The organism is Leptospira limi, from assembly GCF_026151395.1.
Taxonomy (GTDB): Bacteria; Spirochaetota; Leptospiria; order Leptospirales; family Leptospiraceae; genus Leptospira_A; species Leptospira_A limi.
On the sequence record NZ_JAMQPV010000002.1, the window covers coordinates 173,014 to 230,684 of the forward strand.

The window sequence follows — 57,671 nt, forward strand, 5'->3', positions numbered from 1 at the left end:
GTAAGAGGGAATACAAGAGAAGATGATCAAAAGAATTTTTTGCACCTCCAAACTTCTGAAAAGGAAAGAGCCGAGAATGTAATGATCACAGATTTGTATCGGAATGATCTAGGAAGAATTGCCAAACAAGGGACTGTCGAAGTGGAAGAACTTTTTTCGATCCGAGGGCTCAGTACTGTTTGGCAAATGGTTTCCAAAGTTACGGCAAAATTAGACAAACCATTTTCTTGGAATACAGTCCTCTCTTCCTTGTTCCCATCAGGTTCCGTGATTGGTGCTCCCAAACGGAATTCCTATGAACTTTTACGTTCTTTAGAGGTTGGGAACAGAGGAGTTTATACAGGTGTTTTTTTTACATCAGAGGAAACAAACCATGTTCCTTGGATCCGTGCTAGTGTTACAATTCGTACGCTAGAAACAGATTCAATTGGCGAAACTCATAATGCAGTATATGGAATTGGAAGTGGAGTTACAGTATTATCCACACCCAAAGAAGAATATGAAGAATGCCTCTCTAAACTAAAAGTACTGACAAGTCCCATCCCACCTAATTTTCAAATCTTGGAAACTTTGAAACTGTCGAATGGAAAAATATTCTTAAAAGAACATCATGGGAATCGAATTGAAAGTACAGCAAAACGGTTTGGATTTTCATTTTCCAAAACAAAGTTAGAAGATACTTTCCATAAGATCGAAACAGAAGTAACAGGAAAGGTGAGGATTCGTCTCTTACTCGATGAAGAAGGTAACTTCCATTGGGAATCAACTTCTCTTCCAAAACGATCGATCCGAGCTTCCATCTCTTTGGGTTTTGCAAAAGAACCCATCAATTCAGATGATGTATTTTTATATCACAAAACAACAAACCGCAGTGTTTACAACCAACTAACAGAAGATTGTAAAGGATTAGGGATCGATGATTGTATCCTTTTTGACAAGGATGGTAGAGTGCTGGAAACAACAATCCGTAACCTATTTTACAAAGAAAAGGGAAAGTGGTACACACCATCCTTAGACACAGGTGGCCTTCCTGGGGTCTTTCGAGAAAGGCTTCTCCAAAAAAATTGGGTGAAGGTTAAACCCACATCCAAAGATGACTTACTGAATGCAGAGGCCATCCTAGTAGGGAATTCTGTACGAGGATTCGAACGGGTAACTCTTATTATAAGATAAATCGACTGAGGTCTTTGTCCTCGATGATTCCTTTGAGTTTGTTCGACACATATTCTTCATTGATCACCACATGTTTTTTGTCCTCTGGTAAATCGGGGGCTTCAAAACTTGTGTCTTCCAATAATTTTTCCATGATGGTATTAAGCCTTCTTGCACCAATGTTTTCATTTTTTTCATTCATTTGGAAGGCAAGTTTCGCAATTTCAGCAATTCCATCTTGCGTGTATTCAATCTTCACACCTTCAGTGGCAAGAAGTGCTTCGTATTGTTTGGTGAGAGAAGACTTAGGAGTTGTGAGTATTTTGATAAAATCTCCCTCCGTGAGTGTTTCCAATTCCACACGGATTGGAAACCTTCCTTGTAACTCAGGGATTAGGTCAGATGGTTTTGTCATGTGGAAGGCACCAGCGGCAATAAACAAAATATGATCCGTTTTGATTGGACCAAGTTTTGTATTCACAGTTGATCCTTCAACAATTGGTAACAGGTCACGTTGAACACCTTCCCTCGAAACGTCGGCACCTTGGCGCCCTTCTCGTCCTGCAATTTTATCAATTTCATCCAGAAAGATAATCCCCATCTCTTCTACTCGGCGCACTGCTTCGGATTGGATTTTATCTGAATCAATGAGTTTTTCTGCTTCTGATTCTAACAAAATTTTCTGTGCATCCGAAACTTTCACTTTTCGTTTGCCTGATTTTTTTGGCATCAAATCCCCAAGTAGGTTTTGGATTTGGTTGTCCATCTCTTCCATATTCCCAGCACCAAACACTTGCAACATGGGCATACCTGTTTGAGAGGATTGTTTCGGAATATCGATTTCGATTTCTTGTTCGTTTAAAACACCTTTTCGTAACTTGTCGCGGAACTTTTCTCTGGATTCCTTGTAACTCTCAAAACGTTCTTTTTCTTCAGGGTTTAGTTCGGATTCCTTTTTATGAAAGATAGGAGGAAGGATGACATCTAAAATGATTTCTTCTGCTTTTTCTGCGGCTTTGTCTTTCACGCGGTCTCGAAATTCTGCTTTCACAAGGTTTAAGGCGCCCATGGCCAAATCTCGCACCATGGATTCGACATCCCTACCCACATACCCAACTTCCGTATATTTTGTGGCTTCCACTTTTAAAAAGGGAGCACCACATAACTTTGACAGACGACGAGCAATTTCTGTTTTCCCAACTCCTGTAGGCCCAATCATAATGATGTTTTTGGGGTAAATTTCTTCTCGTAATGATTCTTCTAATTTACGCCTTCTGGAACGATTGCGAAGGGCAACTGCGACTGCTCGTTTTGCTTTTGTTTGGCCAATGATGTGTTCATCCAAACGCTCTACAATTTGGCGCGGTGTGAGATCCTCTGTTTTGTTTGGATCGTTTGCCACTTCTGCTAAAATGGTTTTGAGTGTCATATTATAATTCCTCGATCACTAAATTGTGGTTTGTATAAATACAGATGTCAGCGGTGATCTTCATGGCTCTTGTGATGATTTCTTTTGGATCTAAGTCTGTGTTCTCCACAAGGGCTCTTGCTGCACTGAGGGCAAAATTACCACCAGATCCAATCGCAAGTACACCATCATCTGGTGAGATCACATCCCCTGTTCCTGAAATGAGAAAGGATTCATTGGCATCACAAACAATGAGGAGTGCCTCAAGTCTACGTAACATGCGGTCCATCCTCCATTCACGTGCAAGTTCTACCGCAGCACGAGAAACTGATCCACCATGTTCAATTAATTTTTTTTCAAAGAGTTCAAAGAGAGTGAAGGCATCGGCAGCACTTCCAGCAAATCCAGCGATCACCTTACCATTGTAAAGGCGACGTACTTTTTTTGCTGTATGTTTCATGACGGTATTTCCCATCGAAACTTGGCCATCTCCCCCTACTGCAATTTTTCCATTTTTACGAACAGAGAGGATGGTGGTTGCGTGAATTGTTTCCATACGGATAAAATTCCAAATGGGAAACCGTTGTCGAGAAAAATGGAGGTTACTTTCTTTTGATGAGGACCATCTGGTTTCCAATCTCAAAGGATTGGTCTAAAAAATAATAATCGGTAAGTTCGCGGATCATAAATAACCCAATGCCATGTTCTCTGTAATCACTCACGTCGAAACTGCGTAAATCTTTGGGTTCTACTTTTTTTCCATAATCGCGGAGTTTGATTTCCACTCTGTCTTTATCAAATTGGATTTCGATAAAGATGGGTTTGTCTGTGCGACTGGAATAGGCGTGACGAATGATATTGGTGATGGCTTCCCCAATGACCAATTTTAAGTCCATGGAATCAAATAGCGAGAATCCATGTTCTAAACATAAATTGAAAAAATAATTACGAGTATGGGAAACAAAACGGGGATTGGAGGGAATTTGGATACGGACTACTTTTCCGTAGTCCGCATGTTTCGTGGGGTTCGACATTATCCTCTCGGATGGAATTTCTTATGAACTTCCTTCAGAGTTTTATTTGCCATATGTGTATAGATCTGTGTGGTAGAAATATCGATATGACCAAGTAACTCTTGTACGGATTTAAGGTCTGCGTGATTTTCAAGTAGATGAGTTGCAAACGAGTGACGTAGAGTGTGAGGAGTGACTTTTTTCTTAATTTTTGTTCTTTTGATGTAGTGGTTGAGAAGTCTCCAAACCGACTTACGATTGATATACGATCCTTTTTTGGATACAAACACAAAGTCACAGGTTCTTTTTTTCAAAATTTCAGTACGACTTTCTGTGAGGTAACGTTTCAGGATTTCCAAAGACTTTTCACCAAAAGGAACGAGGCGTTGTCTTCCCCCTTTTCCTTCGACAGTAATAGTCATATTTTCCATATCAATATCAGACATTTTTAAATTACATGCTTCTGAAATCCGAAGGCCAGAAGAGTAAAGTAATTCAAAGATACATTTGTCACGAAGTTCGTACAAATTGTCCTCTTTGATATTCTTAAACAGTTCCTCAATTTCCGCTTGTGTGAGGTAATCGGGGATGGTTCTTGCAACTTCAGGAGTTTCAATTTTTTCTGTTGGATTGGAATCGAGACGTTTTTCATCTCGTAAGTATTTATAAAACTGACGGATTGCGACAACTTCTCTTGCAAGAGTTTTTGCAGAGATTTTACGTTCTCTTTCTTCTTCTAGAAAACGCATGATGTCGTTTGCTTTTACTTCTAAAAAGTTGATATGTTCTTTTTCCAAAAAGATGGCGAACTTGTTGAGGTCGTATCCGTAGGAATAAATCGAATTATCGCTCAGTCCTTTTTCTACGGACAAGTACTCTTGGAATGTTTGTAAAAGCTGATTTTGAGAAACTGGCAATTTGGAACCCATCTTTACTCTCTTATGTTACTTAAAGAGTCGGACAAAAAGCTTAAAGAGACTTATTATTTTTTTTGCCACAAATGGCTATGTCAGGAAAAAAGGAGATGTGTCTTATCGAATCACTCCCTTTTTTTTACTCATCCTTTCTTTCCTGTTAGTCGTTAATTGCGGCCGAAAAGAACGAACTCTTTTTGAAGAAGGGAAAAAATGGGAATTGGTAGGAGAAAAAACAAAAGCTCTATATTATTACGAACTTTCGCTCCGTGAAAATCCTGAGTATGACCCTGTCCTCAAACGGATGGGACTTCTCCTTGCTGACAGTGTGGAATCCATTGCCACCGCCATCTTTTATTTGGAAAAATACCACAAACAAAAAAAAGACGACACAGAAGTACAAAGAGAACTCTTCCGCCTCTATCTTACCACAGGGTATGAAAAAGAAGCACTGGAAATTTTAGAGGAAATTCGGTTCCAAGGAAAAAAAGAAACCTTGGAATTTTTTGAAGCTACCTATCTCTGTCTTACGAGAGGGGTCAAACAAAAGGACTACCTCCAGAGTTTAGAAAATAGCCCACTTTCGGGTGACCCGTACTATGCACCTTGGGTGCGGGCGTGTGAAACAAAATAGGCACAAATCGTTTAGACCGAGTCTAAAGAATAACGAACTAGATACAGATTAGGAGAGAATATGAACCACAAAGTTGTCATCATTGGATCAGGACCTGCAGGACACACAGCAGCCATTTACGCGGCGAGAGCCAATTTAAACCCAGTGATGTATGAAGGATTTATGGCAGGTGGTGTTGCCGCAGGTGGACAACTCACAACCACAACAGAAGTGGAAAATTTCCCTGGTTTTCCAGAAGGGATCGATGGAACCAAACTCACCCAACTTTTCCGCGAACAATCGGCAAAATATGGAACCACCATCCACACCCAAACCATCACCAAAGTCGATTTTTCCAAACGCCCTTTTACCATTTGGTCTGATGACGAAGAAATCAAAGCAGAATCCATTATCATTGCGACAGGTGCAACCGCCAAACGTATGTTTGTAAAAGGGGAAGATGTTTTTTGGCAACGTGGGATTTCCGCTTGTGCCGTTTGTGACGGTGCCCTTCCGATTTACCGAAACAAAGCTCTTGCAGTTGTTGGTGGCGGGGACTCCGCAGTGGAAGAAGCAAATCACCTAACCAAATTTGCCTCCAAAGTGTATCTTGTGGTAAGACGTGACCAACTCCGTGCATCCCAAATCATGCAAAAACGTGCCATGGAACACCCAAAAATTGAAATCCTCTGGAACCAAACAGTTGTGGAAGCAAAAGGTGGTGCTGGTGGTCTTACTTCTATCGTACTCGAAAGTACAAAAGATAAATCCCAAAAAGACTTAGAAGTGGGTGGACTCTTTTATGCCATTGGACACGTTCCCAATACTGAAATTTTCAAAGGCCAATTGAATTTAGATGAAACAGGTTATATCATCACAAAACCAGGAACCACACAAACCAATGTGGAAGGTGTATTTGCTGCAGGAGATGTTCAGGACAAAGTGTACAGGCAAGCAATCACGGCTGCTGGTAGTGGTTGTATGGCCGCACTTGAAGCAGAACGCTGGTTAGAAGGTCATTAGAATTTAATCGTTTAGTCCCTTTGGAAGAGAAACCGATTTGGGAATCAAACGCCAAATCGGTTTTTTTATATCAGTCTGGATACAACACCGTTTCTCGATTTGGGAACACCACCGAATCTCCGCTTGGCGCCACATATTGTTTTTTTCCATTTTCCCATTCCACAATCGTGTAATTGGATCCACGGAATACAATTTGGTTTCCAGGAAATACATTCGCTTCCCATCCATCTCCAAACCAACGGTAATTCCCTTTTTTCCATAAGAAAAAATAAGTTCCCTTGGGTCCTAAAAAATCCCCTTCCCGTTTCCCAGTATAATCTTCCACATTTGCAGTGAAGATTTTGTATAGGTGAGGAAGTTCATCATATGATTTGATCTCTTTTGCGGATTCTTTGAGAGTAAAACCTTTCTCTAAAAAGGATAAATATTCATTGGGAAATTGTGGGTTCATGACTGTATACCCAGAAAGTGAAAGTGATTTTGTATCTTTTAAAATCTGAAGTTTGTCTGATTCAAATCGTTTTGTACTCTCTTTCAAAATAGAATCTGCACTTACACCAGTTATCTTTTGTAAGGCGAGAGTGGACTCAAGCCCCAAACAAGTTTCTTTTTGGTAAGAAGTGATCGCTTCTTTTCCATACACATCATGGATGTGTTTCACTAAAATGGCGCCAAAAAGATAAGGAATGTTGTCTTTGTATTTGGCATCTAACAAAGATTTAAAAGATTTGGGAGCCTTATTTTCTCGGATTAATTTTTCTGTTTCCGCATAAACCCAAACACGTTTACGGTCACTCATTCGAGATTCAGTATAAGATGCCAATCCTTCTTCAAACCAAGGGTCAAGGATTTCTTGGGATGGTTGGGTTCCAGTTTCCGCTATGGTTTTTAAACAAGATACTTGTTCAATGTTTCTTGTCAGTTTTTGGAGAACCATACTAAAATTAACCCGACGCAGTGAGTCGGCATCAAAATTTGCATTGCTCGATCGTTCAGGCATTTGTTCGCCACAACATAAAACAATGGCATCCCTACCCCCAAGTCCCATTTCTGTTTGGTTGGCACCAGGGAGATCAAATCCTACATACTCTTTTGCAGTTGGGTAGTCATCGAATAGTAGGACAGGTATTTTCCCACGATTTTCAAATCCAAATTCATTTTTTAAAAAAGTAAATAGAGCTTTGGTTTTGACTTCTTCACCAAACACACGTAAATACTCGTTCCACTTATCAGAACCATAAAAAACAAGATTTCCTATTTCTAACTTTGGTTTTCCAAACTGGGATTCATTCACGAGTAGATAATTTTGGAACTCGAGTGGTTTTTGGTAGATGGTATCGTATTCTTTTCGGTGGGAAATCCAATACTTTGTGATTTTGGTATTGTCTGGATAATTCCATACCAATGTCGGCGAACATCCATTACACGAACTGGGCGCAGGAGCAAAAACAAATCCAGTCCCAGTTGGAAAATCTAATTTAAAAATCCCTGTAGGCCATTCTGTAAACACACTGCCATCAGCACGTTTCCATTGGTAATGGTTTTTGGCCCATTGGTAGACTTCTCCCCCATCAGGTCCCGAATAATACCCAGGGGCTGCGTCCAAAAATCCTAACTTCAAATCTTCCAGTTTTGGTTCTTGGAGCTTTTCAGATTGGAAAAAACTCGTTGGTGCGGTTTCTCCAAAATCAAAATACAATACATCTGCCCCACTCCCACGTTTTAAAGGAACAGGTTTTCTCTCAGCATCAGAATAAAGGAAAGAACCTAAGAGGAAAGAAATTAGGAAAACAAGAGTACGTTTCATAGGGACAAATCTCAATTGCCCCAATTTTGGTCTAAAATGAGACCACTGTCAAGAGCATTCTAAACAGCGTTTTGGTTTCGATAGGCGATGGCGATTTGGCCTGTTCTTGAAATTTCTCGGATCCCAAATGGTTTTAAAACGGCGATGATATTACTCACCTGACGTGAATTTCCTGAAAACTCAATGAGAAGGGAATCTTCTGTCATTTCTAAAATTTTCACATCAAATCCATTACAAATTGTAAGAGCTTCACTTCGATTACTTTCTGTTATCGAAAAAGAAACAAGAACCAATTCTCTTTGTACAGAACTCGCATACGCCATATCTTGTACTCTTAAAACATCAGGGAGTTTTAATAATTGGTTTTTCACCTGACCAACTACAAAATCATCCCCATTCAGAACAATTGTCATAGAAGAAACTTCGGGGTTATCGGTAACACCTACGGCAATTGAATCAATGTTATACCCACGTCTTGTGAATAAACCTGAGACATGGCTCATGACACCTGGATGGTTATTGACTAATATACTGAGTGTATGTTTCATTTTTTCAATTTCCCCAAGTCTTTGAATTCGATAAGATCTTGTTGTGATTTACCAGCAGGGATCATAGGGAAAACTTTTTCTTCTGCAGGGATCATCACTTCAATGAGTGCTGAACCACTGTCTTTCAAAAAGAACTCTACCCCTTTATCGATCTCTGATTTTTTTTCAATCCTCATTGCTGGGATATCATAAGCTTCGGCAAGTTTCACAAAGTTAGGATTATAAGACCATTGTGATTCACTAAAACGTTCTTCATAAAAAAGTTCCTGCCATTGGCGAACCATACCAAGAAAGTTATTATTAAAAAGTAAAATCTTAACGCCTAACTTGGATTGCGCGATAGTTGCAAGTTCTTGGATACACATTTGGAAGGATCCGTCCCCTGTCACACAAATCACAGTTTTATCTGGGTTACCAAATTTGGCACCGATCGCAGCAGGTAATCCAAATCCCATTGTACCGAGTCCACCAGAAGTTAGCCAAGTATTCGGTTTATCAAAGAGATAATACTGTGCGGCCCACATTTGGTGTTGGCCAACATCTGTAGAAACAATGGCCTCACCCTTTGTTTTTGTGTATACCCTGTTCAAAAAATCTTGGGGTTTGATACTCTCACCACTGTTGTCAAAATCGAGTGGGTGATTTTGTTTGAGAGTTTGGATTCTGGAAATCCATTCCGCGCGGTCTCCACCTTTCACAAAAGGAAGGATCTCACGAATGGAATCTTTCAGATCACCATGTAAAATATGATCCACATTAATACGTTTATTAAACTCAGCAGCATCAATGTCCACATGGGCTCTCACTGCAGTAGGTGCAAAGTCTTGGTATTTTGCAACACGGTCATCAAACCGAGCCCCCAAATTGAGGATATAATCACATTCTAACACGGCTTTGTTGGCATAGGCAGTTCCATGCATACCTAACATCCCAACCGAGAGAGGATGGGTTCCAGGAAAGGCGCCCAGTCCCATGAGTGTTGTTGTCACAGGCGCATTTGCTTTTTCTGCAAGAGCTTTGATTTCCGCAGAAGCAAAAGAGTTGATTGCACCGCCACCTACATAGAGTAACGGGCGTTTGGCTTGGTTCAAAGCATCCGCAAATTCTTGTGGATCCCCTTTTACCTTTGGTCTTTCATAATGGTGAGGAGCAATTTTTAAAGCAGAAGCTTTTCGTACGGAAGTTTTTTCCAATTGTACATCTTTTGGAAAATCAAGTAATACTGGGCCTGGTCGACCACCCATTGCGATTTTAATGGCTTCTTCAAAATGACGAGCCAGGTCATCGGCCTTTTTGATCAGTGCATTGTATTTTGTGATGGGGATTGTGATTCCAAAAATATCTGCTTCTTGGAAAGCATCGGTTCCAATGGCATCTGTGGATACCTGGCCTGTGATGGCAAGAATGGGGATGGAGTCCATTTTGGCATCAGTCAGACCAGTGATCAAGTTGGTTGCTCCAGGTCCAGAAGTTGCAATACAAACACCTAACTTTCCTGTGGACCGAGCATACCCTTCTGCCATGTGGATGGCACCTTGTTCATGGCGTACAAGGATGTGTTTGATTTTTTTACTATGATAAAGTTCGTCGTAGAAAGGGAGAATGGCACCACCAGGGTAACCAAAGACAATTTCAACACCCGCTTCTTCCAATAATTCGACCATGAGCCGGCCGCCAGTAATTGCTTCGGTTGTAGATGTCATACGTATCCCCCCTCATTGTCATTTCTGCAAAAAAGAGCCTGGTGTCAATGTTCTCACGTTTTTGAGTCGATTTTTACTGTCTAAAAAGGAATGCTGAAAATTGGACAGAGAAAATGGAAAACGCCGAGATTGAAAAAACACAAGAAGATGAAAAATTCACAAAAATAAAAGCTCTTGCAAAAGAAGCTTATCGTTTTCTCGACCAAGGTCGCTTCAAAGAAGCAAAAGAACGATTAGACATATTAATAGATGAAGATCCTTCCAATACCTATGGGCTTGTTGGACTTGGCGATTATTATGCCAAAACAAAACAACCAGAACAAGCCATCCAATATTATCGAAAATGTTTGAGTGGTGATACCACAAATAAGTTTTCCCTTATGGGACTTATGAATGCCTACCGAGATCTCAATAGTTTAAAACGAATCATCGAAGTTGCGGAAGAATTTCACCACATAACAATCACAGATGCAAGTATTTTATCTAGAGTTGCTGATGCCCACAGGAAGTTAAAAAACTTCAAAGAATCTGAAGTGTATTATATGGAAGCTCTGCAAATTAATCCAAACGACCAATATGTGATTGTGGGACTTGGGCATTTGTATTTTGCCTGCCAAAGGTATGCGGATGCAATTTTGTGGTGGGAAAAACTTCTGAGTAGCCAACCAAATAATATTAAAATCCTAACTGAAATTGGAAATAGTTACCGTAAGATCAAGGATTTTGATAAAGCTATTCTTTATTACGAACGTGCCAAAAATCTAGATCCAAAAAACTTCTTTGCACTCTATGGTCTCGCCGAGTCTTACCGCGGGAAAAAAGATTTTAAAACCGCAATCACTCATTGGGAAAAAATCCTTGAGTCTGACCCTGAAAACAAACTCATTATCAACCGTTATGCGGACTCTCTCAGAGGACTTGGCAACTATGACAAAGCTCTCGAATGTTTTAATAAAATTCTCGCGAGTGGCGACGATTATTTTGCACTTCTCGGAAAAGCTGCCGCATTACGACTCATTGGTGACCTCGAAAAAGCAGAAGAAATTTATTTAGGACTGCTAACCAAATCTCCTAATGATCCAAGACCAGCACTAGAACTTTCAGACCTTTGGGACATCATGGGGAAAAAAGCACAGGCCATCAAACTTCTAGAAGATTTAGCAAAGAAAAATCCATCTAACGAAGCGATTCGCGAACGGATTGAGTATTTAAAGGATTAGGAATACTATCTTTCACTTATTGGTATGAATTTGAGATACATCCATACCAATAGTGCAAATGTACTTGTTACAAAAAAAGTAACTCCTGCTCCAAACATAAACCAAATCCAACCAGCAATCAAACTTGCAAAAAAAGTAGCAAAACTCTGTAACCCAGTGAACATTCCAATGGCAGTCCCTACTTCCTCGGAAGGCACAAGGTTACTAATCCAAGCTTTTCCAATTCCTTCTGTTGCACTTGCAAAAAGACCATATAAAAAAAAGGCAAATACAATCCATGCAAGAGTTTGAAAGCTACCCATGATCCAATACACAAGGATAAACATAAAAATTCCGAATAAAAACATTCGTTTGAGTCCGAAAAGATCTGCCAATATACCAAATGGATAAGCAAAAATAGCATACACTAAATTATAAAAAATATAAATCCCAATGACTGCTGTGTCACTGAGCCCCACTTCTTTAGCTTTCAGGATCAAAAAAACATCGGAACTATTCCACAAAGCAAATACAAGTAATCCAAAAACTAACTTTCGATAATTGGGATTTGTCTGTTTCCAATACGAAAGATAGGAAAACAAACTAATTGTTTTTCCCGTTTGTTTTGTTTGGTTTTCCTTCTCTTTTAATAAAAAAGTAAGTCCTATCGAAATGAAACCCGGCACAACCGCCAAATAAAACAAATATACATATTGATTGGGGTAGATTGCCAAAAAGATTAAAGCGATGCATGGGCCAATCACAGCACCAAGTGTATCAAAGGATCGGTGGAATCCAAAAATCTGTGCTTTTGAGGAAGATGTGGTTTCTTCTGATAATAAAGCGTCCCGAGCTCCAGTGCGAACACCCTTTCCAATCCGATCCATTGTTCGTGAAAAAAAGACAAGGTATGGCAATCGACTAATGGCTAACAAGGGTTTGGAGATGGCACTCAGTGCATAACCAAAACGCACAAAAGGAACTCGTTTTCCTTGGATATCCGAGAGATTGCCAAAGTACCCTTTACTATAACCAGCGACAAACTCAGCAACCCCTTCCAAAAATCCAATGAAGAGGATCGAATACCCAATGGACTTTAGGTAAATGGGTAAAATTGGGTATAACATTTCGCTTGCGATATCTGTAAAAAGACTCACAAGCGAGAGTATCCAAACTGTTTTGGAAATTGTTTTCAAATTTATAGAGACCTGCCAGCCCGTAAGAATGTTTCCATTTAGGAATCACTCTTATGAAACTGGATGGATAAGAATTGACCACTCTCCTTACGGAGCAATGGTTTTGAGTAAACTTAAGTCCTCTTTTTTGAAGACTTTAATCGTTGTTTTTTCTCCTTCTTTTGGTTTTCCTGTTACGTAAATTTTATCGCCAAAAAATGTGAGTTCCGAATTTTCTTCGACTGGTTCTTCTGTCCGTTTTTCAAACGTTAAATCTGATTTAAAACGTGATACATGGTATTTGTCTTTTACCTTTTCAATCACATAAATTTTGTCTTCACGATTGATCATAGGTGTTCGCCAGAAAATATCTGCTGATTCACTAGTCTTTTTTACACCTAATTTATCTGGATCAAGTAATACGAGTTTGTGTTTACGAGTTTCTACTTTTTCTCCATCATAACCAAGCACAAGTACCCCTTGGTTTGCAATTTCTTTAAACTCCTTAGAACAAATATTATTGTAAGGACTTTTGAATAGAGCATCATCTTTTGCAGGATCAATGGCCCAAAGTTCATTGGAATAGTGACCATCTGTATCATATTTGATAAACTTCATAAAAAGGATTTTGTTGTTCACAACATTATCACTTTGTTCTTCTTTTTTCTTCAGTTCTTCTTTGGTTTGTGCGAGTTCTGTTTTTAATTCTTCAACTTTCGCTTCTACCTTTTGAACCGTGTCATCTTTTTTTGCACCATCACTAGAAGTAGTGGTTCCTGTTCTTGCTTCTTCTTTTTTAGCAAGTTGTTCTTCTTTTTTGCTTAACTCCTCTTTTTTTGCCTCAACTGCTTGGGATTTCTCGTCAGTTTGTTTTTTCTCTTGTTCGATCTTTTTGACTTCTTCCGTTTTTTTATCAATCTCAGCTTTATTTTTTACAGGATCTTTTTTGAGTTCATTCAGACTTGCAACTGCTTCTGCTTCTTGTTTTTTAAGAGCTTCTTTTTTGTCTTGGAGTTCTTTGCCTTCTTTGGAAACTTCATCTTTTTTATCTTGCAAAACCTTTTTTTCATCTTTGATTTTATCGGTTTGCAACTTGTCCATTTTTTTGGCTTCGTCTTCCATCTTTTGTTTGGTGGCAGGATCTTTTTCTTTGTCCTTCACCGTACGATTTACATCTTTTTCCAATTCATCAGTGGTAAGATCTTTTCCACTGTCTTTTAAGATATTGCCTTCAATAGGAATGATGATTTGTGTTTTCCCTGGCCAATTTTTATAAACGGTATCAATCCCCAATTTATCAGGGGATGTAACTTCCATGACACCAGAAGTGTATTTTTTTCCAAAAAATTTGGAATCCTTTCTATGAGTTGCATTGTAGTACAGAATGTACTGCGCTAAGGTCTCAGCATTCCCTACTTTGTATTGGAATGACTTTTCAATGTAAGAAGCAAGGATCCTTGCAATGGAGTTGATATGATCAAAACTTTGAGATTCAGAGATAATGAGGATATCGGCTCCGAGTTTTCCATCAGCACCAGGCAAAATCCTTTGGATTTTCACCCCATCTACACTTGCCGAATTTTCTTTGGCCAAGGTTTCTGCGAGTTTTTTACCCGTTTCCGTATTTTCTTGGATGATGTCATCCGAAGCCTTACGTAGGGAACGGTTGATGAATTCAATTTTTTTGGAACCCTTGATTTCGGATTCACCGAGAGGGGCTTTGGATTGGGCTGTCAGTGAAAAACCGACAACAATTAGACAGATGATGATGGAACGAGAGATTCTCATTGTTTCCTCACGAAATTAGGTTTCAGATGCCCACAAGATTAACAACCTTTCCGATTCTGCAAAGCAAGTTTTCGAATAAAAATCTATTTACCAGGGGGTGGACATTCAAAATTCTGTGGGAGAATGCCTACGTTTACACACAGAATCTACAATTTTAATGCAGGTCCCGCCATGCTCCCTACCGAGGTCATGGAGGAGGCTCAGTCTGAATTCCTCAATTTTAGAGGAACTGGTATGTCTGTTATGGAAATGAGCCATAGAGAAAAACATTTCCAGAACATTTTAGATGAATCCATTGCTGATTTACGAGAACTCTTAAACCTACCGTCTCGTTATGCGGTCGTTTATTTTCCCGGCGGAGCGACATTACAATTTTCAGCGATTCCTTTTAATTATTTAGAATCAGGTGATTCCGCTGATTTTGCAGTAACTGGCGTTTGGGCAAAAAAAGCCTTCGAAGAAGCCAAAAAATTCTACCCAAATGTAAAATCCATCTTCAATGGCGCAGATTCCAAATACATGGAACTTCCAACCATCACGGATGCTTCTATCAACGATGGTGCAAAGTATGTTTATATCACATCCAATAATACAATTTATGGAACAAGATACAAATCTTTCCCCAAATTGAAAAAAGCTCCCCTCATTGCTGACATGACAAGTGAGTTACTCAGTCGGAAACTTCCTATCGATGATTTTTCTGTCATCTTTGCAGGTGCTCAAAAAAACATAGGCCCTTCTGGACTCACTGTTGTGATTTATGATAAGGAAAAACTGGGAAAAGTTTCTCATGCAATTCCAAACCTTATGAATTTTGAATTGATGGAAAAAAATGGCTCTCTTTATAACACACCTCCTACCTATTCCATTTACATAGCAGGACTTGTTTACAAATACCTAAAACGGAAAGGTGGACTTTCAGTAATGGAAGAAGTCAATGAAAGAAAAGCAAAAAAATTGTACGATGCCCTTGATGCCTCTTCATTATTTTATGCTCCCGTACCAGAGGCTTTCCGTTCTGCGATGAATGTTGTATTTCGTAGCCATAATGACAGTTTAGATTCCAAATTTTTATCGCTTGCCGAAGAACAAGGATTTGCTGGCCTCAAAGGATACCGTGAAGTAGGTGGATTTAGAGCAAGTATCTACAATGCAATGCCTGAAGAAGGTGTGGATGCACTTGTATCCTTTATCAAAGAGTTTGAAAGGACAAATGGTTAAATTTGCATTAGGGGTATTTTTTTGCCTCACAACAGGTGTTCTCTATGCACATTCTGTTTGGATCCCTGAAGGAAATTTTGCTTGGGAAGAAGCGAAACAATGTTATGTGACTTTGCAAAAAGAAATTCCACCAAAAGCAATTAGCCCTGACATCCAAAATTTGGATCGAACCAAAATGGCTTTATTTGCAAGAGAATCTGCGGAACTAAGAGTCAATTCTTTGGATTGTATCAAAGCTTCGATTACACTTCCCGAAAAAGATTCCAATTTGGGTGAATTATTAACACCATCACTTCTTTCTGGACTCAAGTGGGAAGAGTCCTATTTCCAATTGGAATGGAGGATCCTTCTTTCTGACAACAGGACCTACCCTCTTACACCAAGTGAGATTCAGGTCGCCAAACAATGGCTAGAGTCACATAACGAAATCAAACAAGAAATTTTCACACTGACAATTGAATATTTATCAGAAAAAAATCCAAGTTCCAAACGTGAAAGGTATTTAGACCTATTCACTGGTTATTATGGAAGTTTACTCCGAGAGAGAGATAAGTTTCTACTCTCACTTTCGATCGAAAGTTATACGTCTTACACCGATGCCCTAAAACAAAGAAAGGAAAAATCCGAATGAAAGAAAAAATTGGAATCGCCTCTGATCATGGAGGATTTGCTCTCAAAGAATTCCTCAGGAAAAGTCTCGAGGAATCGTATGAAATGGTCGATTACGGTACTAAGAGCGAAGAGTCCGTCGACTACCCAACCATCATTGGAGATGCCTGCCGAAAGGTTCTTTCCAACGAAGTCCCAAGGCTCATCGCTCTTTGTGGTACTGGCATTGGAGCATCCATTGCAGCAAACCGCTTCAAAGGCATTCGAGCGGCCCTATGCCATGATGAGTTTACGGCGGAAATGTCCAAACGCCATAACAATGCCAATGTACTCGTTTTAGGGGGAAGAGTTCTCGGAACAGACTTAGCTCTGAGAATTGTGAAAAAATGGATCGAAACAGATTTCGAAGGTGGCAGGCACCAAAAACGATTGGGTCTTATCGAAGAACAGTCCTAATTTCCCTTTGTTTCCTTTTTGTAGGGACCTCTCTCTTTTCATGGGAAGTCCCCAAAAAGGAGACCGTCAACCTGAGCCTTTGGAAAAAAATTGGTGTTGTCGAACACAAAGAACCCGGCAAAAAAAACACACTCAAACCAAAAGAAAACACTCCCAAATATGGTGAGTTGTTTTTTGATTTTGAAGGGGAACCAAACGAACCAAACCTTTCAGAATCGGGAACCTCTTTCCCTTCCAAGTCAATTTCTGTTGTTTCCTCTTCATACTTAGAAGATACCAAAACACAATTTTTTGGTAAAAAATCTGCATACTTTTCTGGTAGAAGGAACCAAATCCATCTTTCCGTTTCAGGGAACTCAGTGTTTGGAACCCACCCAGATCCATTTAGCATTTCCATTCCACTCCGTATGGGAGAACAAGGTGCAGGTTCTGTGATCTTGGACCGAACTGTTTATGTGAAAGGGAAAAAATACGGCATCTCACTTGAATTAAACGAAGGTAAACCAACTCTCTTTGTGAACAATCTTTTGCAAAAAACGGAAGGAAGGACAAGTAGTTTTGTTTTAGAATCTTCTGTGAAAATCAAACGTCAAACATGGGAAGTCATTTCTATTTACTTTGATACGCTGAACCATCGTTATGTTTTATACCAAAATGGAATTGAAACTGCGGAATATGAAAACAATTCACCAGATACCATTGGATTTGGTTTTCCTGAAAATGATTCAACACCATTAGTATTAGGAAAATCTTACTATGGAAATTTAGATGGATTTCATATCCACAAAGGGGAACCAGAAACTCGTTATACAAAATTTGAATCTGTAAAGTATGATGATGATACAAAAATTGGTTCAATGGAAGGAAACTTTACAATTTCTCCTATCCTAGAAACCAAGTATAGTAATTCTATCTTACAACAAATCCAATGGAAAATTGATAAACCACAAGACACGATGATTGAATTGTACTTTCGAGGATCGAATCAAAAATTCAATGAATCGAGTTCCCTTTCTTGGACAAGGATTCGTTCCCTTACTTCGGATTTACCAAAACTTCGTTTTAAATTCTACCAATGGAAAATCTGGTTTCGGCCAGATCCCATGGGAAAAACGGTTCCGAACGTTCAATCACTTAGTTTCGATTATACCGAACAATCTCCTCCAGACATTCCGACTCTGTTTCGATTGGACCCAAACAATACAAAAGAAGACCAAGTATGTTTTTTGTGGAACTCCAATCATGAGAAGGAAGTGCAAAATGGTGGTGGTTACATCATCCATTATGGCCTTTTACCGAATCGAATGGTAGGATCCATTTTTGTAAAAAAGAACCAGGGGAATGAACTTCGTAAAATTGATGGGAACGATGAAAATAGTAGTTTTCGCAACAAACGATTTTGCGCAGATGAAGATACACTCATCACGAATATTTACATCCCAGAAGGGCAATTGGAATCACCGGAAGACCGAAATTTGGCAGACCAAGTTGATTTTTCAAAAAAAGAGAAACGAGGGCATTTGTTCCAATCGGGTTTGACTTATTATTTCAGAATTTCAGCTTACAATCGTTATCTGAATGAATGGGATTCCAAAGACCAAAGAAGTGCTCTTTCCCCTCCTATTTCAATTAGTTTCCCGAAGGAAGTTACGAATCTTAAGTAAGGGATGAGTTATCATTTCATCCTTTCCATAATGATAAAAGACATCCATTCCTTCATTTAAGGCAGACACTTGTTCCAAACCAAGTCCTTCGGAAAGAAGTAACTCCGATCGAATTTCATCCATAGAAATAGGGAAAATTTGATCGGTTAGGTCCTCTAAGTTCCGTAAGATCATCTTCTTTTTTTCAGGACTCACAACACCTAAAGTAGTAAATACTAAATGAATGGAATATGTCGAAGTAAAAAATCGTGTATTGGAATCGATTGATGCAAGTAGTAAGTTTTTTAAAGTTTCCTTTTTATCGGATTGGATCAATGGAACTAAAAAACTAGCAGATAAATATACTTTCAAGGAAAGATCTCCGTGAGATTTTGCACAGCCTTTCGCCTAAGTATTTCCGATTTTTGGATGATTTCATTTTTTAAAGCCAAACGAATGAGTTCTCCTTGCGAAATCCCCCTTCGAGTTGCTTCATTTTTAAGTAATATTTGTTCTTCTTCTGAAAGTAAAATCTGAAAACGTTTATCAATTTTTGCCATTAATCTTCTTCTTCCAATTCCTTTTCGGCTTTTTCAAATTTTCGCCAATACAAACTTGCGTCCTTCCATTGACCAAGTGACTCATAAAGTGATGCAATATTATAATAAGATTCTGTTAATCGATAATCAAGTTTTACGGCTTTTAAAAAAAGTTTGATCGACTTTTCTTTGTTATCCGAAAACCACTCACTAAAAGCCCATAAATAATACCATCTTCCCAAGTTTGGATCTCTTGGTCTTACTTTTTCCAAATGTAATACATTTTCTTGGAAAAGTTTTGAGGCTAAATTATAGTTTTTTTGAATGATTTTTGCCTTATTGATTCTATCCTCGGCTGGTTCATCTGGTTTTGGTACTGACAAATCATTCCGATACAATAAGGCCTTTGCATATAATAATTTGAAGTATAATTCGTTTTGGCTTAGTTCGAGGTAACGTTCCAAATAAGGAATGGAACTGGTTTCTTCATCAACTTTATGCAAACCATAGATTTGTTTTTTTAAGGCAATGGTTTCTTCTTTTTTTTTACTTCCGCCTGCGGAGATAGAAGTAACGATTAATAAACAAACCGATACTAGTTTAAAAATATAAATAGTAGTTTTGCCCATCTTCTGGAAATTTCATTGATTTGAGTTCGTGAGAAAACGGTAATTCTTGTAATTTTTGAACAACAGTTAAATATAAATCTTTTGCGGAAACAATCAACATCATATTAGGTGAGGTTTCAATCAATCGATCTTTACTTTCCAAATAAGTTTGGATCACTTCAACAAAATGTTTTTTGCTACGTTCCCATTCAGGAGATGGATGGTATTCAGGCCAATGGATTCGAAGAACATTTGCTGCTCTTTTTCCACCAAAGGTTGCTTGCATAAAGGATCGAATCATCCATGACAAACTATCTTTTAAAAATTCAGGTTTTCGTTCTTCTTTATCAACAAGTACATGCAAAGCGGGAATTACCTGTTTTAATTTTTCTTGGATCATCCGTTTATGTGAATCCAAAAACTTTCCTCGTTCTTCTTTATTCAATAGTACGAGGAATATTCCAGGAAATCCAAGTGTTTCCATATGAAAGGCTATGATGGTCTCTGTTTGTAATAAAATTTCCCAAGAAAACTTTTTTGAAACAAAACGATCAAGTCTTACATTTTCATCAATCTCCAAAGAAGCAAAACCAGATTCATCAAATGGTAAGTAAGGGTCATGGTGTAAAAATATCAAATTGGATCGTGTATTATAATCAAGACCGGATGAAATTTGATTATGAAATGAACCGAGTGAATCATTCAAAAACAAATAAGAAAAACGAGGAGAACCCAAACGGGATATAAAGTTTTTTGTATAACCTACTATACCATCATAAGAAATTTCATTTTCACGGTAGATTTTATCAAGAAGGCTATACTCAAATCGTTTTTCTTCAGGGATGGAGGTAAAAATGTTTTCAGGAATGGAACTTTGTTTTGGAGGAAGTGTATCCTCACGTTTTGTCACATTGGAAACCAATCGTTCTAATTCTGGATTAAAAATTGTTTCTCTTTTTCGTTGGACCGCATCTAATATAGCAACGCGTTTCCAAGCAGCAGGAGGTAAAATTTTAAAACTCGTTTTTTTCACAGGAATTTGATTCTTTATAATAGGTTCTGTTTTTGTTTCAATTCCTTCTTGATTCAATTCAGTTTTTTTTATCAATTCATGTTCTTCGTGAATCTCCGCAGGATGAGGGAGGGATTCCCCTAACATCGGTGTAGTTGACCATCTTCGTTTTAGATTTGCCCAAAACACAAACAAAACCCAAGGACCAATAAAAACAAATCCAAAACTAAGCATGTACGCTGGATAGGAAGCATATCGATACACAGTCAATCCAGAAACAATGCCAGGTTTTCCTTTTTCTTTATCTAGAAAATATGTCTGGAATTTATGGTGTAAAAAACCTACCGATTCCTTTTTGGAATCTATATGCCTTAGTTTTGAAAGCTGAGTTCCATTCCATAACCTAGGATTAAATATTACCTGTTCTTTACTTTTGTTATCAGACAATTTTATATCAACAATCGGAAAATAAAATTCATCTGTATCTTTTTCTTTTTTAGCATATAATAAATTAGGTTTGAGAACAGTAACGAGTACTGTTTTCAAACTATCTTCCTTGTTTTGAATGGGAATCATGTAAACTAAATCCATTTCAGATTCAATCAAAATGGATTTTGGATTTTCTTTCATTGTTTGTAATAACAGAAAAATTTCAGATCCAAATCGATTTTGAAGAGTTACATCCACCTGCTCCATTTTCCATTCATAAATTTCCGAGACTACTGACTCACTGATCCCGAATCCATTTGTATGATTTAGGTAATTTGACCTAATATTTTTTTCAAGACCAATCAAAGTATCTTCTAGTTGATTGAACCTGTGTTTGGTCCATGGTCTGTAATAACGATAGTCAGGAAATAATTCCCAACTTTTTTGGTAAAAAACAAGGAGTACTAAATAAACAAGTATAGGTATCACAATTCGTTTTTTGAAATGGAAATGTTCGAAATGAACTACCATCCAAACAAAACGTATATAAAATAAACCAGTAAACGTTATGAGAAAGAGGATAAAACAACCATAACGAATTTCTTCCACTTCCGTATCTGTTTGCCTTAATAAATAAATGGAAAACCGATCTTTTGTTTCTAAATATAAATTAGAGAAGTCACCATCGATTTGCCAAGTGATCTCCTGGCCTTCTTTCCCTTGGAACAAACCTAATAATTCGTTACTTTCTCTGTCACCAGACAGAATCGATTCATCATTGGTATATAAGATTTTTTGGGTATTCGGTTGGAATACCCAATACAAATATCCATATTCTAAATTCGGATTTTGAACAGACCCATGCGAAAAATTAAACTTTGGGAATACAATGAAAAATTTTCCGGTTGTGACCCGATACACATAATCACCGTTAGATAAAATTTTAATCTTACCTTCTAGTAATCCAGATGGGTCCTGTCTCAATTCTTCCTGAAAAATTTCGTTGGTTTCATTTGTACTATGAATCAAACGTAATGAATCATCATATAATCGTACGTATTCTAAATGTAGGGATTTTTGAATTTGTTTTGTGACTTTACTCGCACGATAAGGTAATTCTGAGTCACGAACAAAAAACTCAATTGTATTCAAATACTCATTGGTTCGATTTTCATCATAACGCAAAAGAGCCGTGATCAGATTCGTTTTCCTTTGGATGGGACGAATCCATTCAAAATAACCGTAAAAAAGGAAGGTAACAAATAACGAAACGGAAATGAGACCAAAAAGAATAGACAGGTTTCCGAAATTTCGTTTCATCATTCTTATTATCGGGTTGTCATTAGGCAAAAACCAATCGGTCTAAGGAAAGGAATGATTTTTTATGTATTTTTGGATGGGGTTGGGATCGCAAACTATGATCCAAAAACCAATCCATTTAGCCGTTTTGCAAAAGGGTTTTTAGCACCTGTTGGTGGGATTTCCAAATTCGACCTAAATCTCCCTGTCAATGCCAATCATATCCATTATGTAAAGACGGATGCCCATATGGGTGTTCCTGGTCTCCCCCAATCAGCCACGGGCCAGACAGCACTTTGGACAGGAATTCCTGGACCTAAGGTTTTAGGTCGCCATGTCAGTGGATTTCCAACCATCACCTTACGGAAAATTATAGCAAAATACTCACTCATCAAAGTTTTAAATGAACAGGGAATCCTCAGTGATTTTTTAAACTGTTTTTCGCCACCTTACTTAAAACATGTGGAAGAAAAACCTAAACTGGTTTCAGCTTCCACCCTTATCCAACTTGCCAGTGGTAGGCCTCTCAAAAATTTTGAGGACCTTCGTAATGAAAGAGGACTTTATATGGACCTCACACATGAAATTATGGGAACACTCGGAATAGATATGTTAAAAGAAGGTGATCCTCTTTTAGAAAAAAGAGATCCATACCTTCTTGGTACAAAATGTTTCGAACGATTTTCAAGCTACCAACTGACTTTGTATGAATATTTTTTAACAGATAAAGTGGGTCATGCAATGGATTGGGAGAAAGCTGAAAAAGTGATTTTTAATTTAGAGTCATTTTTTAAAGGACTTTTAACGAATCTAAACCCAGACGAAGATCTGTTAATTGTTTCCAGTGATCATGGGAACATGGAAGACTTAAGCCAAAAAAATCATACAGAAAACCCAGCGGCCACCATCCTGTATGGAAAGGATGCTGACCGCTTCGCAGAAAATATACATTCGTTAGCTGATATTGTTCCGGAAATTTATAAAACTTTCGGATTAGAGGAAGCTCTTTTCAATACACATACGAATGAGTTTCTAATGGAAACCAACTAAAATTCTAAATCATTTCCCGAATCAGGTTTCCCTGAATAAGAATTCGGTTTATTTGAATTAGAATCTGACGATACATCAGAATCTTCTAAATCATTGTGGTCAGTAAACTGATCTAGTGATTCTTTTTTCCATGCAATCGCCTTGTCGGTAATCTGGTTTTTAGGGTATTTGTCTACAATGGTTTGGAAAATACCGGCTGCTTTTTCAAACTTACCTTGTCTGAAGTAAATTGTTCCCTTTTTATAAAGTGAAGCTTGGTCTAAAGAATAATCACTATTATTCAATACCTTATTGATATATGTAAGTGATTCAGTTTGTTTTCCTATTGCATCATAAGCTAGTGCAATATAATACAAAGCTTCTTCTTCTTTTTTAGGAGAAGGATTCACCGTTAAAGATTTTTGAAACAATTCAATTGATTTCGCATATTGTTTTTTAGTATAATTGTCTTTTGCTTCTTTGAATACTGAGTCTTTATACTCACCCACTACTTTTTCATCCGCGCCAGCAAGTCCATCTTGGGTTTCGATGTATTCATCAAATACATCAAATGATGCCCAATCTTTTCCTAATTTGCGTAAAGTACGCCCCCAACCAATTCTTGATTCCGTATGGTTAGGATCTTCTTGCAAAGATAAAACATAATTTTTACGAGCGGTTTCATACTGCCCAATTTTGTAATAATGGTCAGCAAGTGCCATGAAGGTTTTGGAGCGAAGTTTATTGTCGGAACTAGATTGTAAAACCGATTCCAGATGCGCCTTCCCTTCTGGTTCATTTCCTATCTTTAAAAGCAAATTTCCCAAAGAATAACTCAGTTTATCTCGATCTTCTTGTTTCCAGTTTGAATTTTTTTTGAGATCTTTATAGATGTCCAATGCTGGATAAAAATCTGAATTTTTTTCCAAAGCTCTTGCTTGGTTGTATTTAATTTGAAATTCATATTTTTCCAAACCTTGTTTACCAGCTAATTCAGAAAAGATAACAATCGCCTTCTCTTTGCTATGTGGATTTGTTTGTTTTAGATACTCTTCACCTTCTGCAATTTTTTCTAATACCAATTGAGACTGGTCTTCTTTTGCAGAAATATTGGTTTGGTAATAGGCAGTGGAGAGTCCAGCTACAATAAATAACAAACCTGCTAAGGATACGATCACTCGACTCATAAATTACCTCTACCCACTTGATTTAGGGTTTGATTCGTCCAAAATTCAACTCTTGATGGAGAATAGGATTTGGTTTCCTTTTTCAAAAAACACTTTAAAGCTTTTTTGGTATCACCGGTTTTTAAAGCGCTAACACCTAAGAAAAACATTGCTTTTCCCCTTAAGTAAGAACTAGTTTCATATTTTAAATATTCTTCTAAACGATAAACGGCTGTTTCAAATTTCTTTTGGATCACCGTTTCTTTGATGATCCGATTCAACTCTGTTTGCCCTAAATCGTATGTAACTGTTGCTTGTGTTTCTTGTTTAAAATCATTTACAGGCTCAATGTTTTCTTTAGGAGGAGCCAACTCAGTTGGAGTTACAGCATGTTCATTTTTATAAATTTCAGATTTTTCGGGTTCTTTTTTAGGTTTTGATTCAGCTACAATATCTGGTTCTTCTTTCGGAAGGTTATCCTTAGAAAAATCATATTTAAAATAGGATACGTTTTCTTTTAGATTATAATCTTCTGGAACGGAACTTGATTTTGCGGTCACACCAAAATACAATTCATCAATTTCTTTTAACTCTTTGATGAAAAAATTAGTTTTAGGATGAACAACTGTTGCAACCTTAACAACTGTTCCTTGGTTAAAGGATGATGCACCTTGGTTTAAGGGACGAATGGAAGCATACAAAGTATAAATTGTTGTTTCATCGGCAGCTTCTGGACTTAGCCAACTGATCACTGCTCCTTTGCCAACACGTTCATACCCTAATCCTCGCACATGTAGAGCTCCCGTTAAGTTTGGTGTCACTTCATTAGAAGCAACTTCAGGGTTTTCCTTTTTGGGAGTCTCTTCAACGATTACTTCTGCATTTGCTTTATCTGATTGTTTGATATAAAAAACACGTAGTGTCGATTTTTTATCTTCTAGAGGAAGAGTTTCTTCACTCCCCACCTGTTTCACAGAAACACCATAATACAAGGTTTGGGATTTACTTAAGTCTTGGTCCAAAAAGGAAGTTGTCGGATGTGTGAGCTCTGTGAGTTTCTCTGCTTTTTGCATGAGTGGAAGACTTGTAAGTGGTGAGTTGGAACGATAAACAGTGTAAATTGTTCTTCCCGCTGTGGCACCCTGTGGTGGATTCCAATTCAATCGGATGAATCGTTTTTCGATATTGGCTGTGATTCCAGATACACCACCCACCATTGACTGGATATTGGTATCTTGTGGGAACGCTGGGAAATCTGGATTTTGCCCTACAACAGGTGTTCCATTTTCTTCTGCAATGGTTACAGGTATGATCGTATAGTTTTGATTGGCAAACAATTTGACTTCTCGTTTGCGAACATCGGAAACCATCACAATCGCATAATAGTATGTTCCAGGTTTTAAATTATAATCAAAGTATAAACGAGTTGCATTAGGACCAGAGGCTTTGTATCGGCCAAGTGAATCGGCAATGTACAGTTTATCTGGGCTATCAATCATCACATTGGATCTGGCAACGATGATTTCACCTTCTTGTTTGGGTGAATCCCAATCAATCCGAATGGATTTTTTGTCAGGCAAAAGACTCGCATGAATAGCTTTTGCAATCGATGGATAACGACTTTCCTCAAATCCGGAGTCTGCCCAAACCGGGAATTGAGAAAGTAGCAGTACAACCGTCCAGAGGTGAATCGAGAACTTCATACTTAGATTTTCGGTGGTTGTCTCCCTCGAATTGAATTTTTCGTTTGTACTTTCCCCTCTTTTCTAGAAGATTTGTCATTATGTCTGAAACGGAATACTACCGTTCCCAAACTTACCAAGAGTATTTGCTCTCAAGCCATAGAAGAGAGGTTTGTCCTCCAGAAGATGTGTATGCTTTTTTCAATTGGAAGGGCCTAACCAATTTGGTTGATTTTGGAAGTGGGCTTGGGTTTTATTTTCAGGACTTCCGCAAATGGTTTCCCAATGTTTGGATTTGGGCTGCGGAATGCCAACAAGACATCATCGATCGCATCCTCCGTAGAAAACTCATGGAAGGGATTGAACAACTCACCCCCTTTTATATGGACCAATCTGACCACCCTCTCCTTCCCGAATGGGTTCCGGTTCCAGAAATTATTTTTGCCTCCCTTTCTTTATCCACCTTCCCAAACCCAGGTTTGGCGATGGATGGACTCATTCGTTCCATGAAGGCAGGTGGAAGGTTATTCATCGTTGATTGGTCAAAAACAGAGTCTGGATTTGGTCCGAAGATCAATGAAAAAATCTCCATGGATAAAATGAAATTTTTAGCAGAGGAATACAAACTCGAAGTGATAAAATCTGGTAGGATCTCTGAACATTTTTATGGAATGGAAGTTCGTGCCAGTTCTCATTTTATTTATGGTTATTATGATCTAAAAGAAGAGGAAGATGAAGACACTGCTGTCTTTAAAATTTAAACAAATCCATGTTTAGGTGATCAATTCGAATCAATTATAGATCCAATCAAACAATCCATTACCTCAAGTTTCTATGTGGAGTTTGGAACAAAAGGAAATCATCACTAGTAAAAACCCCGTTATACAAGTGATTGCTGGTGCTGGCTCTGGCAAAACAGCCACTATGATTGGACTCTTAGAGGAACGGGAAAAAAACCAAACCATCCACCCCGACAAAACACTCATTGTCACATTTACCAAAAAAGCCACAAAGGAATTCAAAGAACGTTGTGAGAAAAGAGGCCTTTCTCACTTGTATCACATTTCCACCTTTCATTCGTTTTGTTATCACTCCTTAAAACATTCTCATTTTCAAAAAAATTGGTCCAAATGTAAACTTTTACCAGAATCAAAAAAATGGGAATTGACCAAAAAAATATTAGAGCCAAATCGTGAACTGATAGGTGGAATTCCATTTTCCATACTCACAAAACAAAATGGGAAGTATTTACGAAACATATCTAAAGAAATTTATGAAAACTACATCACTTCCTTTCAAAACTGGAAACGAGAGAACAATTACTTTGAATTTGATGACTTAATCCAAGATTTTTTAGAATTTTTAAAATCAGAAGATTCTCGAACCCTCAAAAAAAATTGGAAATCCCTCATCATCGATGAATTCCAAGACACAGATGAACAACAATTGGAGATCATCAAACGGATGGAGTTTGAAACCATCACGGTTGTGGGAGATGATTGGCAGGCAATTTATGGATTCCGAGGAGCCACTCCCAAACCATTTTTAGAATTTTCGAATCATTTCCCAAATGTAATCCAATACAAATTACCAACTAACTACCGATCAACAAAAACAATCATTCAAAAAAGTTTATTACCCATCAGACAAAACAAAGACAAAATTCCCAAAAAAACGATTTCCTTTCGAAAGGAAAAAGGATTTTTCCATTTGGAAGTCAAAAAAGAAAACGATCCATTCTTAGAAACAATTTGGAAAAAATACCACTCGATTGATTCTGAGTCTGTTTTACTCACACGTAGTAATTTTCGCAAAGCCGAATGGATCCAAGTGGGAGTGCCCAAAAAACAAGTGATGACAATCCATAGTGCAAAAGGTCTAGAATTTAAGACTGTGATTGTGGATTTATGCCAAGGTTGGAGTAAAGATCTAAATACAATTGACTTCGAAGAAGAAAGGAGGATTCTCTATGTTGCTTTGTCTAGGGCAAAAGACAATTTAATTGTTCTTATGAACCAAATTTCCGATCCGAAAAGTCTATGTGATCGGTTGAGTGAAGATTTTTCCCTTTGGAACAAGTGGCGAAATCGTACTTTACGGTGGATAAGACTCTGGTGAAGTGGTTTTACCTTGGGGGATTAGCTCAGTTGGTTAGAGCGCTACCTTGACATGGTAGAGGTCACTGGTTCGAACCCAGTATCTCCCAAGATCATTTCTATTTCCATTCATTCATCCTACCTTCTGATTTTTTATTTTTCTTACCACCAAACAAAGTTTCGACTTGCCTTTCCAATCCATTCCTTTCAAATTCGAGAACGATGAAACCAAAGTTCCTGGCTGAAGAATTTTTACTCGCTTTGTACTTTTTTGTATTTACCATACTCTCTGGTATTGTTCTCTTTTATGCTCCTTATGAAGCTGGTGTGAAAATCGCAAGCCTCACGGCTTTTTTCCATGTCAGTTTTGTTGCCATTTGTATTGTATTCCATTGGCACACTCCGTATCGAATTTGGAAATTTTTAGTACCACTTTCCATTTTTATGGTTTTTCCAGATTGGTTTTTGTCGGCCGTTTTACAGATATTAGTTTTTCCTGAAGATGGATTTTTCAAAATAGGAACTGTCTCTGGTTATATGGCAGGTCTATGGGTCATACCTCTTTTTATCTGTGTTTATACTGGAATCAAACTAGAAGAAAGATCAGTCTCAATCATCGGTACAGGGATATGGGTGGGGCTTGTCAGTTTATTCATCTTTGGATTGTCTGAAGCAACGATGTGGATTTTTGGATCTTGGTATGCACAGAATGTAAAGATGTGGGAGCATGTTGCTTATTACGTACTAGTTCCCGAGATGATTTTAGGAATTACAACCTACCTTGCCTACCAAGGGTTTTCTTATTCCGCTTACCTGTTCCAAATTGCCATTGGATTTTTAGTGATGGTTCTATATATCGGAAACTTATCCTTTTTCTACTTGCTCATTGAAAAAATTCTTTAATCTACTATTCAAATTTAGTTTAGTTTTCGGTATCCTACTCTTTTTGGGAGAGGGATACTTTCGCTTCCAACAACAAACTCCAAACGAAGAACTCCGCTATAAAAAAATACATTGTCTGAAAGATTGGTCGGAAATCCGTTTGTGTCCGAATGTAAAGGAAGGGTTCACTCGTCGAGATGGAAAACCATGGGACATCCAAACCGATGAGATGGGAGAAAGGATAACTAATTCAAACCTTTCAGAAACAAATCAAACAGAAGTTTGGTTACTTGGTGATTCAATGGCGATGGGTTATGGATTACCTACTGAAAAAACCATCGCATTTTTGTTAGAAACTAAATACAAAATCAAAACACGTGTGGTTGCTGTGGATGCAATTGGCACGAATGGAATTTCGAATTTGTATTTGGATACTTTCAATCAAACAAATAACAAACCAAACTTCATCTATTGGATATGGAATCCTTCTGATTTTATCGATGACGTAAGGGAAAAAAAGGGAATTCAGAAATACCTATACCCCATCCACTTTTACCTATCAAGAAATTCATCACTCTATAACACACTCCTACCATCTCGTCAAATGAATGTGTATACGAATGGAATTCCGACTCTTTATCCAAACTCTCATCCCACCTATTCGTTTTTAAAAACATTCATTCAAAACAGAATCCACAACAAAGAACAATGGAAAATTTTATTCTCTTGGGGAATGGCCCCGAATGGAACACCTGATACAAATGATCCGAATTATGATGTTGCAAAAAGATTCTTTGCATCGGAAGGAATGGCTACCATTGACCTACGCGCAGAGACCAAGGTTTTGTTTTCTCAAAAAAAACAAATCTACATCCCAAACGATGGTCACCCAGATGAAGATTTGGCAAAACTGTTTGCAGAGGCCATAGCCAATGACTACAAAAAGTCCCACTAGAAATGCTTGATTCTTAAGTCCCATTCGAAAGTTTAGAGGGATATGATCTTAAACTGGAAACGATGGGGAGCCATTGTCCTACTTTTCCCGTTCGCTTTATTGTTCTTGGAAGGGATCTTTCGCCTTGCCAATCCTCCTGCCTTACGTTATTACCGTGATGTTAAACTTTTGCATGCATACCACCCAGAATATGGCGTCACTCTTGCCCCAAATGAAAGCAGGTTTGTCCGACACTATGCGGACCTCTGGCAAGGGCAATTCACAACAAATTCCCTTGGGCTACGTGGCTTAGAAGAACCCATTCCAGAAAAACCCAAACTCGTTTGCCTAGGCGATAGTCTTGTGATGGGATTTGGAGTTTCTGACGAGGATACGTTTTGTTCGAAACTCAATGGATATGAGGAAAATGGAACCCTGTACCAAAGTTTAAATTTTGGAGTTGATGCTTATGGTTCTCTTGGATCCTACAAACGCCTAAAAGATTTATCTAACAAAATTCCAAATATCAAAAAGGTTCTCTTTTTTATCTCTCCGAATGACTTTACCATGCCTGAGGAATTACGTGCACAAGGGATTTTGCCTGATGATGAAAATGATGCCCTCCACGAAAATGATCAAGAATGGAAAAATAAATTTCGCATTCAGTTTGAACTCACTCGTGTTTCTTATTTATTACAAGCACTGAAACTTGCTTATGAACAAACAAAAGTAAAATGGGCACAAACCAAATACATCATGAATATGGATTCCAATCAAATTATGGAATCCCCTCTCCAGTATTTAAAAGAAGCATTTATAATACCTGTCAAAAAGGTTACATGCGAAAATTCTGATACATTCATTTGCCCCACTCCCATTCCTAATTTACAAATCCAATGTTCAGATACTCCAATCAATACAGATGACCTAGAGCCACTTCCTGAAACCACTACGAGAGCCTATGATCAGATGATTCAGTTTTCGAAAGAGAAAGGTTTCGAATGGATTCCAGTTTTATTACCGATGCAAATTGAAGAGGTGTATTGCCGTCAGCTTGGCAAATACAATCGATTAGGAAATTATGCTCTTAGAGCAAAACGGTATTTAGAATCCAAAAGGATCAGAACGTTGGAAATTTTACCATACACCGACAATATGTGTGGCCGTGAATTTACCATACATGGAAAAACAAAAAAAGCAGGCATCCAAGATTATTATATTCCTGGTGATGGCCACCTAACAAAACTCGGAAATCTTTGGGCATCTGAATCCATTCGATCTGCCTTAAAGGAAACAAAGTAAAATGCTCTTTAACTCAGTTCATTATTTAATCTTCGCACCAGTAGTCATATTCATTTATTTCCTAATTCCAAAACGATTCCAAGGATTATGGTTATTCATTGTTAGTTTGTATTTTTATGCAATTTTCAGAATTCCATTTCTCATTTTACTCGTTTTCTCTTTTGTCATCACAAAACTTGCAGTCGATTATATGGAGGAAACCCAATCAAAAAATAAAAAGATTTTTTGGTTAAACGTAGCGGTTTGGAGTAATTTAAGTTTATTGTTTGTATTTAAGTATTTAGATTTCTCAATCACAGTCTGGAACCAAACTTTTTCCTTCACTCCCTGTGATCCTGAGTTTGTTCAAAAATCCGGAATTTTACTTCCCATGGGGATTAGTTTTTTCACCCTCCAAGCTGTTTCGTATGCGGTAGATGTTTACAAAGGTGTTGTAGAAAGAGCTAAATCCATTTTCCACTTTGGTCTTTTTTTGTCATTTTTCCCACAACTTGTGGCAGGACCTATCTTACGCGCAAGTGATGTATTACATCAATTTTTAGATTCTAAGGACTTCACAAAAGACAATCTAAAACATGGATTAAAACAACTCTTTTGGGGAATCTTTAAAAAAACATTCATTGCAGATCCTGTATCGTATGTGATCGATCCTATCTATGCAAATCCAACGGAATACAATTGGATTGCGATGTGGATTGCAGCCTTTTTATTCGCAGTTCAAATTTATTGTGATTTTTCAGGTTACTCAGATATTGCAATTGGTACGGCAAGAATTCTTGGCTTTCATATTCCCAAAAACTTTGACCGACCTTTTTTATCGGGTACACTTAGTGAACTTTGGAGAAGATGGCATATCTCGTTTAGTTCCTGGCTGAGAGATTATGTATACATTACGTTAGGTGGTAACCGTAGAGGTGAAATTTTAGCTTATGTCAATTTATTCATTACTACATTTGTTTCTGGAATTTGGCACGGTGCGGATTGGACTTTTGTGTTTTGGGGCACTCTCCACTCCACAATGATGGTGGTTGAAAAATTTGTTTTTAAATTTGAAACTATGCGTACTGCCTGGAACAAAGTCCCTAGATACATCCAACCAATTTACCCAGTGGGTGTTTTTGTATTGTCTTGTTTTTTCTTTCGTGCGAAAGCAACTCCAGAAGTCCCCACAGGAATGGGTATCACCAATATTATGTTAGAACGAGCGTTTACAGGCGCGGTTGGCCAATTCCCTCAAATGAGTCTCAGCTTGGTTGTGTTAGTTGGATTTTTATTCTTTATTGATATCATGCAAGATAAGAAAGAAGATCGATTTGCATTTATCACAGACAATTTGTACTTTTTAGTCCCAACTTGCATATTGCTCTATGTGACATCGTTTATCATTTATAGCGTAACAGTTTCCAGTCCATTTTTATACTTCCAATTCTAAAAAGAAAAACCGGCTTTCACCGGTTTTTTCTCACACAAATCTAGTTTGTAATGATTTGGTCTAAGAATTAGAATTCAACTTTCGGGGCATTTTCTATCGTCTTTTGGTCTTCGACAGTGAATGTTGCTTTTGATTCATATCCAAATGCTTTTGCAGTTAAAACTGCAGGGAATTGACGAATATAAACATTAAACTCTTTTGTAGCTTTAATGAATCGGTTCCTTGCAACAGTGATACGATTTTCAGTTCCTTCTAGTTGTGCCATCAGGTCTGAAAAATGTTGGTCTGATTTTAACTGTGGATAGTTTTCTTGGATCATAAGGAGTCTAGACAATGCAGAACCCAGTTGTCCTTGTGCTTGGTCAAATTGTTTTAAACTTTCAGGATTGTTAACAAGTTCAGGAGTCGCTTGGATGGATCCAATTTTTGCTCTTGCTTCGGCAATCCCTTTCATGATATCTTTTTCTTGGTTTGCAAAACCCTTCACTGCAGAAACTAAATTGGGAACTAAATCAGCTCTTCTTTTGTATTGGTTGAGCACTTCTGCCCAAGAAGCCGAAACTTCTTCATCCAACTCTTGGATTCGATTGTAACCACAATTGGTGAATAAAGTTGTCATGAGGGAAAATAGAATGATGGTTCGAAACAGTTTTGTCATGGTCATTGTATACCTAACCTTTAGTCGGTCTGCAACACCAATTTGTCAAAAAAATTAGTACCGAAATGGTTTTATTGCCTTGTTCCAAACTGTTTCGTTTTCTTCCAAATACCTTTCTAGGTCAGAATCGGAATGTTTTCCGTGCAGATAGTCAAGTAAATAGGAATCACCAGCAAGAAGTTCAATGGCTGGTCTGTCCGATCGAAACTCATACACTCCTTTTAAAAACTCAAATTGTTTTGGAAACAATTCATGCACTTGTTTTAAAAAATACAAGGTGAAGTACAATGAATGGAATTGTTTGGGTTTCAAAACCATTAATTGGTAACCCTCACAAATGATTCCCGCATATTTATGAAATGTAGGCAAAAAACGTAAATTACGTAATAAAAACCTACCTTTTTGGTGGGATAACAATCGTTTATCCAATTCTAACTTTTCTTTGCCCAATAGATAAGGTGCACCAAATGTTTCGAATGGTTTTGTTGTGCCTCTTCCTTCCGATAAGTTTGTTCCCTCTAATAAACACATACCTGGATACACATAACAAGTGTTTTGTGTTGGAATATTGGGGGATGGAGGAACCCATTCAAACGATGTAACCTTCGTTGGGTGGAAAACACCAACAGGAACAACTACTACATCAACATTCAAATGAAACGTTTCATTATAATATGTCAATAAACCTCCTGGTGTGAGACCATGGCGGTGGAGGACTGATTTGACACCTACAAACGATTGGTAAGTTTCCTGTAAGGGACTTCCTTCCACTTTTGTACCAATTGGATTGGGACAATCGATTACTAAAAAGACTGGTGATTTACCAGTTTCTTTTTTTAATTTAGAAAGTTCTTCTAAGATATAATAGGCAGTCGTTAAAAATGTATAATAACGTGAACCAACATCTTTAATATCGATGATCACTACATCTAAATTTTTCAAACTCTCTTTCGGTGGGACTAAACTACTCTCTTCCTTACCATACAAATTTACAATTTGCATGTCTCCAAAAAGATAAGACAACTCATCTCCACTTACTTGGTCTTGTAACTCAGCAAACAATCCGTGTTCGGGCAAAAAGATAGTTTTTAAATTGAAGATTTCAGAATAGGTTTGGAAATGATACTTTCCGAGATAACCAAAGGCACTTTGATTCGTTAAAATGCCCGCCTGACAACCATTTAACTTTTGTATATTCTTCAGAAACTTCATTTGTTTTTTTGAATTGTTTCTTTTTTCTCGAGTGCTGATTCCCAAATGGAAATCATTTTGGATTCATCTAGTCCAACATCATCTAAAAATAAATTTCTAAATTCTGTAAGTTGGGAAATGAATTGATCAATTGAATCGATGAGAAAGGATTGATTCTCTTTAAAAATAGAAACCCACATCTCCGCATTTGAGCCCGCTATCCTCGACATATCACGAAACCCCCCACCTGTAATTGGTTTTCGGATTGAATTTACTTGGTCCATCGTTGTTTGATTTTTACCAGCAACATTCACAAGGATTGTCGAAATCACATGTGGCAAATGAGAAACATATGCCAAAGTTTCATCATGGACCTTTGCATCCATTTGAATGGTCCACGAACCTATCAATTCCCAAAATTGTTTCACAAAATCAAAGCTTGTTTGGCTCGCCAATGTAGGTTTTGTTAAAATACAAAGTTTATCAACATACAAACTTGGCACTGCAGCTTCCGGTCCAGTTTGTTCAGATCCACACATTGGATGTGTTGAAATATAATTGTGTTCGTTATCACCAAAATGACTATTCACAAGATCAACAATTGACTGTTTGGTGGATCCCAAATCAATATAAATTGTCTTTCCTGATTTTGGTAAACTGGGAATGAGTTTCAGTACAGTTGCAACAGGTGTACTGAATACAACTAAATCAAAATATTCCCATTCAATCTTTGGATTTTCTTCTAATGTGAATACATGATTTGCCAATTTTTTCGAAAGGATTGTTGTTTTACTTTTTTTAGAACGAACAACCGCACTAATTTCTGCATTTGGATACTTTTCTCGAATGGCAAGAGACAAAGATCCACCCATAAGCCCCATTCCATAAATGAGGATACGATCAAGTTTCATGTCGGGAAAGATCCTGCGGTAGGATATGATCCAAGCAGTTTAAAGATTGTACATTGAGATTTTACTGTTTCGAGTAGAGACTTAATTTTTGGATCTGCTTTGTGACCAAGAAAATCGATGAAAAAATGATACTCCCATAAATTTCGTTTGAGTGGTCTAGATTCAATTTTTGTTAAATTCACGGAAGCATCATGAAAGGTTTTGAGTATTTGAAATAAAGAACCTGTTTGGTTAGGAATGGAAAAAACAATCGAAGTTTTATCTTCTTTTGTCACGGGTGATTCTGTTTTCCCTATGACTAAAAACCTTGTGGTATTTCCTGAATAATCTTCAATCCCTTCCGCGATCACGTTTAGTTTGTAAATTTCTCCCGCAATTTTGGATGCAATGGCAAGGCCATCTTTTCGTTCTGATACTAATTTTGCTGCCATGGCAGTGGAAGAAGTATCCACAACTTCCGCATTGGGTAAGTTAGCTGAAATCCAATTCCGACATTGTTCATTTCCAATTCGGATCCCATAAATTCGTTTCACTGCAGCAAGGTCAGTTTCAAAACCTAATAATGAAAAAGAAATCCTTTGGTAAAGTTCCGAATACACGGTGAGGTCTGTTTCAAGAAACATATCCAAAGTGGAACTCACTTGTCCTTCTGTTGAATTTTCAACAGGGACAACACCATAATCTAATTTTTCTTCTTCCACCATTCGGAATACGTCGGGAATCGAAGTCTGTGGAACCGCTTCAATTGATGTCCCAAATTTGGAACGTAAAGCGGAATGAGAAAAACTTCCTTCTGGACCTAAAAAACCAATCTTTAACGGGTGTTCTAAGGCAATCGTTCCAGACATCATCTCCCGGTAAATGGCTCGTATCACAGAAGCAGGTAAAGGGCCTTTCGAAAGTTGTGTGACTTTTTCATATACATCTTTTTCACGATCAGGTCGGTAAATGGGACCACCCGATTCTTTTTTCACACGGCCAATCTCTTGTGCAAACCCTGCTCTTTTTTGGATGAGATCAATGATTTGAGTGTCCAGTGAGTCAATACCAGAACGGAGTTTTTTTAATTCTTCTTCTGCATTACTCATTTGGATTCTCTTCTTTTAATTCTTCTGGTAACGAATCCAAATCAAAATCAGGATTCATTTCAGTTTCATCGGTTACAATGATAGACTCAGGTGTAAAATCTTCAAATTTGAGTTCTTTGACTTCCACTGGTGTTGGAAGGTCTGTTAGTTTACTCAAACCAAAATGTAATAAAAATTCGTTTGTGGTACCGTATAAAGTGGGTCTACCTGGAACTTCTTTTTGTCCGACAGCTTTCACCAATTTTTTGGACATGAGACTTGCCACCATGGCCCTTGATGAAACTCCACGAATCTCATCTAACTCAGTCAAGGTGATTGGTTGTTTGTAAGCAATGATGGCAAGAGTGTCGAGTGTTCCCCGAGAAAGAGTTTCCCTTTTTTTATCTTTAAAAATATGAGATAGAATTTCGCTGTATTTTTGATTTGTAATGAATTGGTATCCACCAGCGATTTCTCTGAGTAAAAAACCACCTTCTCTTTCTTGGTAATCAAGAATCAATTCATCTAAAAGTTCTCTTGCTTCTGTTTTTTCAATTCCACAAGACTTAGCCAGTGCAGATAATTTGATTGGATCTGAAGATAAAAAGAGAAGTGCCTCAAGAAGGCCCTTTGTATAGTTTCTTTCTTCCAAATTGATCTAAACCTTGACTATTTTGATTTCTCCGAAAACTGCATGTTGGATCACTTTGCAAACTCGGATTTTAACAACTTCTAATACAGCAAGGAAGGCTGCGACGATTTCTTTTTTTTCTGGTTTGTCATTTTCAAACAAATCCATGAAGTGAATTTCGCCAGTTTTTTCAAGGAGATTTTGCAGGTATGCCATTTTGTCTTCGACCGAATATTGGGATACCCCTTCGTAAATTGGTATTTGTTCTTCGGCTTCATTGGAACTTTCTTGTTCCAAGATAGAATTGAAGGCAGAAATGAGATCAACAAGACTCACATCCAACCAATTTTCGGTCTCATCCAAAACTTGGTTTGTTTCCCGCGTGAACATACCTGCGGTCAATCTGTCCAATTCTGCTAATCGTTGTCCCGCCATTTGGAATTTTTTGTGTTCCAAAAGTTTGTCCACAAGTTCCTTAGGAAGGGGTGGGTCATAGTCTTCTTCTTCAAAACCAGGGTCTGGAAGTAGAGCTTTGGATTTCAGGTATACCAAATGGGATGCCATCACAGCAAACTCGGAAGTGAGCTCAATGGACAAGGATTGACTCGTTCTCAAAAATTGAATGAAATCAGATGTGATACGCGAAAGGGAGACTTCAAAGATATCCACCTTATAACTATCAATCAGAGACCATAAAACCGTCAAAGGTCCTTCAGTCAATCCACCGTCCTGGTTTTGCCACCGGACGATAAACTCCGGGGTTTGGGACATTTATAAACCTAATGCTTTTGCGGCAGCTTGTTGCAATCTTTCAGGAGGGAAAGGTTTCACAACAAAATCCTTCACACCCATTTTGATTGCCTTTGCTAAAAGGTCTTCTTGTCCAAGTGCCGTAACCATAATGATTTTAGCAGAAGCATCAAATTTGATAATCTCTTTTGTTGCTTCAATCCCATCCTTTTCGCGCATGGTAATGTCCATGGTGACTAAGTCCGGCTTGAGATTTTTATACTGCTCAACCGCAATGTTACCATTTTCTGCTTCACCAACGATTTCGTGACCTGCTCCAACTAACGCATCTTTAACGAGCGTTCTCATGAATTTTGCATCATCTACAACCAAAATTCTTGCCATGTTAATTCCCTCTCGACTTTAATAATTCAATCATTTTTGGTACTAATTCGTCCACTGGGAGAACAAAATCAATTCCCCCAAGTTCTACAGCCACACGGTTCATTCCATACACAACAGAAGTTGCTTCATTCTGCGCCAAAGTAATACCACCTTTCGCGTGTATGTTGGAAATGGCATGTGATCCATCTTTACCCATACCTGTCATGATCATGGATAATAAATGATCGCCTCCATATGTTTCCACCAAACTATCAAATAATACTTCAATGGAAGGTCTATGTCCATTCACTTGTTCTGAATGTGTAAGCTCTATGAAACGATCTTTTCCTTTTGAAACTACCTTCATTTGGTAGTCACCAGGGGCAATGTAAGCGGTTCCTGCTTGCACCAAATCACCCTGTTCTGCTTCTTTCACATGTATTTTAGACAAAGAATTTAACCTGTCTGCAAAAGCTTTTGTAAATCCTGCTGGCATATGTTGCACAACAAAAATGGGCTTTGCAAAATCAGCTGGAATTCCTGCAAAAACGGTTTGTAACGCTTTTGGTCCCCCCGTGGAGGTTCCAATTCCGATAGCATCTACTTGGATCGGTTTTTGAAAACTTTTATTTAATTGCCGTTCGGTCCGTTCAGGGCGGGAAATGGGCTCCGGACTAACAAGTTTTGAATCCGAAAACCCTTTGATTTTGAGAGATAAAACAGCTGCTATGTCTTCTGGCGAAAACTGATTTCCACTCGAAGGTTTTGGGATAAAATCAACTGCTCCGAGTTCCAGTGCCTTAAAGGTAGCATCGGCACCATGTTGCGTAAGAACCGACAACATGATCACATGGCTCGGAAGTTTTTTCTTTTTGATTTCAGCGAGAGCCGTTAATCCATCCATGATGGGCATCTCGATGTCCAAAACGATAAAATCTGGTTTTAACTTCTCAGCAAGATCGATGCAGTCCATCCCTGTTTTGCCAGTGGCAATCACAGAAACTTCCTCTTTTTTAGTGAGCGCATCACTTAAAATATTTCTCACAAGAAGTGAGTCATCAATGATCACAACGGTCGGTTTTTTGTTCATGATTTATGAATTAACTCAACTAACTCGTCAAAATCAGGTAAAAATACTAAAACACCAATTAGGTTACTGCCTTGGTGGTTAAACTCTGTATGCATCGACAAAAATTTAGTTCTTTCTGGTTTTACAATGTCCACTACTTCCATAAAACTACCAGTGATCATTTCAGGAACAGAAGGTAAAATTTCTTTTTTCAATTTGTTGGAAAGAGAGTTCATAACACTCGAACAAACAATATTGGAAATTTCAGATAATACAGACATCATATCATCTGATAATTTATGATTGCTGCCATCTGCATACTTTGCTTCTTCAGAACCAAGAAGTTCTCTTGCAATTTCGGAACCATTTTCTTCAGAAAACATCATCAGTAAATTTCCGTTTAGATCACCAGTCATACGGATTTTCATTCCAAAAAATTGGTCCATCGAATAACGGAATTCTTTCGCCAAACCATCTCGGTCCGTAAGTTTAATTTCGGGAATGAATAACTCGACTTCTTTACCAACTAACTGAGACAATACAACACCAGCATTCATCATACCCGTGTTAACAATGTTTTCCAATTTTTTTATGTCTTTGGAAGACATGATCTCATTGATAGCTTCATTACTTAGCGAAGCTACTTGATTGAGCCGCTCTTCTTTTTGTTCGACAAAACCTTTAATGATTTCTGCAGCTTGTTCTCTTTCCGTTAGTTTTACATTTTCTATTTTTGCAATATCAGCAAGCCTATGGATCTCATCTGTTTTATGATCCAATACAAGTGTTGAAGTAATGGTTTCGTTTACGGAAGAATGATCTTCGTTCTGCCCATTCACTGTAGTTTCTTTTTTAGTGACTTCTGTTGTGATTTTTTGGTTGGTCACAGGTTCTTCAGTAAACACCTCTTCTTTTGGAACAATGATGTGTTTTTCGATTTTATGTTTTTCTTTTTTGATTCGCGATTTGTCTTTTGCCCGCAACTCAATGAGTTTCGCATTATAACGATTTGTGGGGTGGTTTGATTTGAATATGTATTCAGAATCAGACATTTCAAGGGAACGGATTGTGGATGAACGTTTCATCATCTCACCAGATACAAGTTTATCAGTCCAATCTACTTTATCAGCAGCAATCTCAACAAGCCCAGGAATGTCTAAGACCAAAATGATGGTTCCATCTCCCATGATGGTGGCACCAGTTAACCCTTGTACGTCTTGGAAATTTTTCCCAAGTGATTTGATCACCGTTTCATGTTTTCCAATGAGATCATCGACCATAAAACCAAGTTTCCTTGTTTTGTAGTTCACAATCACAACAGGGACTTCCACCATTTCTTGTTTGTCGGCAAGACCCAAAATTCGATTGAGTCGGTAGATCGGAAGGACTTCCCCTCGTAGGTTGATGATCTCATGCCCTTCGAGTGTTGTGATTTGGTCGAGATTTACTTTGATGGTTTCAGATACTTCAGATAAAGGGAAAGCATACACTTCTTCTTCCATGATCACAAGGATGGATGGAATGATCGCAAGTGCTTGCGGAAAAGACAAGGTAAAGGAAGATCCTTTTCCTTCTTCCGAATGGATGATGATTTTTCCTTTAAACTCTTCAATGAGTTTGTTCACCACATTCATTCCAACTCCACGGCCTGAAATATCGGAAATTCTATCCGCTGTAGAAAAACCTGGAGCAAAAATAAACTGAAAGATGTCAGATTCAGATAGGTTTTGAGAATCGGCTTCCGTAACTAACCCACGTTCGATGGCTTTTTTTAGGATTTTATTTTTATTAAGGCCTTTACCATCATCCCGAATTTCAACAAGGATATTGGATCCGCCTTGGTAAGCATTCAGTTCGACAGTTCCTTCTTCCGATTTACCTGCGAGTTTTCGTTCTTCTGGAGATTCAATTCCATGGTCCACTGAATTTCGGATGAGATGGATGAGTGGTTCTCCAATTGCATCGATAACTTTTTTATCAAGTTCTGTATTTTCACCACGTAAAACTAAATTCACTTGTTTGCCAGTTTCGAGTGACAAATCACGAATCAGCCTAGTGAAACGATTGAATACAGATCCAATCGGAACCATTCGAATGTTCATGATTCCTGTTTGTAGGTCTTTGGAAATACGATTGATTTGGTCGATTTTACCCTTTAGTTCATTGAATAAAGAATCTTCCCCAAACTGTGATACCAAATCATCATAGATTTTTTGGAATCCAGAGTTTGTGATCACAAGCTCACCCACATTGTTCATGAGTTGGTCGAGTTTATCAGAGGATACCTTGATGGTTCGCATCACAACCTTTGAATCGGTTACAGCCTTTTCAAAATTGGCAGATCCTTTCACCACCACCCTTTCTTCTGTGTCGCTCGAAACTGAACTTACTGGATTGTTTACGGCTGGTGTGACTTCGACTTGTTTTTCCAGTGCTTCCATTTCCGTTTGAGGGATTTGGAGTTCCATTACGGAAAGACTATCCACCATATCAATGTTACATTGTGTATATAATTCGTCTTTTGAATATTTAGTAACAGTAATAAATGAAAGTGCGAAACTACCTTGTCCATTATCCAAAGCTTCTTCGGATGGATTACAACGTACAATAACACCAGACTGTTTGACTGACTGTAAAATCAGTAATAACCGAAGGTTTTGCATCGGAGTTTCGTTTTTTAAACGGAGGTCAACTGTAAATGCAGATTGGCCGTCTTCTTCTTTCAGTGCAGTTCTGATTTCAGAAATTTCGTCTTCGGTCAAATTCCCGATGGATGTTTGGTTTCCAAGTTGTCCTTGTTTGGTTCCAGAAGTTGTGACAGCCGATTTAGAGGTATTTCCACCACCAGAGACTGATACTTCATAATCTTGGAGTTTTTGGATCATGTCAGTAAAAGGGGTCTCCACTTTGATACCATTAGCGACACCTTCTATCACTTGTTTGATCAAATCAAAACATTCAAACAGTAAATTTACGAGTTTAACATTAATTTCTAAACTACCTTCTCTAATTTTTTGGAGAAGGTTTTCCATCGTGTGAGCGAGGTCGGATAAATTGTACAATCCAACAAATGCCGATGAACTTTTTAAGGAATGAGCTGCACGAAAGATATCGTTGATGATTTCGGGGTTTTCGTGGTCCTTCTCTAGTTTTACCAAATTGGAATTGAGTTCTTCAATTTGGTCCTCGGACTCTTCCAGGAAAACTTCTGTGTATTCACCTAAAATTCCAGCCAATGTCGTATCCCCTATTCCTTACTTTGTGGCAGAAACAAAATTTACAATTTGTTCCAAATCCAAATTCAAAATCAAATGGTCTTCGTAACGTGATACAGATTCAACCATCTTACTATAGTTTAACGACAAGTCATCAGTTGTATAACTGATAAAATCCTTTTGGATTTTTACAACTTGTTTGACTTCATCGACTAAAACTCCAATTCTTTTTTCATCTAACATAACAACTACGATACGCGAGATGGGATAAATGTCAGAATCAGTATTATGGAATCTTTTTTTCAAATCAACAATTGGGATGATTTCCCCTCTTAAGTTGATCACTCCTAAAATATAATCTTCTACATTAGGAATACGAGTAATTAGAACAGGTTTTAAAATTTCATGAACCAATAGCAATCGGATCCCAAAAAATTCCTTTTCGATCGTAAAGGTAAGAAATTGTTCAAGGTCTCCTAAATCAGACTCTTGTTCCATTTTGGTTTTTTCCGCAAGGGATGTGAGGAGTTTTTCTTGGTCCATATACTACTTGGAATCGTGTCAGAATCCTACGTGGATTCAATCGAAAAAAGAATGAATCTGAAATTCCGTAATCATTTTTCCGACTTTAACATCGTGTTCTTCTACTTGGAATGGGACGGGGAAAAATTTAGAAAAACTAAACCCTATTGTTTTCTTTTGCACCGATTCTTTGTGTAAAATGCGGTCATAATACCCACCACCTCTTCCAAGGCGGAATCCATTTTCATGGTAACCAAGACCTGGTACCAGGATCAAATCCGCTTCCTCTACGGAAATCTCCTCATCTCCGATCGGTTCAAAGATTCCATATGGTCCTTTTTCAAAAGAGAACGGACGAAGGAAACATAATCCTTTGTCTTTGACAACTTTAGGAAAGTACCACTTCGCAGAATGCCTGGATTCAATAAAACTTGTGGGTTTTGGTAAGGGAGATGATTCAATGATGGGCAATACATCCACTTCCCATTGCAAGTCAGGAACATAAGTGATGATTTTGGAGTTTCCCTGCAATAAAGGAAATAGTCTTTTGAGAATCGCTGATTCTAACTCTTCTCGGTCACTCAGTTTTGGGATATTGGTTTTGAGGATCTTCCTTGCGTCTTGTTTGGAAATCAAATTCAAAAATGGTCCCCAATGATTCCCTCTTCCAATAAAGAGATAATTTTTTTCGTACGTTCTTCCAATTCAGGATTTTCATTCACTTTGGCGGTGACATCCCGCATTTGGAATAACTCGTCAGCTAAATTCAGAGCACAAAGTACAGCAATTTTGGTTTTGGATGCATTGGGTAAAACTTTCCCCAATTCCATAAGGCGTGTTTCCACGTAGTCAGCAACTTCAGAAATATACCCTGAAGAAGCTTCTCCTACGATTGTATAAGTTTCACCAAAGATTTGTTTGGTGATTTTATGAGAGTTTTGGGCAGAGTCTGCCATATGGATTATTTAGGATCGTCTTCGATGATGAGAAAATCATCATCATCATCCGCATCAAATACACTAATAGCTTCATCTTCATCATCGATGATGATATCGTCATCCTCATCAATTTCAACAGTTGGAACTTCGTCGTCAGTTTCTACGACGAGTTCTTCTTTTTCAAAGGAAGCAGAGGCAGGAGTTTTTTCTAAAACATCTTCTCCGTGGAATTCCGATTCATCTTCATCCAGTAGGATAATTTCATCATCGTCTTCTGTTGTGAGACTTGGTGTAACCGCAGCTGTCGCTTCTGGTGCCGCCGCAGGTGCAGGTGCATCCACAAGTGGTGCTTTAGGTGTGGAACTACCTGTAGTCGGTAGGCCATCTAATCTTCCAAGGAGTTGGTGGACTTTGGATTCAAGTAAACCTTCTCTTTCTTTGAGTTGGTTTAATTCGTCCGTCGCGTCTTGGAGTTGAGAACGAAGTGTTTTTAATTCGCGCTCTTTTTCCTCCATTGCGAGCTTCATTTGGTCATTTTCCGCGCGGAGGGATTCGTTTTCCGTCTCTAGGCGTGCATTTTCTGTTCTTAGGTCCTGGATGAGCTCAAGGGCCTTAACAACTTTACTTTCTAGCTCTTCAATGGTTTCGATTTTTAACATGATAACAATCCGATGGAATAGAATAGACGAGCTATTCCATTCCTATCAAGCACTAATTTACTTAGCGACTTTGGTTTTTTCGACGATGGCGTTGAATACTTCTTTGTGGTTGTAAGCAAGATCAGCCAATGTCTTACGGTCTAAGTTGATGCCTTGTGTTTTGAGGGCATGGATGAATTTTGAATAAGACATTCCATTTTCTCTAACTGCAGCATTAATGCGCGTAATCCAAAGTTTACGAAATTCGGACTTTTTCTTTCTACGGTCACGGTATGCCCATTGACCTGCTTTCATCACAGCTGATTTTGCTGTTCTGAAAAGTTTAGAACGTCCACCTCTAAAACCTTTTGCTTTCGCAAGTAGTTTCTTTCTACGATTCTTATGAATGGTTCCGTTGACTGCGCGTGGCATCGTTTAACCTCCGTAAGGTAGAAGTTTTTCTACACGGTTATAGTCGGTTTCATGGATGAGGTGCATTCCACGGCTTTGGTGTTTCATCTTAGGAGATTTTTTCTCTAAGATATGTCTTCGGAACGCACAACCACGTTTGATTTTACCAGATTTGGTAAACTTAAAACGTTTGGCTGCTGCCCTATTTGTCTTCAGCTTATACATAGTTTTTTATCCTTTAGGTTTTTCACTAAGTGGGTTCATCACGACAACTATCGTCTTTCCGTCGTGTACCGGCATTTTTTCGGGAGAGGCATGCTCTTTTAGGTCCTCGACAAACCGGTTAACAATATTCATTCCAATTTCAGAGTGAACCATCTCTCTGCCTCGGAATCGAAGTGTCACTTTTACCTTATCACCCTTTTGCAAGAATTCTAAAGCATGACGCTTCTTAATCTCGAAGTCATGGTTATCAATCCGCGGGCGGATTTTGATTTCTTTAACCGTGACTACGTGTTGTTTCTTTTTCGCTTCTTTCGTTTTTTTAAGAAGTTCGAATTTGTATTTCCCAAAATCGATCAACTTACAGACGTGAACATCCTGGTCTCCCGAGACTTCCACCAAATCAAGGTTAGCTTCCTTTGCTCTTCTGAGCGCTTCTTCCAGAGTAACGATATCAGATCCTTCGTCACTGACGAGTCGAATCGATGCTACATTGGTAATTTGTTCGTTAATTCTGATGTGGGCGAATTTATCTTGGTTTGGGTTCCCTCTAGGGTTGGGCCGTTTCTGCATTCAGTCTCCGAAATTTCTTTCAATTTCCAATTTCGGATGAAAAACTAGGCACGCAAGTACATTTCTTTGCAAATGCCGATGTTCAGGGGTTAAAGCGTTCCAGAAGGCCCTTCCCACACCACATATTCGATGGAAAGGGATTCTTTTTGGAGGATTCCAGGTAAAATGGGGACAAGGGAAAGGTATTCCCCATGGTTTCCCATTCCCATACAAGATCCTCCATGGCAAATCCGACCGGACTCATCATACAGGACATATTGAATGAGATTGTCATACTTTCGGTCACTCGGAATCGGATTGGTGGAAGGAACAATTGCTAGATAATGAAACCCTTGGTTTTCCTTTCGTTCCAATCGGAATCGAAGTTTATTTTCTTTGGTGAGTGGTTCAGTAGCATACAAAAGTTCCCCTTTGCCCGGGTTCCATTTTTGGAAACAGTAAGTACCGACCACATGTTCGGCGCGTTTCCATTCTCGTTTGGATTCCTTTTTCATAGGTCTTGAAGAACCAATGGGTAGTGGAGTTTCGATTCTTTCGTTTGTATCACAACCGGAGATGGTAATCCGTAAACAGACGCGAGAAATTTCAGAAATGGAAAAAGGAAATCGGCTCCATAAACCAGGGACATCGTAACGTTCCCAAGGTTGGATACAGTGTTCGGAAGTTTGGCAAGACAATAAACGATCAGAAACATCGTAAAAAGCAGCGACTACATACAATGAAACGGCTTTGTTCCCTAAATTTTGTCCCCCAGTGATGACAATGTTTGGACAATCAAAGGAAACATCTTTCCCCATTCCATCCACAAATTGCATATGACTCACCTTCCACCCGAGAGTAACACCATCCGCAATGGGAAGGTTTATCATGGGGATAGCATCATACGCATCACAGACGTCATACGGTGGGTGTATCGGAAGGTCCAGATAAAGTGTAACTGGTTCTTTCGATGTAGATATGATTTGACTCTTGAACACTGGTAGGAACCATATGTACCCACCAGTGTTAGTCAAGAAATTTCTTTAGTTCAGCTCCCCTTTGAGGAGAGAGAGGAAACCATCACGAGAAACTGTTTCTGTTTTTTCATCACCCATACGACGGAAAGAGATACTTCCTGCTTCTTTTTCTTTATCCCCAAGGATGAGTGTATAACTGCACCGTTTCATGATGGAATCCCTAATTTTACTTCCAATTTTTTCATTCCGAACATCGAGTTCGACTCGAAATCCATGCATTACCAAATCTTGATATACTTCTTTCGCATAATCACTATGAGTTTCTGCCACAGTTAAGACACGAATTTGGATTGGATTTAACCAAAGTGGAAATTTTCCTTCGAAGTGTTCGATGAGAATTCCAATAAAACGTTCGAGGGACCCGTAAATGGCTCTATGGATCATGACAGGTGCATGTTTTTTTCCATCCGACGCTGTGAAATCTAATTCAAAACGGTTTGGCATGGAGAAGTCAATTTGAACGGTTCCACATTGCCATAACCTACCAAGTGAGTCTTTGATATTGAACTCAATCTTTGGCCCGTAGAATGCCCCGTCTCCTTCTTTGATCCCGTATTCGATTCCTTTTTTCTTTAATGCATCATGTAATGCTTGTGTGGCGAGGTTCCAATCTTCATCACTTCCTTGTGATTTTTCAGGTCTTGTCGCAATGAAAGTTTTGAATTCGGTAAACCCAAATTTTTTGTACACATCAAAGGTAAAATCAATGATGTCTTCGACTTCGGATTCTACTTTTTCCAATGGAGCATAGATATGAGCATCATCTTGTGTAAACGCACGAACACGGAAAAGCCCGTGAAGAACTCCCGACATTTCATGCCTATGTACATTCCCGAGTTCCATAAACCGAAGGGGTAATTCCCGATACGAGTGCATATGGTATTTGTAAATCAAACAACAACCAGGACAGTTCATCGGTTTGACGGCAAACTCACTTTCATCGATGTCAGTGAAATACATATTCTCTTTAAAATTATCCCAGTGACCTGACTTTTTCCAAAGGGAAGAATTTAAAATCGCAGGAGTTTTGATTTCTTGGTAACCACGTCTAAAACATTCTTCACGGATGTAAGAAGCAAGAGTGTTCCAAAGAACAGTACCTTTCGGATGCCAAAACGGAAACCCAGGTGCTTCGTCTTGGAAACTAAAAAGATCCAGTTCCTTCCCAAGTTTTCTGTGGTCCCTTTTTTTGGCTTCTTCAATGAGAAAGATATATTCATCTAACTGTTTTTTGGTGGGAAAAGACACTCCATAAATACGAGTGAGTTGTTTATTTTTGGAATCACCCTTCCAATACGCACCCGAAATCGCAGTGAGTTTGAAGGCTTTTAGTTGGCCAGTGCGTGCCACGTGAGGTCCACGGCATAAGTCATACCATTCCCCTTGACCGTATAACGAAACAGAGGCGGCTTCAAATCCTTGGATGAGTTCTACTTTATAAGGTTCGTTTTCTTTTTTAAATTTTTCAATGGCTTCTTCTTTGGAAAGTTCCCAACGTTTGACAGTGAGGTCTTCCTTGACAATTTTTCCCATCTCCACTTCGATTTTTGGTAGGTCATCCACAGTGATGATGGTTTCACCAAAATCGATGTCGTAAAAGAAAAACCCTGGACCATTCTCGATGACAGGACCCACAGTGAGTCTTGCATGAGGCCATATTCGTTGGACAGCCATCCCTAGTAAGTGGGCAGAGGAATGGTGGAAAACTTCTTTTCCATCTTTGTCATCAAAGGTGAGAAATTTGACACTCGTGTTTTCGGTAGGAACAAAAGATAAATCAACAGTCCGTCCATCGGACAAGACAACGGCAAGAGCTTTCTCTTTTAAGAAAGGCAGTTGGTTTTGGACAAAATCAGAAAATGACTTTCCGGATTCGAGTTCCTTGGAACTTCCATCGGGTAATGTAATCGTAAGTGCTGCCATAAGTGTAATCCCAGTTTTCGCACGCTCATTCTCCCGAAAAGTAAAGTTTTACCAGAGTTTTCCTGTTTCGAGAGATTCTGTTAGTTTCACAAAACTTTCTTCGACTGACTCCTTACGGCCAAAACCACCCTCTCGTTCCAGATCAATAAATCCATGTACGAGAGAACGAATGATCCGAATTCGATGGACCACTTCTTTGTCTAAAGTTTCGAATTGGAATGCAAACAAACAGAGTTGTAAAATTCGATCTCCCAGTAATTTGAGTTCTGGATCCGATTCGGTAGAAACGATGACAAGTGGGTACATATGAGGGAATTCTTTTGCAAAACTTCGATAGGATTTTAAAAAGTTTGGAATCCGTTCTTTAATGGAATCGGTTTTTTTTAAGTTTCCTTCTAATCTGTCACCTAATAATTGCAAGGCCCTCTTTTTGATCTCTCCAAATATATCTTCGGTGTCTTTTACATGGTTATAAAGCGAAGGTGTTCGAATGCCAAGTGCCTCTGCAACAGTTGCCAAACGAAATTCGGAAAAACCCACGTTTTGAATGGTTTCCCATGCTAAATCCAAAATCAAACTACGACTGATTTGGGTTTGGCCTTTTTTGGGTCTTCCGATTTTGTTTTTTATTTTTTTTGCCATAATGATTTTATATCTGAATAAAAACGATTGGGTTCTTCTACAAACGGATAATGCCCAACATTTTCATAAAGATAAACCGTTCCACCAATGGTATCCCGTATCCAATTTGTTTCCTCTTCCGGATTTGAAAAATCAGGATCCTTTAATCCCATGATGATGATATGATTCCCTTTTACATGGACAAGCTCATTTTCACATTCTTCTTTTGGTGCAAATAACATAGAACGAAGTGCGGCCATCCTCCCTTCTTCTTTTAGATTTTCTTTGAGTTTTTCCTTACGTGTTTCCAAATCTTTTGGTGGTTGGATCGGAAAAAGTGATTCATAAAATTTGACCCAGGCACTTGGGCCCCAAGGGCCACGAAAGGCAATTTGCAGTATTGATTTTAATCCCCAGGAAATAGGTTCTTTGTCTCTAACAAAAGGTCCTGATAAAACCATTCCTAACACTCGTTTTTTCTCTTTCGACTGGATGTAAACAGCAGATGCCGCTGTCATCGAATTAGCAATGATGTAAACATTTTGCAGATTATTTCTCTGAATGAAGGAGAGAATGTCCATCGCGGTTTCCTTCGGCCCATAGGAAGAAAAACTAACATCTGATTCACCCATACCTCGCAAATCAAAGGCATATACGTTCCCATCATTTTTTAATAAATGGACCAAATCAGAATAACTTTCCTTTCGATCACCTATCCCAGGTAATAAGATAAAATTCTGTTTGCCTGATCCAGACTTTGTATAGGCAATTTTTCCTTCTTCTAATGGGAAATAAGAAGTGATCAATTTCTCGTTGTTTTGGAAATCTTCTGCCCAAAGGCATAATGGGAAGAGAATGGGTAATAAAATGGGGAAATAGTGGTAGAGAAATTTCATAAAACTAATATAATTAGTTTATTTAACTAATGCAATTAGTTTTTTATCAGTTTTTCCAATTTTGGTCTTCGGTTGTTTCAATTTTGGTCAAAAACAAGAATTCTTACTTTCTCCAGCTACAAAAAACACGTATTTTAATCCATTCTCCTGATACTTGGATTTAAAACTTTGCAGATCATATTTTACGACAAAGAAACCACCCGTTTAAAATCAGAAAAAAAGGGACAACCATCTTAGAAACTGCACTCAAACATGATTATCCGTTGTATCATTTATGTGGTGGGAGTGCGAAGGATCATTCACGATAATAAAGATTTAAAAACAGTCAGAAGTGAGTCGAAGTCTTCCAAAACCGGCGAAGAATGTTTTGCCGTGATTTTGTATGCGAAAGAGAACCAAAATCTCAAAACAGAAACAACGTAATCAGCCATCCGTGCTTGTTTGCGAATGTTTGATCAATTAAAAAAGTTCAATACTGAGATGAAAGATCGTTTTAATTTTACATTTGCTATTGGTTAGGACTCCATACAGGGAATGTCATCTATGGAGATATTGGCCATTCTGAGTTTAAGAGCCAAACTGTTTTGGGTGATGTGGTGAATGTGGCAAGTAGGCTCGAAGCATTAAATAAAAAAGTGAATCTTGAAAATTCCAATGGAACAACCGACGAAGGAGATTTGGTTCCATTACATCAAATTTTAGAATCGATTATAGATAAACTAAATAACCCGAAGTCCTTAAAAAAAGAAATTTTGAAATTAGCGAACCAATACCAAAAGTTATCAATTCCGAGAGAAATCTTCTCCAAACTTGTTTCTGTATATTTAAATACATTGGAAGAATCTTCTTCCGATTTGTGGAACCATGAGATTTCTTTGGTCTCAAAAGAAGTTTGGACCGATACCACCATCCAATTAATAGAATCTTAAAATAAACCTTGCAATCCAATGAATTTTGATTCAAATGAAATCAAAATTCATTCATGCTGACAAAACCTAACAAACCATCCATTACCAAACATTTACTTCGATTCATTTCTCAATTGTTTCACTCTAAGCAAGGGCCCGCAGCCATCCGATATAGTATTTTTTTACTCCTTCTTGTCATAACATTCAATGGATTTAATGTTCTCAATAGTTTTGTAGGGAGAGATTTTATTTCAGCATTGGAACAAAAAAACTCTAAGTCTTTTTTTCATTATGCTTTGTTGTATGGAATTGTTTTTATCATTTCATCTGCGATAGGAGGTATTTATCGATTTATCGAAGAAAGACTAGGTGTATTATGGAGAGAGCAGTTAACTTGGAGATTTACAGAATCATACTTAAGTGAAAAAACTTACCATTCGATTCTAAACAAAAAAGGAATCGAAAATCCTGACCAAAGGATTACTGATGATGTAAAAGCCTTCACTACCACTACTTTGTCTTTTATCTTACTTTTTTTAGGAGGAGTTTTCTCTGCGGTTTCATTTGCAGGTGTACTTTGGAGTATCAATCCAATACTATTTTTTGTTGCTATATTGTATGCGATGATCGGAACCATTTCGACAATACTTTTAGGTAAAGATCTGATACGAATCAACTACAACCAACTCGATTTAGAAGCCAATTACCGGTCTGATTTACTTCATATCAAACAACATGCAGAGTCCATTGCCCTAACCCATCGTGAATTACGAATGTCCGTTCGCTTAAAATCAAAACTGAAAAAACTAGTGACAAACTTTAAAAAGTTGATCTCTGTCAATTTACGATTAAGTCTTTTTACCAATAGTTATAATTATTTCATTCAAATCATACCAATGTTACTCATTGCACCAAGTTATATGCGAGGAGAAATTCAATTTGGCGTGATTACACAGGCAGGACTTGCATTTACAACATTATTGAATGCATTTTCTCTAATCGTGACTCAATTCCAATCAATTTCTTCCTTTAGCGCTGTGGTAAAACGTTTACAATCTTTAGATACAGCAATGGAAGAATCGATTAAAACTGTAAAACAAAAAGAACAAGATAATTTCCATTTAGACGAGATCATCTTTGATCAATTTAGTCTGTATGCAAATGACAAATCCAAATATCTCATCCAAAACCTGAACCTTAAAATCAGAAGAAAGGAACGTTGGCTCATAACGGCAATTGATGAAACCACTAAACTAATTCTTTTTAGAACCTTAGCGGGGCTAAACAATGAAAACGAAGGACGAATCTTAAAACCAAACCGTGACGAAGTATTATTTTTACCAGAACAACCCTACCTTCCACCTGGAAGGTTACGAAATGTCATTGTTCCTGCATTTCTAGGAAGTTCAATTCCAGACTCACAGGTTATGAAAGAATTAAAATACCATGGTTTAGATACACTTGTCAAACGACTAGGTGGATTATCGGCACTCAAGGAATGGGACGACGAACTCTCATTAGCCGAAAAATTCAAAGTATCAACAATCAGAATCCAATTTGCAAAACCCAAGTTTGTTGTCATCGATAGACCAACATCCAGTGTCGGAAAATTCGAAGTTTCAAAAGTATTAAAGAATTTTCATTCTCTCGGTATCACTACCATCATATTAGCAAAAGGGGAAGAAACTGCACTTGAATATGATTACCACTTAAACTTCGGCCATTTTGGTAAATGGACATTGAATCCAATGAGTCCATTCTTAAAGGAAAATTGATGTATTTACTCCAAAACAAATCGGGACTCAAAATTCAAATTTTATCCAATCTTTCCTTCCATTCTATTTTTTTTAATAACATATTCGTAAATTTGTATTTGGGAAATGAATTAGAAACAAGCCTTACCAATCTTACGATCGAATATAAAAAAAAATCTCACACATTTACATTACCTTTATTTTCTCCTTTGGGATCCCCCGTTATCAAAACATCCGAAAACACAATTACCATCCAAAGAAACATTGATGGTTTGCAATTCATCACAAAACTTCAATTACACAAAAATCTTAGCTGTTGGAGAGTGTATTCAAATGTAACAAACCAAAGTAATGATACAGTGACAGTTCGTTTAGTGAATACATTGGATCTGGGTCTTTGTGATTATTCTGCGGCAAGACTCAATGAAGCTTTTGTTTCACAATACATCCACCATGAAGTCTATCTTACGAAAGAATTTGGTATTTCCATTCTTTCGAGACAGAATGAATCTGTGTTCGGAAAAAACCCAGCCTGTCTTACATTTTCGGATCAAACTATCAGGTCTTATGCGACAGATGGTAAGGATATTTTCCACCAAGGTAAATTGTCTGAGTTTCCCAACCGAAGACTCCAGGGAGAACATTCGATGGTGGGACTTAGAACAGAAGGGATAGAGGTAAAACCTAACCAATCATTTGGTTGCCATTTTTATTCTTTCCTCTTTGAAAACTTGGAAACCATTGAGCAGTCACCTTCTATCTCCGATACAATCAAACTCTGCCAACATGGTTGGGAGGCAAATGATTCTGAATTAGCGAAAGGAAGAGAAACAAACATTAGTTTGTTTCATCAAGGAGAAAGTATAGAGGGTGGACCTATCTCTAAGAGCCAATTAAAAGAACTATTTCCGAATCCTTGGCGGAACATTGAATTCAGCCAAGAAGGAACTTTGCTTTCTTTTTTTACCGAACAATCAAAACATGTGACACTCAGAGAAAAAGAAATCCATTGCCTAAGACCACAAGGACAAATCCTTCGAACAGGTAATGAGTTTGTACCAAAAGAATCATCCCTGACTGCCACTTGTTATTTTAATGGTATCTTTATTTCCCAACTCACACAAGGTCATACGAGTTTAAACCTTTTTTTATCACGAAAAACAGGTGACTTAGGAACGAGTAACTCCAAAGGACTTCGTATTTTTTGTAAGGTAAATTCTGTTTGGAAAAAATTGGGAAATCCATCCTACCAATCATACCTTCCCGATGTTGTAGAATGGGTGTATCTTCTCGAGGAAAATACAATTAGAATCCAAGTGAAATCAAACCTTGATGATTCACTTTCAGTATCATTTTTGAATTCGATTGGTTCTCCATTGGAAGTTTTGTTTTCCTTTTCTACGGGACTTGACGGCGAAAACGGAGACTTACCAATTCCACCGAACATTGTCATAGAGAACGAATCCATATTAATCATTCCCAACCAAAAGAGTTCCCTCTTTGAACGATTGGATGGGAAAGGATTTCGAATTCATTCGGATCAGATAAATCAATTTTTAGTTTCAGATGATCGTTTGTTATTGGAAAAGGGAAAGTCAATTGGTTTGCCTTATCTCACAATCAAAACAGAAATCCATTCCGAACTAACGTTGCAAATTTACGGAGAATTGAATGTTGAAAAAAAGGATGTAAGCCCTTCCCTAACAAAAAGAGAAAATGGGATCGAATACCAATCCCTTCTGAATTCAGCAATAACACTCAAAAATGCAGAACTTTTAGAGATGATTGATATCTTACCTTGGTTCAAACAAAATGCTGAAATTCATTTTTTAAATCCAAGGGGATTAGAACAATTTTCTGGCGGTGGATGGGGGACTAGAGATGTATGCCAAGGAGCCTTTGAATTCCTTTTATCATCTGGAAATTTTTCCGTCATACGTGAATTACTCATCCATGTCTTCAGCGAACAAAATGAAAACGGAGATTGGCCACAATGGTTTATGTTATATGGAAGGGACAAACATATTAGAGCCAATGATTCCCATGGGGACATACTCTATTGGCCTATCATTTGTATTTTAACCTATTTAGAAAGAAGTAATGACAGGTCCATATTGGATGAATTTACGACAAACCCAACAAGAACTTCCAAACGAAGTATTTTAGAGGGAATTGAAATTACTTTACTCGAAATCAAAAATCGATTCATCGAGAATACAATTTTACCTAAATACGGAAATGGTGATTGGAATGATTCGATGCAACCAAAAGAACCATCCTTTCAATCCCATGCTGTGAGTACATGGACTGCGGAACTACAAACTCAACTCTATCAAAAACTCATCTGGTTTTATGATTGGATCGGAAATGAAACCAAAAAATCAGAATACCAAACCTTATTTCATACTCTAACAAAACAGATCCATTCTGAATGTATGGAAAATCATACCATTGCAGGACTGGTTCAATTTTTCCCAAATAAAAAGAATATCGTATATTTACATCCCAAAGATATTATAACAAAAATTCAGTACAGTATCCTTCCCATGATTTACGGAATCCTTTCCAATGTTTTCACATCGGAAGAAGCAGAATATCATTTAAAGATCATCAAACAACACTTAACTGGTCCCGATGGAGTTCGTTTATTCAATAAGCCAGTTCCATACCAAAAAGGGAAGTCTACCTTTTTCAAAAGGGCAGAAACAGCCAGTTACTTTGGAAGGGAAATTGGACTCATGTACACACATGCTCATCTGCGGTATTGTGAAGCACTTGCTTATATGGGAAAATCAAATGAATTTTTCACACAATTGAATCTAACAAACCCAATCGGTATCAATAAACGGATTCCCCAAAGTCGGATCAGGCAATCTAATTGTTATTACTCGAGCTCGGATGCATTTTTTTTGGATAGAGAGGATGCAGAAAAAAATTACGAAATGTTATGGAAAGGAGATATCCAACTCGAAGGAGGTTGGAGGGTTTATTCCAGTGGTCCTGGAATCTTTTTAAAATTATTTTATGAGTCGCTGCTTGGGATCCAATGTTTCCATGATGGAATTATTTTTGATCCCATGATGCCTAAAGATTTCAACGGGCTTAAAATCAACTTCGATCGATTTGATACAAAATTCGAAGCCATATACAATATACAGCCTGAGAATGGATGTATCCATTCCATTCAATTCAATGGTGTTAACATTCCTTTGGAACGACTATCTAATCCATATCGATTGGGGGGATTCAAAGTGAATCAAGAAATGATTCTAAAGTATAAAAAGGAAGGAATCAATACTTTCGTGATACGAATCGAGTAAAAAACGTATGAGTGAATCTTTCACACCCATACGTTTTCCGATTTTTCCTTTTAGTAAGGAATGTTAAATGGCGCTTTTGCCTTTTTCGCCAGTTCTGATTCGAATCACTTCTTCTAATGGAGTGATAAAAATCTTACCGTCACCAATTTTTCCATCTCCACTTTTAGCTGCTTTTAAAATAGCATCTACAGTTGGTTTCACGAATTCATCATTTACAGCAATTTCCAATCTTACTTTTCTAAGAAGGTTCACTGTGTATTCATGGCCACGGAAAACTTCTGTTTTTCCTTTTTGTTGTCCATAACCTTGAACATCTGATACTGTTAAACGATAAATTTCGTTTTTCGTTAACTCTGCTTTAACTTCTTCCAACTTATGTGGTTGGATGATTGCAATGATCATTTTCATAATGTTTAACTCCTATTTCCTTACCCACGAACTCGGATATTAAAATCTGGGTAAGCTTCTGCTCCGTGTTCCCCAAGATCCAATCCACTCAATTCTTCTTCTTCACTTACTCGGATTCCACCAGCTAGTTTTAACACAAACCAAAGGATAAGAGATACAACAAAAGTAAATCCACCGATAGCCAATATTCCATAAATTTGAGTTACGATTGAAGGAACTTCTACTCCAGCAGGAGCACCTTCGTAACCGAAGATGGCAACCGCTAAGGTTCCCCAAATACCACAAACTAAGTGAACGGAAGTTGCTCCAACAGGATCATCAATCTTCATTTTATCAAAAAATAACACTGACAATACGACGAGAACTCCAGAAACCGCACCAATAATTGCAGCAGATGTTGGGCTAACAATCGCACATGGAGCAGTGATACCCACAAGACCTGCAAGTGTACCGTTTAGAATCATACCAAGGTCTGGCTTTTTTAAGATGATCCAAGCAGTGACAGTTGATGCTAGTGCACCAAGCGCAGCAGAGATGTTCGTTGTCACAATCACATGAGACATTACGCTACCATCACCAACTCCCATCGTTGAACCTGGGTTGAATCCAAACCATCCGAGCCAAAGGATTAGAGTTCCTAAAGCAGCAGAAGTCATGTTGTGACCAAGGATTGGTTTGATACGTCCGTCTGGTAAGAATTTTCCTTTTCTTGCACCAAGAACAATGGCTCCAGCAAGGGCAGCCCAACCACCTACAGAGTGTACTACGGTGGAACCAGCAAAGTCATGAAAACCAAGTCCTGCTAACCATCCGCCTCCCCATACCCAATGGCCTGTGAAAGGATACATCACAGCAACTAGGATAAAGGAGAATATTAAAAAGGAATGAAACTTAATTCGTTCGGCAACTGCTCCCGATACAATGGTAGCTGCAGTCGCTGCGAAAACGAGTTGGAAGAAAAATTTTGCAAGAAGGGGAACTCCT

General features: G+C 38.1%; 56 protein-coding genes and 1 tRNA gene (2 of these 57 only partly in view). 20 read left to right on the forward strand and 37 right to left on the reverse strand.

From position 1 onward, the window contains the following. Window positions 1-1,173, forward strand: the 3' portion of a protein-coding gene (locus ND812_RS14375; protein WP_322113697.1) for a bifunctional anthranilate synthase component I family protein/class IV aminotransferase. Its footprint begins 495 nt before the window's first position; only the last 1,173 of its 1,668 coding nucleotides appear in the window; its start codon lies beyond the left edge, outside the window; it ends in the stop codon at window positions 1,171-1,173. On the opposite strand, the gene hslU is transcribed toward ND812_RS14375, so the two are convergent. From hslU to xerD, 4 genes are read right to left on the reverse strand one after another with little or no spacing between them, the layout of a single operon-like run. Continuing rightward, window positions 1,163-2,581, reverse strand: coding sequence for an ATP-dependent protease ATPase subunit HslU (gene hslU / locus ND812_RS14380; protein WP_265376092.1), 1,419 nt, complete (start codon window positions 2,579-2,581; stop codon window positions 1,163-1,165). The two genes, ND812_RS14375 and hslU, sit on opposite strands and share 11 nt — an antisense overlap. Before the next feature lies 1 nt (window position 2,582). Further along, window positions 2,583-3,116, reverse strand: coding sequence for an ATP-dependent protease subunit HslV (hslV, locus tag ND812_RS14385; protein ID WP_100727469.1), 534 nt, complete (start codon window positions 3,114-3,116; stop codon window positions 2,583-2,585). Window positions 3,117-3,162: 46 nt separating this feature from the next. Continuing rightward, on the reverse strand, window positions 3,163-3,594 hold the full coding sequence (locus ND812_RS14390) for an ATP-binding protein (protein WP_108958805.1): 432 nt from the start codon (window positions 3,592-3,594) through the stop codon (window positions 3,163-3,165). Then, on the reverse strand, window positions 3,594-4,502 hold the full coding sequence (gene xerD / locus ND812_RS14395; RefSeq protein WP_100727467.1) for a site-specific tyrosine recombinase XerD: 909 nt from the start codon (window positions 4,500-4,502) through the stop codon (window positions 3,594-3,596). The genes ND812_RS14390 and xerD overlap by 1 nt, the downstream gene beginning before the upstream one ends. A gap of 97 nt (window positions 4,503-4,599) precedes the next feature. On the opposite strand from xerD, the gene ND812_RS14400 reads away from it, so the two are divergent. Both ND812_RS14400 and trxB read left to right on the forward strand, forming a co-directional pair. Then, window positions 4,600-5,121 carry a tetratricopeptide repeat protein gene (locus ND812_RS14400; protein ID WP_265357405.1) on the forward strand — a complete coding sequence of 174 codons (522 nt, stop codon included), beginning with the start codon at window positions 4,600-4,602 and terminating at the stop codon, window positions 5,119-5,121. 60 nt (window positions 5,122-5,181) lie between these two features. Then, window positions 5,182-6,123, forward strand: coding sequence for a thioredoxin-disulfide reductase (gene trxB / locus ND812_RS14405; RefSeq protein ID WP_108958807.1), 942 nt, complete (start codon window positions 5,182-5,184; stop codon window positions 6,121-6,123). A 70-nt stretch (window positions 6,124-6,193) separates the two neighbouring features. On the opposite strand, the gene ND812_RS14410 is transcribed toward trxB, so the two are convergent. From ND812_RS14410 to ilvB, 3 genes are read right to left on the reverse strand one after another with little or no spacing between them, the layout of a single operon-like run. After that, on the reverse strand, window positions 6,194-7,930 hold the full coding sequence (locus ND812_RS14410; RefSeq protein ID WP_265376093.1) for a peptidase MA family protein: 1,737 nt from the start codon (window positions 7,928-7,930) through the stop codon (window positions 6,194-6,196). Window positions 7,931-7,989: 59 nt separating this feature from the next. Continuing rightward, window positions 7,990-8,478 carry an acetolactate synthase small subunit gene (gene ilvN / locus ND812_RS14415; RefSeq protein WP_100728324.1) on the reverse strand — a complete coding sequence of 163 codons (489 nt, stop codon included), beginning with the start codon at window positions 8,476-8,478 and terminating at the stop codon, window positions 7,990-7,992. Further along, window positions 8,475-10,181: a biosynthetic-type acetolactate synthase large subunit gene (gene ilvB / locus ND812_RS14420; RefSeq protein WP_265357401.1), complete on the reverse strand. Its 1,707-nt coding sequence runs from the start codon at window positions 10,179-10,181 to the stop codon at window positions 8,475-8,477. The genes ilvN and ilvB overlap by 4 nt, the downstream gene beginning before the upstream one ends. 113 nt (window positions 10,182-10,294) lie before the next feature. Between ilvB and ND812_RS14425 the strand changes: the two genes are divergently transcribed. Continuing rightward, window positions 10,295-11,401: a tetratricopeptide repeat protein gene (locus ND812_RS14425; protein WP_100727461.1), complete on the forward strand. Its 1,107-nt coding sequence runs from the start codon at window positions 10,295-10,297 to the stop codon at window positions 11,399-11,401. A gap of 5 nt (window positions 11,402-11,406) precedes the next feature. On the opposite strand, the gene ND812_RS14430 is transcribed toward ND812_RS14425, so the two are convergent. Then, entirely contained in the window at window positions 11,407-12,576 is a 1,170-nt protein-coding gene (locus ND812_RS14430) for an MFS transporter (protein WP_265376094.1), read from the reverse strand. Window positions 12,577-12,663: 87 nt separating this feature from the next. Then, window positions 12,664-14,343, reverse strand: coding sequence for a P83/100 family protein (locus tag ND812_RS14435; protein ID WP_265376095.1), 1,680 nt, complete (start codon window positions 14,341-14,343; stop codon window positions 12,664-12,666). A gap of 123 nt (window positions 14,344-14,466) precedes the next feature. On the opposite strand from ND812_RS14435, the gene serC reads away from it, so the two are divergent. Genes serC through ND812_RS14455 form a run of 4 tightly spaced genes read left to right on the forward strand, consistent with a single transcriptional unit; the run spans window position 14,467 to window position 18,293 of the window. Continuing rightward, a complete protein-coding gene (gene serC / locus ND812_RS14440; protein ID WP_265376096.1) occupies window positions 14,467-15,564 on the forward strand; it encodes a 3-phosphoserine/phosphohydroxythreonine transaminase in 1,098 nt (365 codons plus the stop codon). Beyond that, window positions 15,557-16,195, forward strand: coding sequence for a hypothetical protein (locus ND812_RS14445; RefSeq protein ID WP_265376097.1), 639 nt, complete (start codon window positions 15,557-15,559; stop codon window positions 16,193-16,195). Before serC ends, ND812_RS14445 begins: the two co-directional genes overlap by 8 nt. Further along, window positions 16,192-16,629: a ribose 5-phosphate isomerase B gene (gene rpiB, locus ND812_RS14450; protein ID WP_135742989.1), complete on the forward strand. Its 438-nt coding sequence runs from the start codon at window positions 16,192-16,194 to the stop codon at window positions 16,627-16,629. The genes ND812_RS14445 and rpiB overlap by 4 nt, the downstream gene beginning before the upstream one ends. Then, the gene (locus ND812_RS14455) at window positions 16,560-18,293 is read left to right on the forward strand and encodes a concanavalin A-like lectin/glucanase (RefSeq protein ID WP_265376098.1); all 1,734 of its coding nucleotides are present in this window, start codon (window positions 16,560-16,562) and stop codon (window positions 18,291-18,293) included. The genes rpiB and ND812_RS14455 overlap by 70 nt, the downstream gene beginning before the upstream one ends. Here the strand turns inward: ND812_RS14455 and ND812_RS14460 are convergent. The 4 genes from ND812_RS14460 to ND812_RS14475 are packed head-to-tail and all read right to left on the reverse strand — an operon-like array spanning window position 18,255 to window position 22,183. Beyond that, on the reverse strand, window positions 18,255-18,644 hold the full coding sequence (locus ND812_RS14460; RefSeq protein WP_265376099.1) for a hypothetical protein: 390 nt from the start codon (window positions 18,642-18,644) through the stop codon (window positions 18,255-18,257). The genes ND812_RS14455 and ND812_RS14460 overlap by 39 nt on opposite strands. Continuing rightward, window positions 18,641-18,832 (reverse strand): ribbon-helix-helix domain-containing protein, encoded by a 192-nt coding sequence (locus ND812_RS14465; protein ID WP_265376100.1) that lies wholly within the window; start codon window positions 18,830-18,832, stop codon window positions 18,641-18,643. Before ND812_RS14465 ends, ND812_RS14460 begins: the two co-directional genes overlap by 4 nt. Continuing rightward, on the reverse strand, window positions 18,832-19,440 hold the full coding sequence (locus tag ND812_RS14470) for a tetratricopeptide repeat protein (RefSeq protein WP_265376101.1): 609 nt from the start codon (window positions 19,438-19,440) through the stop codon (window positions 18,832-18,834). Before ND812_RS14470 ends, ND812_RS14465 begins: the two co-directional genes overlap by 1 nt. Further along, window positions 19,412-22,183, reverse strand: coding sequence for a hypothetical protein (locus tag ND812_RS14475; protein WP_265376102.1), 2,772 nt, complete (start codon window positions 22,181-22,183; stop codon window positions 19,412-19,414). The genes ND812_RS14470 and ND812_RS14475 overlap by 29 nt, the downstream gene beginning before the upstream one ends. A 51-nt stretch (window positions 22,184-22,234) precedes the next feature. Here ND812_RS14475 and ND812_RS14480 point away from each other — a divergent pair, with 51 nt between their 5' ends. After that, the gene (locus tag ND812_RS14480; protein ID WP_265376103.1) at window positions 22,235-23,209 is read left to right on the forward strand and encodes an alkaline phosphatase family protein; all 975 of its coding nucleotides are present in this window, start codon (window positions 22,235-22,237) and stop codon (window positions 23,207-23,209) included. On the opposite strand, the gene ND812_RS14485 is transcribed toward ND812_RS14480, so the two are convergent. Together ND812_RS14485 and ND812_RS14490 are read right to left on the reverse strand one after the other, a co-directional pair. Next, window positions 23,206-24,375 carry a tetratricopeptide repeat protein gene (locus tag ND812_RS14485; RefSeq protein WP_265357389.1) on the reverse strand — a complete coding sequence of 390 codons (1,170 nt, stop codon included), beginning with the start codon at window positions 24,373-24,375 and terminating at the stop codon, window positions 23,206-23,208. The two genes, ND812_RS14480 and ND812_RS14485, sit on opposite strands and share 4 nt — an antisense overlap. Then, entirely contained in the window at window positions 24,372-26,057 is a 1,686-nt protein-coding gene (locus tag ND812_RS14490) for a tetratricopeptide repeat protein (RefSeq protein ID WP_265376104.1), read from the reverse strand. Before ND812_RS14490 ends, ND812_RS14485 begins: the two co-directional genes overlap by 4 nt. Window positions 26,058-26,137: 80 nt before the next feature. Here ND812_RS14490 and ND812_RS14495 point away from each other — a divergent pair, with 80 nt between their 5' ends. From ND812_RS14495 to ND812_RS14525, 7 genes are all read left to right on the forward strand, one after another. Further along, the gene (locus tag ND812_RS14495; protein ID WP_265376105.1) at window positions 26,138-26,797 is read left to right on the forward strand and encodes a class I SAM-dependent methyltransferase; all 660 of its coding nucleotides are present in this window, start codon (window positions 26,138-26,140) and stop codon (window positions 26,795-26,797) included. A 73-nt stretch (window positions 26,798-26,870) separates the two neighbouring features. Continuing rightward, window positions 26,871-28,154, forward strand: a complete 1,284-nt coding sequence (locus tag ND812_RS14500; RefSeq protein WP_265376106.1) for a UvrD-helicase domain-containing protein — start codon at window positions 26,871-26,873, stop codon at window positions 28,152-28,154. A 14-nt stretch (window positions 28,155-28,168) separates the two neighbouring features. Beyond that, a tRNA-Val gene (locus ND812_RS14505) sits at window positions 28,169-28,242 on the forward strand. A gap of 112 nt (window positions 28,243-28,354) precedes the next feature. Then, window positions 28,355-29,035, forward strand: a complete 681-nt coding sequence (locus ND812_RS14510; protein ID WP_265376107.1) for a DUF6989 domain-containing protein — start codon at window positions 28,355-28,357, stop codon at window positions 29,033-29,035. Then, window positions 29,019-29,969, forward strand: coding sequence for an LA_2486 family SGNH/GDSL-type esterase (locus ND812_RS14515; RefSeq protein ID WP_407658562.1), 951 nt, complete (start codon window positions 29,019-29,021; stop codon window positions 29,967-29,969). Before ND812_RS14510 ends, ND812_RS14515 begins: the two co-directional genes overlap by 17 nt. A gap of 42 nt (window positions 29,970-30,011) precedes the next feature. Next, window positions 30,012-31,250, forward strand: coding sequence for an LA_2490 family SGNH/GDSL-type esterase (locus tag ND812_RS14520; protein WP_265376109.1), 1,239 nt, complete (start codon window positions 30,012-30,014; stop codon window positions 31,248-31,250). Window position 31,251: 1 nt separating this feature from the next. Further along, window positions 31,252-32,682, forward strand: coding sequence for an MBOAT family O-acyltransferase (locus tag ND812_RS14525; protein ID WP_265376110.1), 1,431 nt, complete (start codon window positions 31,252-31,254; stop codon window positions 32,680-32,682). Between the two features lie 67 nt (window positions 32,683-32,749). On the opposite strand, the gene ND812_RS14530 is transcribed toward ND812_RS14525, so the two are convergent. The 20 genes from ND812_RS14530 to ND812_RS14625 all read right to left on the reverse strand — a co-directional run bounded on the left by ND812_RS14530 (window position 32,750) and on the right by ND812_RS14625 (window position 50,297). Then, window positions 32,750-33,340 (reverse strand): LemA family protein, encoded by a 591-nt coding sequence (locus ND812_RS14530; protein WP_265376111.1) that lies wholly within the window; start codon window positions 33,338-33,340, stop codon window positions 32,750-32,752. 54 nt (window positions 33,341-33,394) lie between these two features. Continuing rightward, window positions 33,395-34,552 carry a DUF1343 domain-containing protein gene (locus ND812_RS14535; protein ID WP_265376112.1) on the reverse strand — a complete coding sequence of 386 codons (1,158 nt, stop codon included), beginning with the start codon at window positions 34,550-34,552 and terminating at the stop codon, window positions 33,395-33,397. Next, window positions 34,549-35,442, reverse strand: coding sequence for a prephenate dehydrogenase (locus tag ND812_RS14540; RefSeq protein ID WP_265376113.1), 894 nt, complete (start codon window positions 35,440-35,442; stop codon window positions 34,549-34,551). Before ND812_RS14540 ends, ND812_RS14535 begins: the two co-directional genes overlap by 4 nt. Further along, a complete protein-coding gene (gene pheA / locus ND812_RS14545; RefSeq protein ID WP_265376114.1) occupies window positions 35,439-36,530 on the reverse strand; it encodes a prephenate dehydratase in 1,092 nt (363 codons plus the stop codon). Before pheA ends, ND812_RS14540 begins: the two co-directional genes overlap by 4 nt. Further along, complete coding sequence (scpB, locus tag ND812_RS14550; RefSeq protein ID WP_265376115.1) at window positions 36,523-37,161, reverse strand: SMC-Scp complex subunit ScpB; 639 nt, start codon at window positions 37,159-37,161, stop codon at window positions 36,523-36,525. Before scpB ends, pheA begins: the two co-directional genes overlap by 8 nt. Before the next feature lie 6 nt (window positions 37,162-37,167). Further along, the gene (locus tag ND812_RS14555; RefSeq protein WP_100727440.1) at window positions 37,168-37,911 is read right to left on the reverse strand and encodes a segregation and condensation protein A; all 744 of its coding nucleotides are present in this window, start codon (window positions 37,909-37,911) and stop codon (window positions 37,168-37,170) included. Next, on the reverse strand, window positions 37,912-38,274 hold the full coding sequence (locus ND812_RS14560) for a response regulator (protein WP_002975323.1): 363 nt from the start codon (window positions 38,272-38,274) through the stop codon (window positions 37,912-37,914). A gap of 1 nt (window position 38,275) precedes the next feature. Next, entirely contained in the window at window positions 38,276-39,343 is a 1,068-nt protein-coding gene (locus ND812_RS14565; RefSeq protein ID WP_265357377.1) for a protein-glutamate methylesterase/protein-glutamine glutaminase, read from the reverse strand. Beyond that, the gene (locus ND812_RS14570) at window positions 39,340-42,558 is read right to left on the reverse strand and encodes a chemotaxis protein CheW (protein ID WP_265376116.1); all 3,219 of its coding nucleotides are present in this window, start codon (window positions 42,556-42,558) and stop codon (window positions 39,340-39,342) included. The genes ND812_RS14565 and ND812_RS14570 overlap by 4 nt, the downstream gene beginning before the upstream one ends. Window positions 42,559-42,576: 18 nt before the next feature. After that, on the reverse strand, window positions 42,577-43,080 hold the full coding sequence (locus tag ND812_RS14575; RefSeq protein ID WP_407658563.1) for a chemotaxis protein CheW: 504 nt from the start codon (window positions 43,078-43,080) through the stop codon (window positions 42,577-42,579). 36 nt (window positions 43,081-43,116) lie between these two features. Next, on the reverse strand, window positions 43,117-43,701 hold the full coding sequence (locus ND812_RS14580) for a 5-formyltetrahydrofolate cyclo-ligase (protein ID WP_265376117.1): 585 nt from the start codon (window positions 43,699-43,701) through the stop codon (window positions 43,117-43,119). Then, entirely contained in the window at window positions 43,698-44,015 is a 318-nt protein-coding gene (locus tag ND812_RS14585; protein WP_265376118.1) for a cell division protein ZapA, read from the reverse strand. Before ND812_RS14585 ends, ND812_RS14580 begins: the two co-directional genes overlap by 4 nt. A 5-nt stretch (window positions 44,016-44,020) precedes the next feature. Next, on the reverse strand, window positions 44,021-44,656 hold the full coding sequence (locus ND812_RS14590) for a hypothetical protein (RefSeq protein ID WP_265376119.1): 636 nt from the start codon (window positions 44,654-44,656) through the stop codon (window positions 44,021-44,023). 57 nt (window positions 44,657-44,713) lie between these two features. After that, window positions 44,714-45,067, reverse strand: coding sequence for a 50S ribosomal protein L20 (gene rplT, locus ND812_RS14595; protein ID WP_100727433.1), 354 nt, complete (start codon window positions 45,065-45,067; stop codon window positions 44,714-44,716). Window positions 45,068-45,070: 3 nt separating this feature from the next. Next, a complete protein-coding gene (rpmI, locus tag ND812_RS14600; RefSeq protein WP_002988170.1) occupies window positions 45,071-45,271 on the reverse strand; it encodes a 50S ribosomal protein L35 in 201 nt (66 codons plus the stop codon). A gap of 6 nt (window positions 45,272-45,277) precedes the next feature. After that, window positions 45,278-45,841 (reverse strand): translation initiation factor IF-3, encoded by a 564-nt coding sequence (infC, locus tag ND812_RS14605; RefSeq protein WP_108958836.1) that lies wholly within the window; start codon window positions 45,839-45,841, stop codon window positions 45,278-45,280. An 89-nt stretch (window positions 45,842-45,930) separates the two neighbouring features. Continuing rightward, on the reverse strand, window positions 45,931-46,818 hold the full coding sequence (locus ND812_RS14610) for a hypothetical protein (RefSeq protein ID WP_265376120.1): 888 nt from the start codon (window positions 46,816-46,818) through the stop codon (window positions 45,931-45,933). A gap of 45 nt (window positions 46,819-46,863) precedes the next feature. Then, window positions 46,864-48,780: a threonine--tRNA ligase gene (gene thrS / locus ND812_RS14615; protein ID WP_265376121.1), complete on the reverse strand. Its 1,917-nt coding sequence runs from the start codon at window positions 48,778-48,780 to the stop codon at window positions 46,864-46,866. 48 nt (window positions 48,781-48,828) lie between these two features. Further along, entirely contained in the window at window positions 48,829-49,422 is a 594-nt protein-coding gene (locus ND812_RS14620; protein WP_265376122.1) for a TetR/AcrR family transcriptional regulator, read from the reverse strand. Next, complete coding sequence (locus tag ND812_RS14625) at window positions 49,407-50,297, reverse strand: alpha/beta fold hydrolase (RefSeq protein WP_265376123.1); 891 nt, start codon at window positions 50,295-50,297, stop codon at window positions 49,407-49,409. Before ND812_RS14625 ends, ND812_RS14620 begins: the two co-directional genes overlap by 16 nt. A 252-nt stretch (window positions 50,298-50,549) precedes the next feature. Between ND812_RS14625 and ND812_RS14630 the strand changes: the two genes are divergently transcribed. The 4 genes from ND812_RS14630 (at window position 50,550) to ND812_RS14645 (ending at window position 56,279) form a co-directional block, all read left to right on the forward strand. Further along, window positions 50,550-50,720: a hypothetical protein gene (locus ND812_RS14630; protein WP_265376124.1), complete on the forward strand. Its 171-nt coding sequence runs from the start codon at window positions 50,550-50,552 to the stop codon at window positions 50,718-50,720. Between the two features lie 173 nt (window positions 50,721-50,893). After that, window positions 50,894-51,226 carry a globin gene (locus ND812_RS14635; RefSeq protein ID WP_407658564.1) on the forward strand — a complete coding sequence of 111 codons (333 nt, stop codon included), beginning with the start codon at window positions 50,894-50,896 and terminating at the stop codon, window positions 51,224-51,226. 53 nt (window positions 51,227-51,279) lie between these two features. Beyond that, complete coding sequence (locus ND812_RS14640; protein WP_265376125.1) at window positions 51,280-52,980, forward strand: ABC transporter ATP-binding protein/permease; 1,701 nt, start codon at window positions 51,280-51,282, stop codon at window positions 52,978-52,980. After that, entirely contained in the window at window positions 52,938-56,279 is a 3,342-nt protein-coding gene (locus ND812_RS14645; RefSeq protein WP_265376126.1) for a GH36-type glycosyl hydrolase domain-containing protein, read from the forward strand. Before ND812_RS14640 ends, ND812_RS14645 begins: the two co-directional genes overlap by 43 nt. Window positions 56,280-56,342: 63 nt before the next feature. Here ND812_RS14645 and ND812_RS14650 read toward each other — a convergent pair whose 3' ends face one another. Together ND812_RS14650 and ND812_RS14655 are read right to left on the reverse strand one after the other, a co-directional pair. Then, window positions 56,343-56,687: a P-II family nitrogen regulator gene (locus ND812_RS14650; protein ID WP_015678663.1), complete on the reverse strand. Its 345-nt coding sequence runs from the start codon at window positions 56,685-56,687 to the stop codon at window positions 56,343-56,345. Between the two features lie 20 nt (window positions 56,688-56,707). Then, window positions 56,708-57,671: the 3' portion of an ammonium transporter gene (locus ND812_RS14655; protein ID WP_265376127.1), read on the reverse strand. It continues 425 nt past the right edge of the window; 964 of the gene's 1,389 nt are visible here — the last part of the coding sequence; its start codon lies beyond the right edge, outside the window — the gene reads right to left on this strand; its stop codon occupies window positions 56,708-56,710.

Excerpts from the sequence above, each read along its gene's own strand:
- hslU (WP_265376092.1), bottom strand. The coding sequence starts at position 2,581 with ATGACACTCAAAACCATTTTAGCAGAAGTGGCAAACGATCCAAACAAA.
- hslV (WP_100727469.1), bottom strand. The coding sequence starts at position 3,116 with ATGGAAACAATTCACGCAACCACCATCCTCTCTGTTCGTAAAAATGGA.
- ND812_RS14390 (WP_108958805.1), bottom strand. The coding sequence starts at position 3,594 with ATGTCGAACCCCACGAAACATGCGGACTACGGAAAAGTAGTCCGTATC.
- xerD (WP_100727467.1), bottom strand. The coding sequence starts at position 4,502 with ATGGGTTCCAAATTGCCAGTTTCTCAAAATCAGCTTTTACAAACATTC.
- trxB (WP_108958807.1), top strand. The coding sequence starts at position 5,182 with ATGAACCACAAAGTTGTCATCATTGGATCAGGACCTGCAGGACACACA.
- ND812_RS14410 (WP_265376093.1), bottom strand. The coding sequence starts at position 7,930 with ATGAAACGTACTCTTGTTTTCCTAATTTCTTTCCTCTTAGGTTCTTTC.
- ilvN (WP_100728324.1), bottom strand. The coding sequence starts at position 8,478 with ATGAAACATACACTCAGTATATTAGTCAATAACCATCCAGGTGTCATG.
- ilvB (WP_265357401.1), bottom strand. The coding sequence starts at position 10,181 with ATGACATCTACAACCGAAGCAATTACTGGCGGCCGGCTCATGGTCGAA.
- ND812_RS14425 (WP_100727461.1), top strand. The coding sequence starts at position 10,295 with ATGGAAAACGCCGAGATTGAAAAAACACAAGAAGATGAAAAATTCACA.
- ND812_RS14435 (WP_265376095.1), bottom strand. The coding sequence starts at position 14,343 with ATGAGAATCTCTCGTTCCATCATCATCTGTCTAATTGTTGTCGGTTTT.
- serC (WP_265376096.1), top strand. The coding sequence starts at position 14,467 with ATGCCTACGTTTACACACAGAATCTACAATTTTAATGCAGGTCCCGCC.
- ND812_RS14445 (WP_265376097.1), top strand. The coding sequence starts at position 15,557 with ATGGTTAAATTTGCATTAGGGGTATTTTTTTGCCTCACAACAGGTGTT.
- rpiB (WP_135742989.1), top strand. The coding sequence starts at position 16,192 with ATGAAAGAAAAAATTGGAATCGCCTCTGATCATGGAGGATTTGCTCTC.
- ND812_RS14455 (WP_265376098.1), top strand. The coding sequence starts at position 16,560 with ATGGATCGAAACAGATTTCGAAGGTGGCAGGCACCAAAAACGATTGGG.
- ND812_RS14465 (WP_265376100.1), bottom strand. The coding sequence starts at position 18,832 with ATGGCAAAAATTGATAAACGTTTTCAGATTTTACTTTCAGAAGAAGAA.
- ND812_RS14470 (WP_265376101.1), bottom strand. The coding sequence starts at position 19,440 with ATGGGCAAAACTACTATTTATATTTTTAAACTAGTATCGGTTTGTTTA.
- ND812_RS14475 (WP_265376102.1), bottom strand. The coding sequence starts at position 22,183 with ATGATGAAACGAAATTTCGGAAACCTGTCTATTCTTTTTGGTCTCATT.
- ND812_RS14480 (WP_265376103.1), top strand. The coding sequence starts at position 22,235 with ATGATTTTTTATGTATTTTTGGATGGGGTTGGGATCGCAAACTATGAT.
- ND812_RS14485 (WP_265357389.1), bottom strand. The coding sequence starts at position 24,375 with ATGAGTCGAGTGATCGTATCCTTAGCAGGTTTGTTATTTATTGTAGCT.
- ND812_RS14490 (WP_265376104.1), bottom strand. The coding sequence starts at position 26,057 with ATGAAGTTCTCGATTCACCTCTGGACGGTTGTACTGCTACTTTCTCAA.
- ND812_RS14495 (WP_265376105.1), top strand. The coding sequence starts at position 26,138 with ATGTCTGAAACGGAATACTACCGTTCCCAAACTTACCAAGAGTATTTG.
- ND812_RS14500 (WP_265376106.1), top strand. The coding sequence starts at position 26,871 with ATGTGGAGTTTGGAACAAAAGGAAATCATCACTAGTAAAAACCCCGTT.
- ND812_RS14510 (WP_265376107.1), top strand. The coding sequence starts at position 28,355 with ATGAAACCAAAGTTCCTGGCTGAAGAATTTTTACTCGCTTTGTACTTT.
- ND812_RS14520 (WP_265376109.1), top strand. The coding sequence starts at position 30,012 with ATGATCTTAAACTGGAAACGATGGGGAGCCATTGTCCTACTTTTCCCG.
- ND812_RS14525 (WP_265376110.1), top strand. The coding sequence starts at position 31,252 with ATGCTCTTTAACTCAGTTCATTATTTAATCTTCGCACCAGTAGTCATA.
- ND812_RS14530 (WP_265376111.1), bottom strand. The coding sequence starts at position 33,340 with ATGACAAAACTGTTTCGAACCATCATTCTATTTTCCCTCATGACAACT.
- ND812_RS14535 (WP_265376112.1), bottom strand. The coding sequence starts at position 34,552 with ATGAAGTTTCTGAAGAATATACAAAAGTTAAATGGTTGTCAGGCGGGC.
- ND812_RS14540 (WP_265376113.1), bottom strand. The coding sequence starts at position 35,442 with ATGAAACTTGATCGTATCCTCATTTATGGAATGGGGCTTATGGGTGGA.
- pheA (WP_265376114.1), bottom strand. The coding sequence starts at position 36,530 with ATGAGTAATGCAGAAGAAGAATTAAAAAAACTCCGTTCTGGTATTGAC.
- ND812_RS14555 (WP_100727440.1), bottom strand. The coding sequence starts at position 37,911 with ATGTCCCAAACCCCGGAGTTTATCGTCCGGTGGCAAAACCAGGACGGT.
- ND812_RS14560 (WP_002975323.1), bottom strand. The coding sequence starts at position 38,274 with ATGGCAAGAATTTTGGTTGTAGATGATGCAAAATTCATGAGAACGCTC.
- ND812_RS14565 (WP_265357377.1), bottom strand. The coding sequence starts at position 39,343 with ATGAACAAAAAACCGACCGTTGTGATCATTGATGACTCACTTCTTGTG.
- ND812_RS14575 (WP_407658563.1), bottom strand. The coding sequence starts at position 43,080 with ATGGACCAAGAAAAACTCCTCACATCCCTTGCGGAAAAAACCAAAATG.
- ND812_RS14585 (WP_265376118.1), bottom strand. The coding sequence starts at position 44,015 with ATGGCAGACTCTGCCCAAAACTCTCATAAAATCACCAAACAAATCTTT.
- ND812_RS14590 (WP_265376119.1), bottom strand. The coding sequence starts at position 44,656 with ATGTTAAAAATCGAAACCATTGAAGAGCTAGAAAGTAAAGTTGTTAAG.
- rplT (WP_100727433.1), bottom strand. The coding sequence starts at position 45,067 with ATGCCACGCGCAGTCAACGGAACCATTCATAAGAATCGTAGAAAGAAA.
- rpmI (WP_002988170.1), bottom strand. The coding sequence starts at position 45,271 with ATGTATAAGCTGAAGACAAATAGGGCAGCAGCCAAACGTTTTAAGTTT.
- infC (WP_108958836.1), bottom strand. The coding sequence starts at position 45,841 with ATGCAGAAACGGCCCAACCCTAGAGGGAACCCAAACCAAGATAAATTC.
- thrS (WP_265376121.1), bottom strand. The coding sequence starts at position 48,780 with ATGGCAGCACTTACGATTACATTACCCGATGGAAGTTCCAAGGAACTC.
- ND812_RS14620 (WP_265376122.1), bottom strand. The coding sequence starts at position 49,422 with ATGGCAAAAAAAATAAAAAACAAAATCGGAAGACCCAAAAAAGGCCAA.
- ND812_RS14625 (WP_265376123.1), bottom strand. The coding sequence starts at position 50,297 with ATGAAATTTCTCTACCACTATTTCCCCATTTTATTACCCATTCTCTTC.
- ND812_RS14630 (WP_265376124.1), top strand. The coding sequence starts at position 50,550 with ATGATTATCCGTTGTATCATTTATGTGGTGGGAGTGCGAAGGATCATT.
- ND812_RS14640 (WP_265376125.1), top strand. The coding sequence starts at position 51,280 with ATGCTGACAAAACCTAACAAACCATCCATTACCAAACATTTACTTCGA.
- ND812_RS14645 (WP_265376126.1), top strand. The coding sequence starts at position 52,938 with ATGGACATTGAATCCAATGAGTCCATTCTTAAAGGAAAATTGATGTAT.
- ND812_RS14650 (WP_015678663.1), bottom strand. The coding sequence starts at position 56,687 with ATGAAAATGATCATTGCAATCATCCAACCACATAAGTTGGAAGAAGTT.